This is a genomic window from Microcoleus sp. MOSTC5 (genome assembly GCF_036701825.1).
Lineage (GTDB): Bacteria > Cyanobacteriota > Cyanobacteriia > Cyanobacteriales > Microcoleaceae > Microcoleus > Microcoleus asticus.
In genome coordinates, this window is sequence record NZ_JAUBRK010000004.1 from 133,923 (window position 1) to 191,593 (window position 57,671).

At 46.0% G+C, this 57,671-nt stretch carries 50 protein-coding genes, 1 other RNA gene and 1 pseudogene (1 of these 52 only partly in view); 22 read left to right on the top strand and 30 right to left on the bottom strand.

Annotated elements, in window-relative coordinates; all coding sequences use genetic code 11:
* Positions 1 to 247: 247 nt before the first annotated feature.
* The 4 genes from tnpA to dndB form a co-directional block, all read right to left on the bottom strand.
* A complete protein-coding gene (tnpA, locus tag QUA54_RS03100) occupies positions 248 to 700 on the bottom strand; it encodes an IS200/IS605 family transposase (protein ID WP_333413177.1) in 453 nt (150 codons plus the stop codon).
* 396 nt (positions 701 to 1,096) lie between these two features.
* Positions 1,097 to 2,815 (bottom strand): DNA phosphorothioation system sulfurtransferase DndC, encoded by a 1,719-nt coding sequence (gene dndC, locus QUA54_RS03105; protein ID WP_333413179.1) that lies wholly within the window; start codon positions 2,813 to 2,815, stop codon positions 1,097 to 1,099.
* A gap of 22 nt (positions 2,816 to 2,837) precedes the next feature.
* On the bottom strand, positions 2,838 to 3,806 hold the full coding sequence (locus QUA54_RS03110; RefSeq protein ID WP_333413181.1) for an HNH endonuclease: 969 nt from the start codon (positions 3,804 to 3,806) through the stop codon (positions 2,838 to 2,840).
* Between the two features lie 171 nt (positions 3,807 to 3,977).
* The gene (dndB, locus tag QUA54_RS03115) at positions 3,978 to 5,084 is read right to left on the bottom strand and encodes a DNA sulfur modification protein DndB (protein WP_333413183.1); all 1,107 of its coding nucleotides are present in this window, start codon (positions 5,082 to 5,084) and stop codon (positions 3,978 to 3,980) included.
* Positions 5,085 to 5,320: 236 nt separating this feature from the next.
* Between dndB and QUA54_RS03120 the strand changes: the two genes are divergently transcribed.
* Positions 5,321 to 6,913: a DGQHR domain-containing protein gene (locus tag QUA54_RS03120; protein WP_333413185.1), complete on the top strand. Its 1,593-nt coding sequence runs from the start codon at positions 5,321 to 5,323 to the stop codon at positions 6,911 to 6,913.
* A gap of 98 nt (positions 6,914 to 7,011) precedes the next feature.
* On the opposite strand, the gene QUA54_RS03125 is transcribed toward QUA54_RS03120, so the two are convergent.
* The 14 genes from QUA54_RS03125 to QUA54_RS03190 all read right to left on the bottom strand — a co-directional run bounded on the left by QUA54_RS03125 (position 7,012) and on the right by QUA54_RS03190 (position 16,264).
* Positions 7,012 to 7,371, bottom strand: a complete 360-nt coding sequence (locus tag QUA54_RS03125; protein WP_333413187.1) for a type II toxin-antitoxin system RelE/ParE family toxin — start codon at positions 7,369 to 7,371, stop codon at positions 7,012 to 7,014.
* The gene (locus QUA54_RS03130) at positions 7,364 to 7,600 is read right to left on the bottom strand and encodes a hypothetical protein (RefSeq protein WP_333413189.1); all 237 of its coding nucleotides are present in this window, start codon (positions 7,598 to 7,600) and stop codon (positions 7,364 to 7,366) included. Before QUA54_RS03130 ends, QUA54_RS03125 begins: the two co-directional genes overlap by 8 nt.
* 38 nt (positions 7,601 to 7,638) lie before the next feature.
* Positions 7,639 to 8,556: an endonuclease/exonuclease/phosphatase family protein gene (locus QUA54_RS03135; RefSeq protein WP_333413191.1), complete on the bottom strand. Its 918-nt coding sequence runs from the start codon at positions 8,554 to 8,556 to the stop codon at positions 7,639 to 7,641.
* A gap of 151 nt (positions 8,557 to 8,707) precedes the next feature.
* Positions 8,708 to 9,178, bottom strand: a complete 471-nt coding sequence (locus QUA54_RS03140; RefSeq protein ID WP_333198792.1) for a DNA phosphorothioation-associated protein 4 — start codon at positions 9,176 to 9,178, stop codon at positions 8,708 to 8,710.
* Positions 9,179 to 9,245: 67 nt separating this feature from the next.
* Positions 9,246 to 9,566, bottom strand: a complete 321-nt coding sequence (locus QUA54_RS03145; RefSeq protein WP_333413193.1) for a nucleoside triphosphate pyrophosphohydrolase — start codon at positions 9,564 to 9,566, stop codon at positions 9,246 to 9,248.
* Positions 9,567 to 9,578: 12 nt separating this feature from the next.
* Entirely contained in the window at positions 9,579 to 10,232 is a 654-nt protein-coding gene (locus QUA54_RS03150) for a Uma2 family endonuclease (RefSeq protein ID WP_333413194.1), read from the bottom strand.
* Positions 10,222 to 12,288 (bottom strand): AAA family ATPase, encoded by a 2,067-nt coding sequence (locus tag QUA54_RS03155; protein ID WP_333413197.1) that lies wholly within the window; start codon positions 12,286 to 12,288, stop codon positions 10,222 to 10,224. Before QUA54_RS03155 ends, QUA54_RS03150 begins: the two co-directional genes overlap by 11 nt.
* Positions 12,285 to 12,560 (bottom strand): hypothetical protein, encoded by a 276-nt coding sequence (locus QUA54_RS03160; RefSeq protein ID WP_333413199.1) that lies wholly within the window; start codon positions 12,558 to 12,560, stop codon positions 12,285 to 12,287. The genes QUA54_RS03155 and QUA54_RS03160 overlap by 4 nt, the downstream gene beginning before the upstream one ends.
* Positions 12,561 to 12,763: 203 nt before the next feature.
* A complete protein-coding gene (locus QUA54_RS03165) occupies positions 12,764 to 14,131 on the bottom strand; it encodes a DNA phosphorothioation system restriction enzyme (RefSeq protein WP_333413254.1) in 1,368 nt (455 codons plus the stop codon).
* 90 nt (positions 14,132 to 14,221) lie between these two features.
* Positions 14,222 to 14,797: a Uma2 family endonuclease gene (locus QUA54_RS03170; RefSeq protein ID WP_333413201.1), complete on the bottom strand. Its 576-nt coding sequence runs from the start codon at positions 14,795 to 14,797 to the stop codon at positions 14,222 to 14,224.
* Positions 14,798 to 14,831: 34 nt separating this feature from the next.
* Positions 14,832 to 15,275: a hypothetical protein gene (locus tag QUA54_RS03175; RefSeq protein ID WP_333413203.1), complete on the bottom strand. Its 444-nt coding sequence runs from the start codon at positions 15,273 to 15,275 to the stop codon at positions 14,832 to 14,834.
* A 198-nt stretch (positions 15,276 to 15,473) separates the two neighbouring features.
* The gene (locus tag QUA54_RS03180; RefSeq protein ID WP_333413205.1) at positions 15,474 to 15,854 is read right to left on the bottom strand and encodes a phasin-related domain-containing protein; all 381 of its coding nucleotides are present in this window, start codon (positions 15,852 to 15,854) and stop codon (positions 15,474 to 15,476) included.
* A 23-nt stretch (positions 15,855 to 15,877) separates the two neighbouring features.
* Positions 15,878 to 15,974, bottom strand: an RNA gene (gene ffs, locus QUA54_RS03185) — signal recognition particle sRNA small type.
* Positions 15,975 to 15,997: 23 nt separating this feature from the next.
* Positions 15,998 to 16,264 (bottom strand): YciI family protein, encoded by a 267-nt coding sequence (locus QUA54_RS03190; RefSeq protein WP_015179070.1) that lies wholly within the window; start codon positions 16,262 to 16,264, stop codon positions 15,998 to 16,000.
* Positions 16,265 to 16,384: 120 nt separating this feature from the next.
* Here QUA54_RS03190 and QUA54_RS03195 point away from each other — a divergent pair, with 120 nt between their 5' ends.
* The gene (locus QUA54_RS03195; protein WP_333413206.1) at positions 16,385 to 16,966 is read left to right on the top strand and encodes a 2'-5' RNA ligase family protein; all 582 of its coding nucleotides are present in this window, start codon (positions 16,385 to 16,387) and stop codon (positions 16,964 to 16,966) included.
* A 132-nt stretch (positions 16,967 to 17,098) separates the two neighbouring features.
* Here QUA54_RS03195 and QUA54_RS03200 read toward each other — a convergent pair whose 3' ends face one another.
* On the bottom strand, positions 17,099 to 17,785 hold the full coding sequence (locus tag QUA54_RS03200; RefSeq protein ID WP_333413208.1) for a ComF family protein: 687 nt from the start codon (positions 17,783 to 17,785) through the stop codon (positions 17,099 to 17,101).
* A gap of 72 nt (positions 17,786 to 17,857) precedes the next feature.
* On the opposite strand from QUA54_RS03200, the gene QUA54_RS03205 reads away from it, so the two are divergent.
* Entirely contained in the window at positions 17,858 to 20,344 is a 2,487-nt protein-coding gene (locus tag QUA54_RS03205) for a putative PEP-binding protein (protein WP_333413210.1), read from the top strand.
* A 179-nt stretch (positions 20,345 to 20,523) separates the two neighbouring features.
* On the opposite strand, the gene QUA54_RS03210 is transcribed toward QUA54_RS03205, so the two are convergent.
* Positions 20,524 to 20,655 (bottom strand): hypothetical protein, encoded by a 132-nt coding sequence (locus QUA54_RS03210; RefSeq protein WP_333413212.1) that lies wholly within the window; start codon positions 20,653 to 20,655, stop codon positions 20,524 to 20,526.
* 61 nt (positions 20,656 to 20,716) lie between these two features.
* On the opposite strand from QUA54_RS03210, the gene QUA54_RS03215 reads away from it, so the two are divergent.
* Both QUA54_RS03215 and QUA54_RS03220 read left to right on the top strand, forming a co-directional pair.
* On the top strand, positions 20,717 to 21,163 hold the full coding sequence (locus QUA54_RS03215) for a hypothetical protein (RefSeq protein ID WP_333190592.1): 447 nt from the start codon (positions 20,717 to 20,719) through the stop codon (positions 21,161 to 21,163).
* A gap of 116 nt (positions 21,164 to 21,279) precedes the next feature.
* Positions 21,280 to 21,435 (top strand): hypothetical protein, encoded by a 156-nt coding sequence (locus QUA54_RS03220; RefSeq protein ID WP_333413214.1) that lies wholly within the window; start codon positions 21,280 to 21,282, stop codon positions 21,433 to 21,435.
* Here QUA54_RS03220 and QUA54_RS03225 read toward each other — a convergent pair.
* The gene (locus tag QUA54_RS03225) at positions 21,432 to 21,719 is read right to left on the bottom strand and encodes an RNA recognition motif domain-containing protein (protein ID WP_172191775.1); all 288 of its coding nucleotides are present in this window, start codon (positions 21,717 to 21,719) and stop codon (positions 21,432 to 21,434) included. The genes QUA54_RS03220 and QUA54_RS03225 overlap by 4 nt on opposite strands.
* Before the next feature lie 634 nt (positions 21,720 to 22,353).
* Positions 22,354 to 23,919, bottom strand: coding sequence for a methyl-accepting chemotaxis protein (locus QUA54_RS03230; RefSeq protein WP_333413216.1), 1,566 nt, complete (start codon positions 23,917 to 23,919; stop codon positions 22,354 to 22,356).
* Positions 23,920 to 24,570: 651 nt separating this feature from the next.
* Here QUA54_RS03230 and QUA54_RS34370 point away from each other — a divergent pair.
* Together QUA54_RS34370 and QUA54_RS34375 are read left to right on the top strand one after the other, a co-directional pair.
* Positions 24,571 to 24,744 (top strand): hypothetical protein, encoded by a 174-nt coding sequence (locus QUA54_RS34370; RefSeq protein ID WP_445301523.1) that lies wholly within the window; start codon positions 24,571 to 24,573, stop codon positions 24,742 to 24,744.
* A gap of 356 nt (positions 24,745 to 25,100) precedes the next feature.
* Positions 25,101 to 25,285, top strand: a pseudogene (locus QUA54_RS34375) (zinc ribbon domain-containing protein); the annotation flags it as partial.
* 142 nt (positions 25,286 to 25,427) lie between these two features.
* Here the strand turns inward: QUA54_RS34375 and QUA54_RS03240 are convergent.
* The gene (locus QUA54_RS03240; protein ID WP_333200058.1) at positions 25,428 to 25,646 is read right to left on the bottom strand and encodes a hypothetical protein; all 219 of its coding nucleotides are present in this window, start codon (positions 25,644 to 25,646) and stop codon (positions 25,428 to 25,430) included.
* 161 nt (positions 25,647 to 25,807) lie between these two features.
* On the opposite strand from QUA54_RS03240, the gene egtC reads away from it, so the two are divergent.
* From egtC to egtD, 3 genes are all read left to right on the top strand, one after another.
* On the top strand, positions 25,808 to 26,596 hold the full coding sequence (gene egtC, locus QUA54_RS03245; protein WP_172191771.1) for an ergothioneine biosynthesis protein EgtC: 789 nt from the start codon (positions 25,808 to 25,810) through the stop codon (positions 26,594 to 26,596).
* Positions 26,568 to 27,863: an ergothioneine biosynthesis protein EgtB gene (locus QUA54_RS03250; RefSeq protein ID WP_333413218.1), complete on the top strand. Its 1,296-nt coding sequence runs from the start codon at positions 26,568 to 26,570 to the stop codon at positions 27,861 to 27,863. The genes egtC and QUA54_RS03250 overlap by 29 nt, the downstream gene beginning before the upstream one ends.
* Before the next feature lie 380 nt (positions 27,864 to 28,243).
* Complete coding sequence (gene egtD, locus QUA54_RS03255; RefSeq protein ID WP_333413220.1) at positions 28,244 to 29,290, top strand: L-histidine N(alpha)-methyltransferase; 1,047 nt, start codon at positions 28,244 to 28,246, stop codon at positions 29,288 to 29,290.
* A 213-nt stretch (positions 29,291 to 29,503) separates the two neighbouring features.
* On the opposite strand, the gene QUA54_RS03260 is transcribed toward egtD, so the two are convergent.
* The 3 genes from QUA54_RS03260 to QUA54_RS03270 form a co-directional block, all read right to left on the bottom strand.
* Complete coding sequence (locus QUA54_RS03260; RefSeq protein WP_333190600.1) at positions 29,504 to 30,115, bottom strand: hypothetical protein; 612 nt, start codon at positions 30,113 to 30,115, stop codon at positions 29,504 to 29,506.
* Between the two features lie 414 nt (positions 30,116 to 30,529).
* Positions 30,530 to 30,844 (bottom strand): RNA-binding protein, encoded by a 315-nt coding sequence (locus tag QUA54_RS03265; RefSeq protein ID WP_333413222.1) that lies wholly within the window; start codon positions 30,842 to 30,844, stop codon positions 30,530 to 30,532.
* Positions 30,845 to 31,598: 754 nt separating this feature from the next.
* The gene (locus tag QUA54_RS03270; protein ID WP_333413223.1) at positions 31,599 to 33,281 is read right to left on the bottom strand and encodes a tetratricopeptide repeat protein; all 1,683 of its coding nucleotides are present in this window, start codon (positions 33,279 to 33,281) and stop codon (positions 31,599 to 31,601) included.
* A 511-nt stretch (positions 33,282 to 33,792) separates the two neighbouring features.
* On the opposite strand from QUA54_RS03270, the gene QUA54_RS03275 reads away from it, so the two are divergent.
* From QUA54_RS03275 to QUA54_RS03300, 6 genes are all read left to right on the top strand, one after another.
* Positions 33,793 to 35,520 (top strand): pseudouridine synthase, encoded by a 1,728-nt coding sequence (locus tag QUA54_RS03275; RefSeq protein ID WP_333413225.1) that lies wholly within the window; start codon positions 33,793 to 33,795, stop codon positions 35,518 to 35,520.
* Positions 35,521 to 35,604: 84 nt separating this feature from the next.
* Entirely contained in the window at positions 35,605 to 36,168 is a 564-nt protein-coding gene (locus QUA54_RS03280) for a Uma2 family endonuclease (RefSeq protein ID WP_333413227.1), read from the top strand.
* A gap of 429 nt (positions 36,169 to 36,597) precedes the next feature.
* On the top strand, positions 36,598 to 37,716 hold the full coding sequence (locus QUA54_RS03285; RefSeq protein ID WP_333413229.1) for an alkene reductase: 1,119 nt from the start codon (positions 36,598 to 36,600) through the stop codon (positions 37,714 to 37,716).
* 255 nt (positions 37,717 to 37,971) lie between these two features.
* A complete protein-coding gene (locus QUA54_RS03290) occupies positions 37,972 to 38,979 on the top strand; it encodes a protochlorophyllide reductase (protein ID WP_333413231.1) in 1,008 nt (335 codons plus the stop codon).
* A 636-nt stretch (positions 38,980 to 39,615) separates the two neighbouring features.
* Positions 39,616 to 41,781 (top strand): ShlB/FhaC/HecB family hemolysin secretion/activation protein, encoded by a 2,166-nt coding sequence (locus QUA54_RS03295; protein WP_333413233.1) that lies wholly within the window; start codon positions 39,616 to 39,618, stop codon positions 41,779 to 41,781.
* Between the two features lie 78 nt (positions 41,782 to 41,859).
* Positions 41,860 to 42,033: a hypothetical protein gene (locus QUA54_RS03300; protein WP_333413256.1), complete on the top strand. Its 174-nt coding sequence runs from the start codon at positions 41,860 to 41,862 to the stop codon at positions 42,031 to 42,033.
* On the opposite strand, the gene QUA54_RS03305 is transcribed toward QUA54_RS03300, so the two are convergent.
* From QUA54_RS03305 to QUA54_RS03320, 4 genes are read right to left on the bottom strand one after another with little or no spacing between them, the layout of a single operon-like run.
* Positions 42,007 to 42,435 carry a type II toxin-antitoxin system VapC family toxin gene (locus tag QUA54_RS03305; protein ID WP_333413235.1) on the bottom strand — a complete coding sequence of 143 codons (429 nt, stop codon included), beginning with the start codon at positions 42,433 to 42,435 and terminating at the stop codon, positions 42,007 to 42,009. The two genes, QUA54_RS03300 and QUA54_RS03305, sit on opposite strands and share 27 nt — an antisense overlap.
* The gene (locus tag QUA54_RS03310) at positions 42,432 to 42,647 is read right to left on the bottom strand and encodes a hypothetical protein (protein ID WP_333413237.1); all 216 of its coding nucleotides are present in this window, start codon (positions 42,645 to 42,647) and stop codon (positions 42,432 to 42,434) included. The genes QUA54_RS03305 and QUA54_RS03310 overlap by 4 nt, the downstream gene beginning before the upstream one ends.
* A gap of 14 nt (positions 42,648 to 42,661) precedes the next feature.
* Positions 42,662 to 43,012, bottom strand: coding sequence for a DUF5615 family PIN-like protein (locus QUA54_RS03315; RefSeq protein ID WP_333413239.1), 351 nt, complete (start codon positions 43,010 to 43,012; stop codon positions 42,662 to 42,664).
* A complete protein-coding gene (locus tag QUA54_RS03320; protein ID WP_333406174.1) occupies positions 43,009 to 43,239 on the bottom strand; it encodes a DUF433 domain-containing protein in 231 nt (76 codons plus the stop codon). The genes QUA54_RS03315 and QUA54_RS03320 overlap by 4 nt, the downstream gene beginning before the upstream one ends.
* A 164-nt stretch (positions 43,240 to 43,403) precedes the next feature.
* Between QUA54_RS03320 and QUA54_RS03325 the strand changes: the two genes are divergently transcribed.
* From QUA54_RS03325 to QUA54_RS03350, 6 genes are all read left to right on the top strand, one after another.
* Complete coding sequence (locus QUA54_RS03325) at positions 43,404 to 43,664, top strand: hypothetical protein (RefSeq protein ID WP_333200093.1); 261 nt, start codon at positions 43,404 to 43,406, stop codon at positions 43,662 to 43,664.
* A 247-nt stretch (positions 43,665 to 43,911) separates the two neighbouring features.
* A complete protein-coding gene (locus QUA54_RS03330) occupies positions 43,912 to 46,809 on the top strand; it encodes a two-partner secretion domain-containing protein (protein ID WP_333413241.1) in 2,898 nt (965 codons plus the stop codon).
* Positions 46,810 to 46,874: 65 nt separating this feature from the next.
* Complete coding sequence (locus QUA54_RS03335; RefSeq protein ID WP_333413243.1) at positions 46,875 to 49,772, top strand: two-partner secretion domain-containing protein; 2,898 nt, start codon at positions 46,875 to 46,877, stop codon at positions 49,770 to 49,772.
* Between the two features lie 61 nt (positions 49,773 to 49,833).
* Positions 49,834 to 52,725, top strand: coding sequence for a two-partner secretion domain-containing protein (locus tag QUA54_RS03340; protein ID WP_333413245.1), 2,892 nt, complete (start codon positions 49,834 to 49,836; stop codon positions 52,723 to 52,725).
* Between the two features lie 61 nt (positions 52,726 to 52,786).
* Positions 52,787 to 55,672 carry an S-layer family protein gene (locus tag QUA54_RS03345; protein ID WP_333413246.1) on the top strand — a complete coding sequence of 962 codons (2,886 nt, stop codon included), beginning with the start codon at positions 52,787 to 52,789 and terminating at the stop codon, positions 55,670 to 55,672.
* 65 nt (positions 55,673 to 55,737) lie between these two features.
* A protein-coding gene (locus QUA54_RS03350) for a two-partner secretion domain-containing protein (RefSeq protein WP_333413248.1) crosses the window boundary here: on the top strand, positions 55,738 to 57,671 show its 5' portion. Its footprint extends 958 nt past the window's final position; the window shows 1,934 of its 2,892 coding nt (coding positions 1-1,934); the start codon lies at positions 55,738 to 55,740; its stop codon lies off the right edge, out of view.

Consider the following 57,671-nt stretch of genomic DNA (forward strand, 5'->3'; position numbering starts at 1 on the left):
TTTTAGTCGGTTTTAACCGACTTTCGCTATGAGACGGGGATTTGAATCACTCCTCGGATCTTCGGGTAAGCCCGATCGCCCCAAAGTCCGATAAAGAGGACTGAAGTTGCCGATCGTTGAATTTCGCCCTTCAGTCGGTTTTAACCGACTTTTGCTATGAGACGGGGATTTCAATCCCCGGCGGGCCTTGATGTAAACGCAATAGCTGCAGAGCCCGCGAGTCGGAGAGTCGGCCAATGTTTTTCAATTAATTCTCTGCCGAATTCGGGTGCCACCTGGTGGGTGGATTGTCTTGATCCGTGATTTGTTCTAAATGGGAATTGGTGGTTTTTTGCAAGTGATGTTCCTTTTGATTTATCACATAAGCGACTGCTGAGTCTAGTTGTTTTTGTCCTAAAGAAAATACTCCGTATCCTTCTTGCCACGAAAATTTATTGGGATTTTGCAAAGTTTGATTGAGATAACGGCTGCTGCTACCTTTAATATTTTTAACGAATTCAGCGATCGATTGTGTCGGAGGAATGGAAACTATTAAGTGGATGTGATTTTCTGTGCCGCCTATCGCATGAAGGATGCAATTGAGGCTGTCTGCTTTGCCGATGATATAAGAGTAAAGTTCGCTTTCTTTTGCGGGAGATATGAGAGGCTGTCGCTCTTTTGTTGCCCAAACTAAATGATAGTACAGCCGCCACATTGCCATAAAGATTTTTCCTCCTAATTCTTTAGGTTAATTTATCATTTTGTGACCAAATCCGAGAGTGCGATCGGGGTCGATCGGCCATTCCCACGATCCGACAGTCCGACAGGGATTGAAATCCCTGTCTCATAGCTGAAGTCCTCTCAAAGAGGACTGAAATCGGCGATCGTTTGATTTGGTTCTTCAGTCGGTTTTAACCGACTTTCGCTATGAGACGGGGATTTGAATCCCCGGCGGATCTTCGGGTAAGGGCGATCGCCCTGAAGTCCCCGATCCTTTGATTTAGCGCTTCAGTCGGTTTTAACCGACTTTTGCTATGAGACGGGGATTTGAATCCCCGGCGGATCTTCGGGTTAGCCCGATTCCCCAAAGCCCGATCGCCCGATCGACATTATTGACCTAATCGTTGCTATTTTCCCCTCCTAAATTGGGCGGTGAAAATTTGATGTCGGCCCAAGACAACTGTCTGCTTTGATTGCTGTTGCTTTCGAGTTCTTCTTTAAGTTTGGCAATATCAACGGTATCGTTTTTGGCGGAACTGTTGGTTTGGGCGATCGCATCTTTGAATTGCTGAATGTTTTCGGCCGGATTTGCTTTAATATCTTCCACCGCTTTTTTTAAATTGCGTTGATAGTGGGCGTTGCCAATTGCTTCTTCCTTCGATCGCGAACTGGTTTCAAAGCATTTGTCCAAATCGGCGTAAATGCCTGTACGGCGGGGCTTCGTGTAGTATTGGCGTTCTGTATCAAGGAGTTTTGCCATCAATTCGAGGTGCATTTTGTCCTCGCTACAAATCTCTTCGATCGCAGTCCATTCATCGCTACCTAGGAGTTTTCTTTCGGCGGCGGGACGGGAATCTTCAAAAGGTTCGCCCGTGACTTCTTCGTAAATCCGGGGCAAAGAATCGTCGAATTCGTGCTTTTCTTCCAGCCAAATGCGGCGGATTTCGCTAAGTTCTTCTGGGGTAATTAAGGTGATATCGCGCATTTCTAGGGGTGCGGTTTTGCGGACGTGGGTTTGTGCTTCCAGGACTCGTCTCAGCCAGTGTTCTCGCCAGAATTTGGTGTAGGGCCCTGGGATGGGTTCGACGGAGGTTGTGTCGTCGCCCATGTTGCGTTCAAACAGTTCTACTCTACCGTAGATGCGTCGGAAGTCTCTTTTTGGGCGATCGTTTTTAATGTCTAATTCGTTGCGAATATCGAGAAGAGGCTGCATCCATTCTTTTTCTTCATCGTTTTGAATCATTGCCTCCATTGATTTATCTTGGCTTACCATTGTGCAAACCCAGCAGCCAAAGCGAGAACTGCCGCAGCTAGGGGTAGAAGTATCGACAACTAAAGGACATTCATTGTCTGCTGTTGCACCTCGATACATGGTAAATAAATCTTTGTTGCTATTTTCCCAAGGATTAGACCACTGATTTAGATAAATCCAGACTTCATCAGTTCGCCAATCTTCTATCGGACTATAAATTAGGGAATTAGGCAGACTAGGACTCTGATAAAGCAGAGATTTAATGGAACTAGATTTATCATTTAGACGGTCACTCATGCGACCTATTTCATGTTTCTCCATTGAAACAGCGCGTTTAATACTTTCAGCTTTGCGAGTACCCAATATAAGAATTACTTCTCCATTGATTCTCACCATATCACGAACAAACCGATTAGAAGGAAGGATTTTCAGGCGTTCAGTACACCAGCGAAATCCATGTCTCGGTGCTGGGTAGCCTTTTCCCATCAAGTTTACCCAGAAAGTATCTTTGACATCTGGATAAAGCATATAAGGTTCTATTGGTAGCTGTTGCTCTATAGCAGCAGACTTCATCTGTTTTAATGACTGACGTACCCAAGTAGAAACTATCGGGTTTTCTACAAGTGTATCGGTTGTGATTACATAGATTTTTTTCGTTCTTTTTTCAGGTGGCAATTCTGCTATCGCATACCAGATAAGCTGCACTACCGTAGTGCTGTCTTTTCCGCCGGAATATCCTAACACCCAAGGTATATCATCTAAACAATATAACTCTTTAATTTCTTTACTTAATTTTTCTATTTCTGCCACTAACTCACTAACACTACGGGGTGGAAAAAGTGGTATTTGCATTGTTTCTGTCATGTCTTTAACCTCAGTTACTTAATTAAGCTCTAAATACATTTAGCCGATGCCATTCTAGCGATTCAAGTCTTGGTAAATCTTGGTCTGAAGCCGGCAGGAGAATAGTTTCACTATGAAAATCTTTCATACATCTGGCATTGGGGGATTCCTCTTCTAAGTCATCAGCGACGATAATTCTGTAATTATCATCTATAGCAAACCAACCTTGGTCAAAAGCCCAATGATGATTTTTGCATAATGATATCCCATTATTAATTTGATTATCATAAAATTTTGAAAACGGCTTAATATGTGAGCCATCTACAATATTTTGAGTTATATTCCTCATGACTTTCAATCGACAAAATGCACACTTGTAATCATATGTATGTACTACTGCTTTCCTGAAGAAAGCATTTCTCACAGCAGATTTGGTTAAATAAAATCTCGGTTCTCCGTCAGGAATTTCTGCTGTCGCAGACATGGCTCTTTCTGTCTGACTAACATTTTCAAACTCTTGATTGACTTGTAAAATCTCTCCAATATCGTCTCTATTTGATGAAAACCATTTAGCAATCAGTGTATCTATTAATTCCGATCTAGAATTTTGGTCTTGGAGTAAATCGAATAATTCATTATCCCAACTACCGTATTCTACAGCTTCTCTTAGCTTGTTAGTTGTTTTAGGCTTTGAACCGTTAAATCCCGATTTCAATGTTTTATGCCAGAATCCATCGCCTTCCAAATGCCAAAATGGATAGTACAAACCACGATTGTGAGAATCAGAACCTAAAATTTCCCAATACTTGTTAAATGTTTTCACCAACTCGTCCGAAACATAAATTCGATTATCCCTAATTATTCCTTGAGCAATTAGATCGATGATTGACAATAGTAATATTGGCTTATGATTAGCTTGACCACGTTGGCGTGTATTACTGACATTAAGAGCGGCAAAACGTTGTCGATAATACGCTAAATTCTTATTTTCGGACTCTTCTCCTGTAGTCATTTTCTCCTCCCGCTATGATCAAATAAAATCCGGCCTGAAATTTTACACTATTGTCAACAGAGGGTTAAGTGCCACAAGGCACAACCATAAGGCAGAAACTAGACAATTTAAGCAGTGTCAGCAGACTAAAAAATTATTTTCTAGCCTAAACTGGTGATAATTATATCACTGTCAGCGTGCATCTGCGGTTTCCAAACCCAACCTCACCTTCAAATAATCAGTCATCCAACTAACACTCGCCCTCGACTTAGAAATCCCCCCTTTCAACAAAATCCCTCCCTCCCAATCAGGATTAGAAATCGACCAATCAACCTGCTGCAAAAGGCTCAAACGTTCCTCCCAACTCTCAGGAAAAACCGATCGCAAAGCGGCCCCAACTTCCCCCAAACTCTCAAGCACAACACTGTGACAGTGTACGCAATCCCGGCGCACTTCCCCCGCCGCAACTTGCTTGTGCAGAACTAATTGCCAATCTGGAATAAAACTGCTAACCGCATTCCAATAACTAACCGCCAGTTGTATTTTTTGAGCAAGTTCTTCCTCTTTATGTTCTTTTTTGGTGCGAGAACCAGAGAGTTTTGCCTGTTCGCTGCCGTGAATATTAGACAGCAAAGCCATGATAGCACGATCGATCGCACTCAGCGCAAACAATTTGTGCGATCGCCCGTTCAAACTCCCCCTCTCCATCTCAGTCAAACACCGGAAAACCTCAACCTGCTTAACAACCGCCTTCACCACAAAAGCGCGATCGTCCCGGTGGTTGTAAAGTAGACTTAGCGACGACTCCAAAGGAACTTGAAAACCGTTCAAATCAGCAAACATCTGCTGCGATTTTTCCAACCCAATATCGAGAAACAAAATCAGCGCCACCGTCTCATATCCCAACTGCGGATTTTCCCTCAAAGCCATCTCAAAAGCCGCGCGCCGATGCTGTCCGTCATTAATAGTAAACTTAGCATCCATTGGCACTCGCAAGCGACCGATTTTCCGTTCTTCGGCCTCATTTCCCACTGCTTCAAAAGTAATATCCGCATCAATCGAAGCAGCAATAGCCCCACAAGTATAATTTGTAGGATTCTTAACAAAATACTCAGCTATTTCGGGAATCCTAGCTTTGTTAAGCGCGCGTTTCGCCCGCATAGACGGCGGCAAATCTTCAGATTCAAAGGGAAACAATTTCGGCAAAAAACGCACCGGACACATCGACACGTAATATTCGCGACCCGCTTGAATGCCCCGAATTACCGGCAAAATGTATTCAAAAGAAGGAGTAGACATATTTTAGAATGGGGAATGGGGCATTGGGAATGGGGCATTGGGAATGGGGCATTGGGCATTGGGCATTGGAATTAGGCATTAATAACTATTGAATTTTTGCAAATTTTATGGTAATGGGGTGGACTATTAGAGCATAAATTAAGTATTTCACAATGTTTTTTTAAAAACAAGTGTTGACATAAACTTTAATATATGATATTTTTTGGAAAAATACCCAAATTATATAAAAACCGCCGATGAATAGTGATCCAGCGGATGACCTCGCTAGCAAAATTTTAGAAAAAGAAAATAGCGACAGACAGGAAATCGCACTTTTATTAGATAATTATTTAGGAAAGGACGATCGCATTTTCGTACAAAAAACCCAGATGGGAAACAGCGAAGCATACATCGGTTCAGTCACCCTAGAATGGTTAGACTCTCGCGTCCGTTTCGCCTCACAAATGCCGCTTTTCCGCCAAAAATTCGACCTCCAAACGAACAACATCGTCCGCGACGACGAAACCATTGACGAAATTATCCAGCGTCCCTTAGATTGGTCGCGCCAAGCCACCCTCACTCAATATTTAGCCGCCAGAAAATCGCACAAATTCCCCGCAGTTTTAGTAGTCGTCAGTCCCCCGTGGGTAGACAATCCTCTAGCCGAGGAATGGGATAAAAATGGCGCAGCAACCAAATCGGCTGCTGAATTTACATCCTTTGATAAAAACGAGAACTTAGGGCTTTTGAATGTCTCTCAAAAAGTCTCAATTTTTGCCTTAGACGGCCAGCATCGGCTGATGGGAGTTCAAGGTTTAATGAGTTTAATTAAAACCGGAATCCTGCAAAGATACAACAAAAATAAAAAACCTGTCGGCGCTGCAATTACTCTGGAAGATTTAGCAGAAGAGTATCAAATAGACCCCGAAACAGTGTATAAATTAGCTCACGAAAAAATCGGGATTGAGTTTATCCCGGCGGCGGTAGCGGGGGAAACGCGACAGCAAGCACAACGGCGCGTGCGATCGATCTTTGTGCACGTTAACCTAATGGCCGTAACGCTGAGTCAGGGCCAGCTAGCATTATTGAACGAGGACAACGGATTTGCGATCGCAGCCCGAAAAATTGCCGTTACCCATCCCTTATTAAAAGAACAAGATGACAGAAATCCCCGCGTCAATTGGGACAGCGCCACAGTCGCAGCTAAATCAACTGTCTTAACCACATTGCAAGCGCTGCAAGATATGTCCGAACGGTATTTAGAATACAAATTCCCTCATTGGAAGCCGGAACGAAAAGGTTTAATCCCCATGCGTCCCGAAGATGAAGAACTAAAAGAGGGAATTGAAGAGTTTAAAAAATTGTTCGATCATTTAGCCACTTTGCCCAGCTATCAAAGAATTGAAAGCGGCGAAGAAACGGCCGAATTGCGCCGATTTAGTTTTGAAAAGCCAGGGGGCGAGGGAAATATTTTGTTCCGTCCAGTCGGTCAAGTTGCTTTAGCTAATGCTTTGGGAATTCTAGTATTTAGAAAGAAACTTTCCCTGAAATCTATTTTCGACAAACTCCGCAGGTACGATGTCGATGAAGGATTTAGCCACATGGACAATCCTGAGTCTGCCTGGTACGGGATTTTGTACGATCCGAACAAAAAGCGAGTGCTAGTTTCTGGAAAGGATTTAGCCACGAAGTTAATTGTATATTTGGTGGGGGGAATTCAGGACGATATGGAGCGAGCTCATTTGCGGCAAGCGGTGGCGGAAGCGAGGACTTTTGAGGATAAAGCTATTAGTTTTAATGGCAGGTTTGTGCAGCCGCAAGAGGTAGGATTGCCGCCAGTGCTTAGCTAAGTTTTTATGCTGATAGCTGCTGCAATCAGGGATTGAAATTTAGGAGTATTTTAAAGCGCGATCCCTAAATTTTGATCCTAGTTAACGTTATTTCTTGATTATGATTGTTGCTGATTGCGGAAGCTATCGATAATCTCATTGATTTCTTCAACGGCGACCGTTTCTTGGTCAGATTTGGCATAGATGATGAGCAAGATGAAACAAGTGGTTGATGTGACTTGATAAATAATGCGATAGCCTCCACTTTTTCCTTTACTGAGGTCGCTGTTTTTGGCTCTTACTTTGAATACGGTGTAGCCCGTACCAGAAATGCGATCGCCTGGATATTCGCCTGCTTGCAACTGCTGTAGGAGAGGTTGCAAGTCGGTTTGAATTTGGCGATAGCGTTTGGCGAGGGTTTGGAGTTGGCGCTTGAATTGATCTGCAAACAGAACCTGGATGCTGGGTGCTTCAGACATCAATACCATCCCAAAGTTCTGCGATCGGGTGAACTTTGCCGTCTTCTACTTCCTGAAGCGCAATTCGGAGGCTGTTGAGGATATCTTCTTTAGATACCTCGTCTTCGTCTTCTTGAAATAGTTGACCCAGGGATTGCAAAATCAGGGTTTCGATCGGCAAGTTGAGTTGGCTAGCTTTCTGAAGAAGCTGCTGTTTTAAGCGATCGGGGATGGTGAGGGTAATTTGCATGGGGTTTGCCTCTGGCTTTTAATAGTATAGACCAATTCTCACAATCTGGCTTCCTTTAACAAAATAAGTTCGGCTCCTAAAGGCAAATGATCGGACTCAGTTGCCTCCAACACCGAACTCGATTTAGCACCCCAATGCTTTGAATACCAAATATAATCAATCCGGAAAACCGGATAATTTAATCTCCAGTTCGACCTTTTTACCAAGAATTTAAGTTCCCAACCGTGAGGCCAGGTAAAACCCAACCCCCATCCCGATTTTCGGAAAGCATCTTGCATGACTTTCTGCACCCTGTCATAGTCTTGAGTTTCGTCTGTCATATTAAAATCCCCCGCGACAATTACTGGCAGAGTTTCTCGCTCAACTCGCTGCACTAAATCTTTAATTTCAGGCGATCGTTTGTCATATTTGTAAACTGGAATTTTGATAAAACCAAATTTTTTAGACATCTTCAACCACGGCCCGGTAGCTTGCATATTATAAATCACTACTTCTTGTCCGTTAAATTTAATAATTGCCCGCTGCTGCGTTTCTGGATGGCCTGCTAAATGCAGTATTTCGCTGGATACAATTGGATATTTACTGAGAATTCCTGCAGGGGGTGTGCCAATTTGATAGGGGTAGTCTGCTTTTAACCAGGTGAAAGCTCTTTCGGTATGTTTCCTAACGATTTCTTGTAAAAAGATAATATCGGGTTTTTGCTGCTGAATCAGTTTAAATAAAGTAGGTGACTGAGTTTTATGCCAACTGAGGTTATGGGATAAAATTTTGATGCTGGGCTGCGAGTCTGTGATGTTGATGGGTGCGGGAGAAAAGTATTTGACGTGGAGCCAACTTATTAGAAGAAGGCAGGCGATCGCAGAAATAATAGTGAACCATCTTTTTTTGATAATTAACAATCCGATGATGGGAAGCAGGAAAGTAGGGAAGAAAATTAAGGGGATAAACGTGCTCATTAAGGCAATAATTCCTATTCTATCCCAAAAGATTAGTTTGATAAGGAAATAGCAGATAATAAATGCTGAGTAACTGTAAGCAAGAAATTTTGCAGATGCCTTTAAGCATCTCTTGATTATATCTTTTGGGATGTGCTTCATGGGGAACCTATTAAAATAAAAACTTGCTTAAATCGAATTCTTCATTTGACCGATGTTGGTTGTCTCTTTCTGAAATCAAAACCAACAACAGGCGATCGGTATAATCCGCCGCACCCCGCAACTCTTCTCGTAAAATTTCCAGTCCGCCATTAGCATATTCTTCAAAAATTTGCAAGCGTTCTGCTTCCAATTGTTGGTCGAGATGGGAGAGAATTTGAGGATTTTTGGTTTCGGCGATCGCAATTAACTTAATAGCCATATCGTAACCCCTCGATACAAAGATATCAACATCTATCGCACCCGGTTCTCGTTTAGAAATTTCCCCCAAAGGCGATCGTTTTTTCCGCTGCTTTCCCAAGGATGCGGCGAAAGCGATGACATCGGCGTAAGTCTGGAAAGGGCCAGTGTTGTTATCCGATAAAGTTAAGGATTTGACTAACTCCGCTTTATCTTTAGCAATTCTAATTTTGTTAGCAGCCATTGCCATAATATCTAGTTTCTAACTATTATAAATCTCGCAAATATCCAACAGTCCGCACAGGCGCAATTCACAATGTCCGCAACAACATAATTTTTTGTGCAAAACCTCCTCTTGCTTCCCGCCGCTTCATTTGTTCCGCCAAAAGTCGATCGCCCGAAATGCCAAAACTCGCCATCACCGCATCTATTACCTCATACAAATCCGCCAATTCCGCCACCAAATCTTCCTCATCAGCCTCCGCCGCTTCCTCCGCTTCTTCAATCAATTTCTGCAGCAAAGCTTGACGGTATTCTGCCTCCGACAAAATTACAAACTCGCATTCATTCCCGCTTTTACGAATAATTTCAGGAATGCGATCGCGCACCAACTTATGATACTCTTTTTCCACGTCAAACTCCCTTCAACCTTGACTAAAAGTTTGAATCAACCAGCGATTTATTTCCCCATCATCTTCTGTTTGACTCCGGTTCAAAGCTTCCTCAATTAATGCTATTTCTAAGCCAGGTAAAACCAGTGAATTTTGAATTGTCCCACTCCTTCCAGCAGTAATAGCAAAGGCAAATACTGCATTCGTATTTGCATTAGCTGCCCAATATTCTTGGACTTCAGAATGTTCGTAAATTAAACGCTTTACTCCCAAATCATCGGCACTAGAAGATGCTCCTATTTCCACCACTAAAGCTGGAGGTGCAAACCCATTCAAATTAATGGGCGTATTTGTGCGAGGAGGTAATTCAAAATCTGCACCTATATAATAAGACAAATCAGGTTGAAATTCCCGAATACCTGTTTTGCGAAAACTGGCATTAATTAATTCAACTATTCGGATATTTCTAAAAGCTGTATAAAAATTGACAACTCTCGAAACTACTGAATTATGACGACTGTGTAATGGCCCTACTGGCGACATTTCTACCCTCATGTGTTCTTGATAGTAATAAAACTTGCCCTTTTCCCATGCTGAATCCTCAGCAAAATTCAGAAACTCTTCCCACGTCGCCTTCACCCAAATATCCGTTTCCAAAGCCTGCGTAATTGCCGAATTAGAAGTCATACTCCACCTCTACAATTTCCGTATATTCAAATTCATTTGGACTGCGCTTAACTAAAGGATAGCGCGTCCCGCCAAGTTCGATCGCATCTTCTTCACAATCAGCTTTCGGAGAATTGTACACCAGCACGTATTCCCTGCCAATGGAACTTTCCATCTCTTGAGCAACTTCTCCGCGCCACTGAGTTTTAGTTACCAAAACTACCAATTGATTCGCCAACTTCGGCAGCTTATTCGCGATTTGCTTGCGATAAATCTCGTCCAAACTCCCAAAGGGAGAATCCATTACAATTGGAAACGTACTGCTATCCGGGCCCATCAAAGTATTTTTTTGACTCCACTCCCGCACACCGTCAATAATTCCGCCGATAAACGACAAACTGAGAATTTGATTTTCTCCTGTAGAAGCGGCAACCAAAGATTCTTTTCCCGACGTATTTTCTACTAGCGTTAGTTCGTATTTATCGCTCAATTTTGGGATATAAGGAGTAAACGAAATTTGACTAAAAATATTTTGCACCCGCTTTTCTAACTGAGAACAAAACTGTTTTTCTAAGCGCGATCGCACTTCAGTTAGGCGATCGATCGCATCCTGAGTTGCAGCAATCCGGCGCTGGGCTAATACTTGCCTTTGCTCGTTTAGCTGCTGCTTGTCGATTTGCTTGTTCAAAGCCGATACCTGCGCATTCAAACTCTCAATCTGCTGCTGGTTAGAGCCTGTTTCCCGGTGCAAATCGCCAATTTTTGCCTCAATTTCATCCAACCGCTTTTGCAAGCGGCTGACATCGCCGTCAGGAAAATTTCGCAACTTGTTGTGAATATCGTCTAACTGCGTTTCCACCCGAGAAAGTTCGGTTCTGTCGCGGCTGATATTGCCTTGCTGTCGGTCAATTTCCTCCCAAAAATCAGCCACTTGCCTATCAATTTCATTTACCCGATCGCTAATCCGAATAGTTGTTTCTTCCACATCCCCAATACCCGCCTTATCCATCCAACCGCTAACCTGTTGCCGAGACTCAGAACCCTCCACTAATTCCGCACCGCAGATACACCGCTGCTGCGCTAATAACTCTTCCAAAAACGGCCGCTGAATCCCCGAAAGCAACTCGCCTTTTTCCCGCAAACCCCCGACAATCACTTCAAATTCAGCCGCCGCATCCGACAGAAACACCGCGTAACCGCGCACAGAAATTGCTCGCTTTAGAGCATCTGTAGCCTGTACAATTTGTTGCTTAAATAAATTTTTCTGCATTTGCAATTCGTCTCGTAACTTTTGTAAATCCGCAGCACCGCTAAGTTCCAACAAGTTACCACTAACTGCTTTTTTTAACTCCCCTTGGTTCGCCAATTCCCGCTCTATTTCTACTTGTCTGCTCGAAAGTTGATCGGCTTCTTGCTCAATTTTTTGCTTGTCTTTTAAAAGTTTCTTCGTTTCAGCATTCCCAATTATATTTAAATCTGTCTCAAGAGATTTTTTTGCTTCTCCTAAATGCCGGATCGATCGATTCAAGACTTCCACTCCCAGCAACTCCTTAGTAGCTTCCGCAATTTCTGCCTTCTTGTCATAGCGGACAATTTGCTCGATTCGCTCCCCGTCAAAAAAGAAATATTTATGTAAACTTTCCGGCAAAATCCGCCCGATAATATCATCGGGATGCTGATCCGGCTTCAGCCAGAGACCGTTATCTTTTGCTACATTCAGAAACAATTCATCCTTGCCATGTTCTACAGTGTTTTCACTTTTATAAGCACGACGAATTCGTCTTGCTTGGTAGCGCGTGCTGTCGTGTTCAAACACAATTTCCGCCCAACAACCTACGGCTTTTCCCATTTCCGCCTCAGCCAGAGCGCGCTTGTTTACTAATTGTTCTTCCGCCGCAAAAGCCGCGCTAAATTTTCCGTAAAGTACCCACGTAAAGGCATTCATTAATGCAGTTTTTCCAGCGCCATTATTCCCGTGAATTACTGTAATATTTTGCCCGCCCCAAGCTAGCTTAATTTCGGGGCTTTTGCCGTAAAATTGACGAAAGTTGCACAGAGTAATTGAGATTAACTTCATACAATTGCTTCCTTAATGATTTTTAAAATGTCATCGTTAATGTGGCGGGGAGCTCTCATGTACAACTTATCTTTTTCAATTTCCAATACCCGCTCAAGAATTTGTCTGACTTCGGACGACGCGCTAGTAATTGGTTGTTGTACGTCGCTGAATTCCTGGTGAGTTTGATAAGCAGAACGCTTTTCTGCTAAAATGCTTGTCGGTACGGCTGCGATCGCACTATCTTCATATCTAAATGCCATAATCAGATTTTCATTCAGATTTTCCGTCATATTGTTTTTGCAAATATTAAAATATACAGGGCCTAGGCTCATGGGCGAGAAACCCGGTTTCTACGAGTTTTGCGAACAGTCACGAGAAATCTACAAAGAAACCTGGTTTCTGAAGTCTGGGTGCGATCGCGAACTAAACTAGCAACTAAAACTGCTATCAAATAATTCTATATTCTCAAACATAAACCGAACCTTAATAAATGTCAAATATCTAATAGCCCGTACCGTCTCTGAATTTGCAACAATTTCACCCTAGCTTCTCCAGCATTGTCGGCTAAATCGGCAAATTCCAAGAACCGCTTCAACTCTTTTCGCAGCAAATTGCGCTCGACTTCTAAAGTTTCTCTGCCCAAATCTGGAGGCAAAACTATCATGTCAAATAAAGTTGCCCTTTCCTTCCCCGGATGCGGCCGCAAAATCCGTCCTCGGCGCTGAATAAACTGGCGTGGATTGCTGCTGCTTGCTAAAATTACAGCATTCCGAATTGCGGGAATATCAACGCCTTCATCCAAACAGCGAATCGCGACTAAACCTTGCAATTCTCCACTCTCAAATTGTCGGCGCAATCGTTCTCTTTCTGCTAAAGGAGTTGCCGCCGTATAAGTGTTAACTCGGTAGCCTAATTCTGAACCCAATAACTTCGCGGTTTCTGTTAGTTGGCGGTTGTTATTTCGGCGCGCGCTTCCTTCGATCGCACCGTCGCCGCAGTAAAATAAAGTGTGGGCTGTATCGAGACGGTGAATCATTAATTCTCGCAAAGCTACTAATTTATTAGCCGCAGCTCCAATCAACCGGGATCGCTGCATTAATAAAGTTGTTAAAGCATCGTTTTCTTCTGCTTTTTCATCGCCCCAAAGCGCCCAGCCAATTTTTTGAGTTAAGCGAGAATACTTGCGGGTTTCGGCTTCTGTCAATTCTACTAAAATTGGATAGTATAAATAATGTACTAATGCTTTTTGGCGGATGGCGTCGGCTAAGGTGAGTTCCGGCTGCAAAACAGGGCCGAAATAATCTAAAATAGCTTCGGTTCCCTGTTCGTCGAAATGCCTTTCTGGGGTGGCGGAAAGAGCGAGTCGCAGTCCAATATTGCGCGGCAAACTTTCTCCTAAACGGGGCGCGCCTAAATTGTGAACTTCGTCTCCAATAATCAGGGTTTTTTCTGGGAAATAGCGCAGTTGCGATTGCAAGCTATCGGACATTAATGTGGCGTTAGTGGTGATGATTGTGAGAAATAGCCTATCGCCCGTTAGCGAAGCCCTCGAAGAGGATCGCACTTCATACAAACCCGCAGCCAGCTTGTTTTGCCAACTGCGGGCGCTATCAAAAGCCAAAATAGGTTTTAAACCAAATTTCTCCGATTCGCGCGCCCATTGATTCACCAGGTGGCAGTAAGGGCAAATTACGAGCAGAACTTGCAGGTTAATTTTATGGTATAATTCAGTGGCGATCGCCAGCGCAGTAATCGTCTTGCCGCTACCCGTCGCCATCTTCAGCGTACCGCGTCCCTGATTCGCAAACCAATTAGCAACCGCCACTCGCTGATACTGTCGTAATTGCAGCGATGGCGGCATTTTCGGAAATCCAAATTGCGAATTATTAGCCGTTGAGCGATTCACCTTTAAATGCCGTTAGATGCAATATTCCCTATACTCAACTGTAACTCACGGGCGATCGAAACTTAACAGCCCAAACAAATCATCCGCCGACATTTGCAAATCCGAAAGCACATCGAGCACAGGTAAAATATCCTGATTCTCTTTCGCCTCTGGTTGCTGCTGCGGTTTAAAAACAAGAACTAATTTTTCTGCCGGGTCAATCAACCAACCCAGTTTAGCATTGTGATTTAAGCAAAACAAAATATTATTAATGACCCGAGTTGGATTTTGATCCGGCGATAAAATCTCAATTGTCCAATCCGGTACAATTTCAAACCTATTTGCAATTTCTCCGTCAGCATCTAGAGGAATACGATCCCACTCGAACACTGCTATGTCTGGAACAAGAGAACGTCCCCCAAAAGTGCAGCGCAATTCTGGAAACGCATAAGCTAACTTCTGCGGTTTGCCAACTCGATTAATAACAGATGGAAACTCGAATTGTAACGTACTGTGTTTTCCTTGGGGCATAGCTTTTTGATAAATTTGACCGTCAACATACTCGCTAGCCGGCTTAGTCTCTGGCAATAGCAGAAACTCTTCCAGAGAAATCTTTGACGGAGACTGAATTGACGTTGCCATAAGCCATTAACCCCTTAACAACTCAACTCCCGTCTTAAAAATTCATATCGCTGTCAGTTTCCCAATCAGCACAACTCTCCGATTCCACACCAGTAGGGTGCATCGCACAAACCAACAAATTTCCCCCGTAAACTTGACCGTGATAGTTGCGACAACCGCGACAAGCCGGCTGCTGCGTCGGCGAAGGGTCTACATAAGTCACCATCGACAAATCTATCTCATCAAACTCAGGGTCGAAGTCGCGGCAAATTTCAATTATCGGTTCGATAAATTCATTAAATAAACCGTCAAATTCATTGAAATAACCGTCAATGTCATTAATCAGATTATTTTGTACTTGTTCAGTAAAATCTTCCGACATCTTTGCCAAAACGTCCAGCATTTCGACAAACTCTTCGCCCATTTCGCTGAAAAAATGCTCTACTTCAGAAACAGCATTTTCCATTACTCCAAAAAAATCTTTAGACCAATCTTCCATGAATTTGACAGCTTGCTATTACAAAATATTTTACAGACAGGTGCAGCCAGCCTCATGCGAAGCGATCGCACCTACTTTCAATTCTATTACCTATTGCCTGATATCCGTCCACATCTGACAGGGGAGATATTCAAAAAGGGAACTCAAGAGTATTATCGTGAGTTCCCTTCCTGCTTTGCTGAGCGAGTTTTTTCCTGCTTAATCCCGCTTCAGCCGCCGCAATTCCTCTTGTAAATTCTGCACCTGTTCGCGGAGCTTGTCTACGCCGCCTGTCTCTTTAACATCTTTTACCGAGACATCTTCTTCCTCAGAAACAATTTCAATCCGCCGAGGTTCAGCCGGTTTTTTGTCGCCAGCCGATTCTACGGGGGGCTGCTGCTGAGCCTGTTGCACCATATCGTCAACAAAGCGACGGGCTTCTTCCGTGGACATCTCACCCCGCTTCACCAATTCGTCTGCCAGCTTTTGGGCTTCAGTGCGTAATTCAGTTAACTTGCTGCCAGCTTTTTCACCAGCGTAGGAAGCTAGCCCGACACCAAGGTACACTGCTTTTTGTAAAATATCTCCAAAACCAGGCATAGGAGCTACACCTCATAAAACTGGGTGAACCGGAGACCACGCCTATTACAAGCATCCCGTGTTGCTGCTACCTTCCGGTCCTGACAAGATTTGGGCGTTGGAATCGCGTGGATCCAGTTCATTTATCAGTATAACACAGTTATTTATTCTTCAACCACGCACCAGTGATAAATTTCATAAATAACGCAACCGTTCTTCACCAGCGGGTCTTCAGCGACGATCGCCTTCGCCTCATCCATCGAACCCGCCTCAAACAGCAACATACCGCCGCCCCGCCTCGCCCAGTAGCCAGTTTTCGCTCGGTGTCCTTTAGAAATCAACTCTCGGACATAAGCTCTGTGAGCTGGCACGTATTGGTCAAAGACAGGCTTTTCGACAATTCCTTGCTCAATTTTGACAAACCAAGGCATTTTTATTTGGGATTTTAGATTTTATATTTTAGATTGGGAATGGGCGATCGCCAATGGGATCTAGGGCAAATGCTCTATATTCCATTTTGCACTATCCTTTCTTAACTGCGATGTTATCCGATGAACCAGTCAAAACAGCGATTTTTTATTGCCATAGTGCCGCCTCCCGATATTGAACAGCAGATTACTGAGATTCAACGGTATTTTGCGGAACATTACAACAGCCGCGGTGCTTTGAATTCGCCGCCGCATATCACGCTGCAACCTCCTTTTCACTCGTTAGCGGAGGATGTTCCAACATTAGAGGAAAGTTTGAATCAGTTTTGTGTAAACCGGCGGCCCATTCCCGTTACTCTATCCGGTTTTGCTGCTTTCGCGCCCCGCGTCATTTACGCTGATGTTGTCAAATCACCCGAATTGCTGGAGATTCACAAAGATTTGATGAGTTATATCGAGGCAACTTTGGGAATAGTCGATCGAGTTTCTCAGACTCGCGCATTTGTACCGCACATGACAGTGGCTTTTCGCGATTTAACTAAGGAGAATTTTCAAACGGCTTGGTTAGAATTTGCAGAGCGATCGCTCCACTTTGAGTTTACCGCTTCGGCGTTAACTTTACTGCTTCACGACGGCCGCCGGTGGAACATCAGCAACCAATTTCCCCTTGCAGCCGAGCCTCCAACAATCCTAAATCCATCCTAAACACTCTCCCTTCTCTTTCTGCTCTTTCTTCGCGTCTTCGCGGTTCGTTTTCCCAAAAAAATATTATTAGCAAATCCTGATAAATATCATTGACTCACTACAAACCAGTTTAAAATTAAAGGCATTCGCAGCTTACCGATTAATCTTATTAGGAGTTGCAAGTGCCACAGTTCCGTAAACCGAAATTCCCGACTCTTCTAATATTTTAATTGCCGACTTAACCGTAGTACCGCTAGTGTAAATATCATCAACTAACAGCACGCCAGCGCGCGGGCGCCGGCGACGAAAATCTTTCCCCAAACTTAAAGCATTTTTCATTTCCGCTTGCCGCTGCTGTGGCGTCAGAGCGAATAAAGCCTGAGTATTTTTCACCCGCTCCAAACCGTGCCGCTGCAAAGGCAAACCAGTCAGCTCGCAAAAACTTTCAGCCAAAAGTTCCGCCTGGTTAAAACCGCGATCCTTGAGCTTTTCTTGATGCAGGGGAATCGGTACAACTGTTAAATTTTCTATAGCTAATTCGGGAAAACTCAGCCAAGCTTCTGCCAGCCAGCCGCCTAGAGGTTTGGCTAATTGCGGATTGCCGTCATATTTCAAAGCTGCGATCGCCCGTTTGAGAGCCCCGCCATACTCACCCCACACAAAAACACGCTGTTCTGAATGCCAAAATCGACCCGGATCGCTTAACTGACATCGCTGAAGTTGCTTGTGACAGTACGGACAAAACTCTCCGGCGGCCGGTCGCTGACAAAGAGGACAGTTAGACTTAAGAAAAAGATTGAGAAAAGATTTGACTAATCCCGTCCATTTTCGCTTGTTCATCCTAAAATTGTCGTAAGTGATTAATGGGAAAAACTTTCAACTTCAATCAGTTTCCACCGACAGGCTCGCAGCGTGAAAAACCTCTACTGGTTAGACAAAATTCAACCTTCAGACCGAGATGCAGTGGGAGAAAAAGCATTTTACTTGAGCTGTTTGCTCCAGAAAAATCATCCTGTTGTACCGGGTTTTGTCGTGCCGGCTACCACATTCTGGCAGTTTTTAGAGTCGATCGACTGGCTAGAACCGCTGTTTGCTGACTGGCCACACTCTTCCCTGCACTTGAATGTAGATGAACCCAGACAACTGCAATCGATCGCCCGCAGCATCCGCCACCAAATCCTCGCCGGCAAACTGCCAGATTCACTGCTCTCCACCCTAGAGTCTGCTGTTTCTCAACTCAACTCACAGTCAAACTTAAACTCCACAGCCTTAATTTTTCGCCCTTCCCTGACTTCCTGGAACCCGAAAACAGTCGGCATTCTGGAATCTCAGGCAGTACGGGCAGAACCCGAAGCCATTGGGGCCGGACTCAAACGAGCTTGGGCAGAAATGTTCAGAGCCCGAAGTCTATTTTACTGGCAGCGGTGCGGCCTGCGGGTACAGCAAATCACTCCCGCAGTTTTGGTGCAGCCGCTTCAAGAAGCGATTGCCGCGGGCGAGGTGAAAACAAAGGCGGGCGCACCGTGGGAAATCCAAGCCACCAGCGGTTTGGGATTGTCCCTCGCTAGGGGAGAAACCATCCCCGATTACTATCAAGTGCAGCCAGAAACAACCGCGGTTAAATTCCAGCGGATCGGTTACAAAACATTAGCCTACAATCTCAAAGTCGGCGATGGTGAACCGAAAAAAAAACTGCTGCTGGGCAAGTTTGCTGCTTTCCCAATTCCCGATTCTCCATTTATAATTCCTGATTTTGCTGACTGTTGCGTGCAAGTTTCAGCGCTGGGAGAGGAAGCACAAACAGAATACGTTTTAGAGGAATCGCAACTTCAAGAAATCATTGAATTGAGTAAAAAAGCGATCGCAGAATTTGACTCGGATTTAATTTTGGAGTGGACGCTAAACCAGACAGCAAACAGCAGCGAACCGCAGTTTTATTTCACTCAAGTTCGTCTTGTGAAAGGGGAAAAAGTCGCGCCGGTAGAGGAAAATTCGATCGCCCGAGAGCAGCCAAACTCGATCGCCCCAGCCCGAACTCCTGCCATACTCAGAGGTGTGGCAGCAGCATCAGGAAAAGCCGAAGCAATTGCCCAAGTTATGACTAATTCCCACCCAGAAAACGCGGAATTCTTAGCCGGAGGCATTTTGGTAGCCCGGGCAATCGATCCGAATTGGCTGCCTTGGCTGAAAGTTGCTGCTGGGGTGGTTGCGGAACAAGGAGGCATGACAGGCCACGGCGCCATTTTAGCGAGAGAATTGGGGATTCCCGCCGTTGTGGGAGTGGTCGGGGCCACTCGGGCGATCGCCTCGGGCGATTCCGTGTTGGTAGACGGCGATAGCGGAGAAGTTTTTGCCCTCGCCCAACACGATGCGATCGATATAGCAGACAGCCGCCGACTTCTGGACAGAGCAACAAATGCAGATACATACAGTACAGCAGCCAAAATGTCAATAGCCAACCACCAATCTTCAACCTCAGATCGATCGTCCAATTCCGGGCATAAATCTCGACAATCTGAGTCTGCCGAATATGTTTGGGGCCCACCAACGGCGACTCAACTGCTAGTTAATGTCAGCCAAACAAGTTCGATCGACCGCCTCAAAAATCTGCCAATAGACGGCATCGGATTGCTGCGATCGGAATTAATGGCATTGGAAGCTTTGGACTGTCAAAACCCGAAACTTTGGTTGCAAAACGGGCGCAAATCGGAATTTGTCGATCGCATGGCGGATTGCCTCAGTTTATTTGCTGCTGCCGTTTCGCCGCGGCCAATATTTTATCGATCTCTCGATTTGCGCGAGTCAGGCGCCCACGGCAGTTTCAGTTATACCTTTGAACCGGAATTATTTGATTGGGAACTGTGCGTACTTCAAAAACTCTGCGAGTCTGGTCATACGAATGTTAATTTAATTTTGCCTTTCGTGCGCTCGGTTGAGGAGTTTATCTACTGCCGCCAGCGCTTAGAAACTATTTGGAAAAACCGCTCATCCGAATTTCAAATGTGGATTATGGCGGAAGTTCCTTCAGTGTTATTTCTATTGCCAGATTACGTAAAAGCAGGAGTTCAAGGAATTTCCATCGGCACCAACGATTTAACCCAATTGCTGTTAGGAATTCACCGCAACTCCGAACAGGTAGCAGGTGCTTTCAACGGGCGCGATCTAGCAGTGATGAGGGCGATCGAACAATTAATCAAACAGGCCCGGGCCGCCGGTATTCCTTGCTCGATCTGCGGCGACACTCCAGCTTTGTATCCCGATACAGTTGAATCCTTCGTGCGGTGGGGGATTTCGTCTATTTCGGTCAATGCCGAGGCTGTACAACAAACTTGCAGGGCGATCGTCCGCGCCGAACAGCGCCTGCTGCTAGAAGCCGCTCGATCGATAATTAACAATTAACCAGTCCCGGATGCACTATACCTCAGAAATCCGGTTTCTACTCTAAATCATACCTTTGGCAAGCAGCCACCCGCTCAGAAATCGGGTTTCTAGACAACCCGTGCCTCCAGGACTATTAACAACTACAGAAACCCGGTTTTAAATTAGATATAGCAACCGCCCAGACGGTGAGGACATTTTTAATTGGTGAAACCTTTGCTTTTATTGCTTCTTCCTTCTTCCTTCTTCCTTCTTCCATCGGACTGACATCCGTTACATCCGTTACAGAATCCGTTGCCGAACTTCTTCCTTCTTTTTCCTTCCGCTATCACAAGATCGGATTTTAAAGCTAGGATAGAAATATAACCAACACTTGACCTGGAGGTACAAACAGTGAAATCAAAAATTATTGCAACAGTAGCAATACTTGCCGCCCTGGGCTTTCTTCATCCCCATCCAGCATTATCTCAACCTGCAACTGACGGTGGCACAAAACCCGGATTCTGGCAACCTCAAGCGCAGGTTGACAATACTCGCAACATTACCCTCAGACTGTTAAATGAAACGGGATTAAACCTAGAATACGGTCAATCAGGTGCCAGCTTGTCATCCTTGCCAGTCGGAGCCAGCAAAAACATCATTGTTCGCATCAGCAATCGCACCGGCGACATTGCTAATATTCCGATTAATGCCACAGGAGGAACCACAACTTTAAAATACGACTATAACGTTGACTCGCAGCAAAACATTGTGACGATTCGCATCACCAGATCGGATAGCCGCACTAGGCAAGACCGATCAGTTTATATTGATGAAAAAGGCCGAGTTTACTCTTTCTAAAACAGACGCCGATCGACCCGGTTTCTCCTAATAAATCTTGGTTTTAGCAGCGAGGTATCCGGGAAGAAATCAGGTGTCTAGACTCCCGTGGGTAAATTCTGTCTTTCTCAAAAAGAATGAATCAAGTGCAGCCCATAAAGAATCGAGGTTTTTGGGCAGCGGATTTGACATGGCATCCCCAAAATCAACTGCTGGTAGCAATTCGGCGCTACTTGCGCACTGGCGCATCAGGTGGGTTCCGAGAGGATGTCAACCGCTGCATTGCGGACTAATATCCGTCGTTTCTCTTGATACCTGCGCCTCGATTTCCCTCTTCTTTGGGTTTAGCTTTATTCACTCGCAAGGGGCGCCCCATCCACTCTGCACCGTCTAATGCGGCAATTGCAGCGTCTTCTTGGGCATCCTCCATCATCTCAACAAATGCAAAACCGCGCATCCGACCGGTTTCCCTGTCGGTAGGCAAAACAACTCGCTTGACAGTACCGTACTCTGCAAATACTGCTTTCAGGTCTTCTTCGGTGGCGCGGTAAGACAGATTTCCAATATAGATAGTCATGTCGATCGAACTGAACTTGTTGTGCTATACATAATAACCGGTTAATTTAACTCTTAAGTGCTATCTAGCATACGACTGGGCGATCGAATCTGATTAAAAGGGTTTGCCACATTCACAAACCCTTTGTACTGGCTGCAATAGTTAGCTCGATGAAAAACCAGCTCTCACTCACCGTTCGAGTGAGTGATGAGATGAATTTTGAGGCGGTGAGGAATCCGAGATCGGAACAATATTTGATTTTAATCAGATCAGTGATTTGTGGGCGACGAATTGCCAAGTATCTTCGGAAACAAAGCGACTAACCAGGTATAATATATGAGGTTAGTCCCCGCCACGATCGTTGCTCTAGCGGTTCTCAACTTTCGTGAGGTACTTGCCAGTTAATTACCAATTCCCCACTTCTTCAATTCTTTAATCTAAAATCTAAATTTGTACCTAACTCACTTGAGAATTGCTATACACATTTATACAGCACTTTGAGGAAACATACTTGGCATCTCCCTACCCTTCTATAGACGGCAGATGTCACCTTCAATCCTTTGGGAAAATATGGAATTGGAAATTAGAAATGGGGAATTGGAAAAATTTTATCCCCATCTCCTTAATCCCCAGTTGAGGATATTACTTTTTTCAATTAAACTACAGACTTGAGATTTAAAGCCGCTTTGTTAAGTGTTTGAGTGCCAACTCGACTTTGGGTGATACCGCTGGCTGTTTCCGCTGCTCCTTTATTCAGAACATTCATCGCATCTACCACTTGCTCAATAGCGATCGCCTGCTGTTTGGTATTCAAATAAATTTGCTGACTGCTGACAACAACACTGTTAATTGCATTAGCAACATTGTTAAAAGTCTCCGCCGTACCTTCAGTCAACTTCAGGCTCTTATCTAAAGTTTTATTACCCTCATCTGTTACACTCACTGTCTTATTAATGGCATTCTGAATATCGTTTACCAAATCATTAATCTGAGCCGCCGATTTCTTGCTTTGATCTGCGAGTCTGCGAATTTCCCTCGCCACCACCCCAAACCCCTTTCCTTGTTCTCCGGCGCGTACTGCTTCCACTGTAGCGTTAATTGCCAGCATATTAGTTTGATTAGCCAAATCGCTCACTAAATTAGTAATATTAGCAATCTGATTGGTTTGCTGGCTCAAATGTAAAACTTGCTCGGCTATCCCTCCGACTTTTTCTGTCAAAGTCAACATTCCCTGCTGCGTTTTCTGCACTACTTTACTGCCTTCTGCTGCCATGTTTAAGACATGACTGGCATTCTCAAGGGCTGACTCGGCTTGCATAGCTGATTGCCTTGATGATGCGCCCAATTCATCCATTGTGCTAGTTGTTTGATTAACAGAAGCAGCTTGTTGTACAGCAATACGTTCTTGTTGCTCTATGGTAGCCGCGATCTCGGTGGAAGAACTGACAATCATATTAATAATACCTTTCAGGGCCTTATCTAAAGGTTTGGCGATCGCTATACTTAAAGCTATTCCTAAAATAATCGCCGTTAGCGGTCCAACTGTCATCCCCAAGAATACAGCTACTTGAGTCTTACTGATATCATTTTCTGCACTTTTATAAGCGTAATCTGCTTGTTTCTTGTTAGACTCAACAAGTGCTAAAATTGATTTTTCCGAGGCGATAAATTTAACGCGAGTTACCTTAGCTTGCTGAATAAGTTTCTCCAAAATTTTACTAGCTGTGTTTGCTGTGGCGATTTCTGGCGAATTACTTTTACCCTGCTTAATTAGTTTTAGCTGCAAAGCCACAGGATTAAAAATTCCCACTTTTTCAAATTCTTGATTAATTCGCAGGAGTTCTCGATCTTCCTGCTTCCAATCCTCCCAATACTTAAGCATTTGTTGATATAGTGCATCTTCCTCTGAGGTACGTGGAGTGGTTTCGTATGCTTTAAACCCATCTTGAATCTGCTGCCAAGCCTTGTCCATTCTGTTTAAGGCATCTTGCCTTTCTGCTTGACTGAGTGCCGGATTAATTAGCGTTCTCTCGGATGACTCAATTTGGGTGTGTCCCTCGTTAATTTTCAATAAATATTCAATACTCGGTAAGTTATTTTTCCCAATACTATCTATGTGTTGACTGAGATTAGATGTTGAGTTCCATCCTACCCAGGCAACTAAAAATACTAAAAGTCCCATAATCATAAATGCACCGATCAGTCTGGTTTGTAAATTCATTTTTCTCAACATAATATTTTTGCTTCTTTCTACTACAGCGATCCTCGCTGGAGTCACGAACACATATTGTATAGTATAGTCTTTCTCCTGTAGATGAATTGCCCGTCAAAAAGGATACGCACTCCAATTAATTTTCAATCCAGGTATAAAAAGGGCGGGGTGCAGTCTCCTTTTTGACAATTTCTGTAGACACCCAACTCGCCAATGAGCTATAGTTAAGTCAAGGAGTTGAGTGTAAAAATGTTGGTATTGGAAGCAAAACTGGAAGGAACGAAAGAGCAGTACAAAAAGCTGAATGAAGCTATTGGCACTGGTCGTTGTCTTCGGAACAGTTGCCTCAGATACTGGATGGGCAACAAGGACATTGGTAAATACGAGTGAAGTGCATATTGCGCTGTAATGGCAAGCCAGCTTGAGTTTGCTAAAAACCTCAATTCTATGGTACGTCAAGCTAGCACTGAAAAAGCATGGTCTGCCATTTTTCACTTTTATGAAAACCGCAAGAAGAACAAACCAGGGAAAAAGGGGTATCCTCGGTTCAAAAAATAACAAGTACATGGTTCTGTTGAGTCCGAAACCAGTGGATTAAAGCTTTCCGAAGAGCGGCGATATATCACTTTTTCTGCCAGTTTTAAAGGGGGAACCTTTAAAATGTGGGGAACCAGCGATTGGCATTTCTATCAATTGAAGCAGATTAAGCGTGTCCGCGTTGTGCGTAGTGCAGACGCATACTACGCTCAATTTTCTCTTGACCAAGAACGCTTGGAGAAACGTGAACCAACTGCCCATAATGTCGGTATTGATGTGGGATTGAATCACTTCTAAACCGATTCCGACGGGTAAATAGTAGCCAATCTGCGTCATCTTCGTAAATCTGAAAAGTCTTTTAGGCGACTTCAACGTCGTATGTCTAAGACCAAAAAATGTTCCCAAAATAGAGCTAAGTTTAGAAACAAACTGGCTCGAAAATACCTAAAGGTAAGTCGCCGTTTCGTTAAAAATTTGCTGTTAAAACAGCAAGGTGCGTAGTCATTTCCAACGACATAGTGGCTGATGAGGACTTGAAGGTGTGAAATATGGTGAAAAATCGACATCTTTCTCAATCCATTGCTGACGCATTGTGGACTCAGTTCCGTAGTTTGGTTGAGTATTTTGGGAAAGTGTTCGGCTTTGTAACAGTTCCTGTACCACCCCACTACACTTCACAAAAATGCTCCAATTTTGGGAGGTCGTCAAAAAGTCTTTAAGCAGCAGAACACATACTTGCTACCATTGTGGACACACTCAAGACAGAGATTGGAACGCTGCACGAAACTTTTTAGAAAAAGCATTAAGTCCGGTGGGTCACATCGGAATTAACGCTTAGGCGTGAGACTTACCAATACTTGGGAGGAAACTTTTTTCAGCAAGTCAACTCGTAGAAAGAGGAAGCCCAAAGAGCGCTCTTTGGAATCCCCCGCTATATTCGATATCCCGAATTAGCGGTGGGAGGTTGTCAATGCTTTTCCTTAGTCGATCGAGATTGACTGAGGCCCCGTGCTTTTACCGTTGGTGGCTTCGGCTGGGGGAGTAGTGTAGGAAGTTGAACCGGCTTGCTCGTCGATCCAACTTTTAACGGGCTCTTCGTAAAGGTTGAGTCGAAGCAGGCCAGAAAAAAATCCGCCAGTGAAGGCGATCGGCTGTTCGATCAATTCTTTCGCCATTGGGATGAGTTCGTCGAGGAACATTCAAGAGTCTCCTTGTGCTGCTGGGGTTCTACCTTAACTTTACCGTTTGTACTGCGATGCTGGCAGCGGGCTACAAAAAACCTTCCAGCGCTGAAGATGCGAGCTCGGGCAATTTTTCGGCTAATGGCTTACAATGCTAATCAAATTGCTACAAAAATTTTATGTGCCGTTTGCTTGGCTACCTCGGGGAGCCGATTTTACTCGATACTATTCTGTACAAGCCGGAACATTCCCTAATTGTGCAGAGTTACCAGCCCCGCGAAATGACTTCTGGCGTACTCAATGCTGACGGTTTTGGTCTTGGTTGGTATCACCCGCACCTAGATAGTGACCCGTTTACCTATAAAAATGTACAGCCAATTTGGAGCGACATTAACCTTCCGAGTATCAGTCGGTACGTTGAATCAGGATGCGCGATCGGATACGTTCGCAGTGCAACTTCAGGACAAGCTCTAGATTTGAGCAACTGTCAGCCGTTTCAGAACGATCGCCTGCTGTTCGTACACAACGGCTTCGTGAAGAATTTTCGGCAAACTCTTTACAGACCAATTCGCGATCGGCTCAGCGATACGCTTTATCAATCAATTAACGGCACTACAGATTCAGAGCATATCTTCGGCTTGTTTGTCAATGAATTGACAGCCGCAAATCTGACTCTAGAAGCTGCTTTGCAAAACACGCTGAAAACTTTGGCAGAGCTAGCAAACTTTCACCAAGTAGAATTTTCAGCTAATATAATTATCAGCGACGGACACCAGCTCGTTGCCTCTCGCTTTGCTTCCCAAAAAGCCCCTCCTTCCCTCTATTGGGTGCGAGACGATTTAAATTTCCCGGATTCCGTCATCATTGCTTCTGAACCTTTATTTGCTGGCAATTGGCACGAGTGTCCAGTCCAGAGCATTATCAGTACCGGAGTAGATCGTGATATCCAAATCTATCCAATCTTGTAGAGAGGCAATTTATCACGATTTGCAGCAGTGTCGCCGCGGCACTTTCAAGCTATTTGCAGACATTGACTACGATATTTTTTGCCGCCAAGCTCATCCTGATTTCAGTCCGGTTGGCTGGCACTTAGGTCACATTGCTTATACTGAGGATTTGTGGCTGTTGCAGCGGTGTGCTGGGTTGAAGCCGGTCTTTCCTGAGTATCACCAACTGTTTGCTGCTGATATTTTGCCGAAAAAACAACGGGTTTTTCTGCCGACATTACCTGAAGTTGAATTATATCTGGATGCGGTGAGAAAAAAGGTGTTAGATTATTTGGAAGTAGCGCCGATCGACGAACAAGAACGTCTCTGGCGGTTTATTATTCAGCACGAAAGCCAGCACTGCGAAACTGTTGCTTTCGTGTTGCAAATGCAAAGGAAGAGGGAAGAAGGAAGAGGGAAGAAGGAAGAAGGAAGAGGGAAGAAGGAAGAAGGAAGATTAATTTCCAATTACCGATTACCAATTACCGATTACCAATTACCAATTACCGATTCTCCGGTGATTGAAATTCCGGGCGGGGAATTTTACATGGGAAGCGATGCTGCTGAGGCTTTGGATAACGAGCGATCGCGCCACCTGTGTTATTTAGAAGCATACTCGATCGATCGCTATCCCGTCACTTGCCGTCAATACCGAGATTTCATGGAATCCGGCGGCTATCAAAACCCTGATTGGTGGTCAGGGGAAGGCTGGAAATGGCTGCAAGTCGAAGCCGTCTCTCGACCGCTTTACTGGTCAGAAAATCCAGCTTTCAACAACCATCCTGTCTGTGGCGTGAGTTGGTACGAAGCCGAAGCTTACTGCAATTTCACCGGCAAGCGTTTGCCATCGGAAGCCGAATGGGAAAAAGCGGCGAGTTGGGATGCCGCAAATCAAAAATATCGCATCTATCCTTGGGGAGAAGAACAGCCAAACGGCAGCCTGTGCAATCACGGAAATAATATTGCCAATACCTCGCCAGTTGATGCCTTTCCCAAAGGAGCAAGTGCGATCGGCTGCTGCGATATGTTGGGCAATGTTTGGGAGTGGACTGCTTCAACCTTTGACGCCTATCCGGGATTTGAAAGTTATCCTTACAGGGGATATTCTCAAGTTTATTTTGATGGAGAACACCGGGTTTTAAAAGGCGGGAGTTGGGCGACTTTTCCGCAGGCACTGCGATCGAGCTTTCGGAATTGGTATTATCCGGGCGTGCGGCAAATTATTGCGGGTTTTCGCTGCGCTAAGTAGTTGGCTATGTAATTATAACTGCTATCAAGTTTATTCAGATTTAGGACTTAATTACTCGGAGTTTTCAGAAAACTAAAGTCCTCAAAACAGGCCTGATAACGCTTATTTTACTGACATCATATCAATAGCCCAAAAGGGAATTTGGAACGAAATTGGGTTGCGAAATGCCCAAGCTTTTCCGATTTAAGAAGCTCAAGGGAAACAAGTTTGGTTAATTATTCAATAATTATTGTGGATAAATTCTAAGTTTTTATTGTGGATGCGATCGCCATCGGGTGAGACAATACATAACGTAGATCGGCATGAAAAATCTGACTTGAGCGCGATATTTGGCAACGCGACTGCGTGCTATACCCAGATGTGCATCTAAAAATTACTTTATGAAATCCCCAAGACTGTCCGACACGGCAAACTCAGCCTCAACCAAAGAAAACCGACTTCACTTAGAGCGATTGGTGAGCGCTGCGGCACCGACACCCGCAGAAATCAATGCTGGCAGCGATGCAGTTAGCGGGTTGACTCAAACCCCCAAATCCCTCCCTCCAAAGTATTTCTACGACGATCGCGGATCAAACCTGTTTGAGTTGATTTGCCAGTTGCCGGAATACTACCTGACACGCACTGAGACGGCAATTTTGCAGGGGTGCGCGGGGGCGATCGCAAATTTAACGGGCCCCTGCGAAATCGTGGAACTCGGCAGCGGCAGTTCCACCAAAACTCGGATTCTCCTCGATGCTTACAGTCAACTGGAATATCCCCTGCACTATTTGCCGATCGATATCAGTCCTAGTATCCTAGAAAGCAGCGCTTGTCAACTGTTGGCAGATTATCCGTCGCTCCAAATTCACGGACTTGTCAGCACTTACGAATTAGCCTTAGCTAAAATGGCACCGTCGCCGTTGCCAACCCGAATGATTTGCTTTCTAGGCAGTACCCTCGGCAATCTCAACGCTCAAGAATGCGATGTATTCTTCTCGCAAATTGTCGGTGCATTGCAGCCGGGAGAGTATTTTTTGCTGGGAATTGACTTAGACAAATCTAAGGACATTTTAGAGCCGGCCTACGATGACAGCCAAGGAGTGACGGCGGCATTTAACTTGAATATGCTGCGGCATTTAAATCGGAGGTATGAGGGAAATTTTGATTTAGCAAACTTCGAGCATTGGGCTTTTTACAATCAAGAGGAATGTCAAATTGAAATGCACTTAAAAAGTAAAAAAGCGCAAAAAGTGCAGTTGCGCGCTCTGAATTTAACGGTTGAATTTGCAGCGGGAGAAACTATCCGCAGCGAAATATCGCGCAAGTTTAATCTCAATACAGTAAAACAAGAACTTTCCCAGCGCGGTTTAATGCCGGTGCAAGTTTGGACAGATCCAAATCAGTGGTTTGGCTTGATGCTTTGTCAGATGTCAGATGGTAATAAATGAGTTCTTCAGATATTACCCACAGTCAGGACACGGCAATGCCGTGTCCCTACAAATCGGGCGATGGTTAAATCGGAGTGGGCGATGGCGGGCGAACCCCGCAAGCTAGGAGGTTTTGGGGTAGGGACAGGGCACTGCCGCGTCCTCTATTTCTGTGTTGTCGATCGTTCTGAATTCAGCCTATCCTCTTAGCAATTACCAATTCCCAATTACCAATTAACAAATCGGCCGCTGCCCGGGTTTTACGGCGTGAATGTACTCGCTGCCCGATGTCGGCCATCCCCGCTTGTAATAAGCTTCCTCCGGCTTCCCCCAGCCCAACTGCAACAAAATTTCCAGAAAATCCAACTTTTCCCAGTTCGAGAGACTGGCCCATTCTGTGCGCTGGGCTAGAGCCTCTACATCAATCGGCTCGATCGATCGAAAATCCTTCCCGCTGTTAATGCTTAAATACAAATCCATCCCCGCAGTTACCTGCTGCCAGAATTCCAACATAGAAATCTTAGCTGCCTTCAGCGTTATCAAATCAACCGGTAGAGCTATTAATTCGTCATCCACTGCCGGATAGCGTAGAGTATTGCCTTTAACCGCCATTTCCCGCCAGACAATCCCAGAAACTTGATGTTCCCGCTGGTATTCGTGCACGGCAGCCTTAAAATTTTGATAGGCAGTGAACTTCTGAACGCCCTCAGATGTGAGAAAGCGGTCAATCACGGGGTTGCCTGTAGCAGGGGTTTGAGTCAAGTTGAGGCGCCGCCCATGCAAGCAGGCTTGGCGCTCTTCTTCGAGGATTTTAATGAGTTCCGCCGTGCTGTAGAGCTTGGACATCTTTATTCAGGCAAAATCAAGATATTGGCTGATATTCGGCTGGTGTTCTCAACTAATCTTCGGTAAAGATAGTTTGGTTGTTGGGGACAATATTCAGTTTTGCCGTTATTCTAACTTTTCTTTGTGCTTAATTCTAGTTTGATAATTTACAGGAGTCGATCGCAGAAATCCCAACAGCCTCTTAAAAAAAGAAGTTAAGAGGATACCGAATCACGAACTAGACTAAAAACTCCACCGCAGACGTACCTCGCGCGATTTGATTTTTTGCCAAAAACAAAGCCCCCTCCTTCGAGGGGGCAAAACTGACTTAGAGGTTTGTGAGTTTTATTTGGCGAGTCGAGAGAACAACCCCAAAAAAAAGCAGCATTCGCAACTGCCGTCAACTACCAAAACTCAAATTTTCAGTCTCAAAGCTTAGTAGCGTCCGCGTGAAGAGCGATCTTTGTCGCCCCAGCCACCGCCGCCGCCCGAGGGGCGTTTGTTGTCTTCGCGAGGTTTGGCTTTGTTGACTTTTAAGTCGCGGCCCATCCACTCAGCACCGTCTAAAGCTGCGATGGCTGCTGCTTCTTCAGCCTCGCTTGCCATTTCCACAAAAGCAAAACCCCGCATCTTGCCTGTTTCCCGGTCCATTGGCACTTGGACGCGGCTTACAGTACCGTATTCGGCAAATACTTCGCTGAGGTCGTCTGATGTTACCTCATATGAAAGATTACCCACGTAAATCGACATAAAATCTCCAGAATCATTAGGGTGCAGAGATTTAGATTCGGAGAGACGCTTGTAAATAAACACCAACAAACTACGCAACCGAATTTAATTCTTGGAAAACTACTATAACATGAAGCCAGCAGAATCAGCAATTGGCTGTCAGAATTTTCAATTAGGGGTGCCGTCGGGCAATCGGCAACAGAAAGTATTCGTGATAATTGACATCTGACACTCTTGGTATCATCAGCTTGGTTTCTTGCTGCAGGATCGAGCACAGAGCAAAGATTTTTTGTCGCTGTTACCCGGTTGATTCGGTATTATTGAGAACAGTGCGCGATCTCAGTTATAACTGACATCGCGCATTTTTCTGGAACAGGCAGGATACCTGCCTGTTCCACCAGATATCAATATTTTTAGTCGCAGATTCATCTTCTGATTAGTTAATGTTTACCGATAATTCATATTATTTCCTATCGAAAAACCTCATTACAAATATCAGGGTTATTTTACCGGACAGGATATTATTACTTCGTCGATCTAATTTCATCGGATATAGCAATACTATTTAATTTGTCAATTAGATTTTTTTATGCACCGCTGAGGGCGCAGAGAAGGCAGAGGAAGAGAAAAGAAGGAAAGTTTTATGAGTGTTCGCTGTCAGATAACAGCACAGCTTATATCTCACAGCGAGTGTCCCGCTAGCGAACAAGATATATCTCGCTTCGCGATCTGACAGCGAACACTACGAAAGAAAGCTATCATTGGGATGCTGCCATTACCACTTTCCTGACATCGCGCCCTTGAGTCTCAATTCTTCTCGATTGACTAGAGCTTCGTAGTAATCTGGTTTAATTTCCAGGGCGACTCCGTAAGAGGTAATGGCATCTTGAGTCCGCTGCAATTTTTGCAAAACGTCGCCGCGCTGCGCCCAAGCTTCCCAGTTGTCGGGCTTGAGTTGAATCACTTGGTCAAAAGCGACGAGTGCTTCGGAATAGCGCTGCATTTTCTCCAGGATTAAACCTCGCTGCACCCAGCCTTGATAGCTGTCGGGCCAGATAGTAATTGCTCGATCGTATGATGCTAGAGCTTGTTCGTACTGCTGCAAATTTGAGAAAGCGTTGCCGCGTTTCAACCAGGCTTCAAAATTGTCTGGCACAATTTTAATTACGCGGTTGTAAGCTGCTACGGCTTCTTCGTAACGCTGCAATTTTTCCAGCGCCGCGCCTTGCTGCAAACCTACTTTTGATGTAATTTCTGCTTCCGAACTCAGAGAGATTACTTTATCAAAACAGGCGATCGCCTCTTCGTATTGCTGCAATTTTTCCAGTGCTTCGCCTCGCAAATTCCAAGCTTCTAGAAAATTACCTTCAATTTGTAGGGCATTGCTGTAAGCGATAATAGCCTCTTTATAGCGTTCCAATCCTGCCAGGGCGATGCCTCTACCCAGCCAAGCTTCGGGGAAATTGGGATTAATTTGAATGGCTTTGTCAAAAGCAGCGATCGCCCCTTCAAAATCTATCGTTTCTGACAGTGTTTGACCGCGCCCGATCCATGCTTCGGCATAAAAAGGATTAATTTTAATTGCCTGCTCGAAACAAGCAATTGCTGCATCGGGCCACTGGTATTGGAGGGCCATTCCTTTATAGAACCAAGCTTCGCAGTCGTTGGGCTGCATTTGCAGTACGCGATCGTAAGCTGTCACCGCTTCTGCATATTTGTGCAATTTTGCTGAAGCAATACCCCGATTGAACCAAGCCAGACTATTTTGCGGTTTCAGTTGAATGGCGCGATCGTAAGAAGTTACAGCTTCAGCGTAGCGTTCCGCCTTCATCAAAGCCAAACCTCGGTTCAGCCAAGCTTCCCCATTGGTCGAGACGAGTTTCAGCGCGCGCTCGTAAGCCGCCACGGCATCAGGGTAGCGCTCCGCTTGCAGCAAGGCGTTGCCTTGCCGGCACCACATCGCGGGCAAATTCGGATGAATTTGGGTCGCTCTTTTGTAACAGCTTGCTGCTGCATCCCACTGCTGCAATTCCTCTAATACTCTGCCCCGCTGATACCAAGCTTCGTGCTTTTCTGGATTGATTTGAATTGCTTTGTCTAAAGCTACGATCGCTTCTGAGTGATTCTGCAAACTTAACAGTGCACTCCCGCGCAGCATCCAAGCCCAATATTCTTCGGGATTAATTGCAATAGCTCGATCGGCGCAGACTACGGTTTCTGCGTAGGAGTGCAGTTGCTTGTAAGCTTTGCCCAAATTTAGCCACGCCCGGGCCCCGTCCGGGTTAATTTGAACCGCTTTTGCGTAGCAAATGATTGCCGCTTCGTACCTTCCCGATGCGTACAATCTATTGCCCCGATCGTAATCTGGAAATGCTGCAAAAGCTCTAAAAATCGGCGGCAGCAGTGCTGGTTGGGGGTTTGAGGAGTTTTCTGTAGCCGAAGTCGAGAGGTCTGGCATACGCCTTGCACATAAAAAATTTAGTGGGATAACAAGCTGGCGGTCTTATATATTAACTTATGCTTTTCTTAACTCGCTGCTGTTTTGAGACAAATTTAGCATATCAGGCCTCCTGCGACAAATTATGTTTACTTAACTGCAATGTATAAAATTATGCAGCGCTCCCAGTTTGCGTACACCGCTGTAAAATACGCTCAGTCGATTTTCGATTTTCGATTTTCGATTGACCGAAAGCATCCAGGATACAAGCCCCCGGATTCATCCGTCCAGAAATAAAAAACCTGTATCCGATAAAGGAGCCTCCGAATTTATCCGTGGGGTCAATGCTTCAATCGCAAATCTAAAATCTAAAATCTAAAATCGATTGACTCCACAGATGAATCTGGGAGCTTGAACCAGAGTCTAAAATTTTGATCTCTCCACGACCAGTGTCGGAAACTTGTATCCGTTTTTGGGCGGGGTCAACACACAAACAGATATGTCCTAATTCAGGTTTAAAACCAAATTTAAGATGTTAGAGTTGCACGCGCTTTTAGATTTCACGGACTATGATTGGGGGTCGATCGACTCGCACCCAAATTATTGGTACGAAGGTCGTTGTCCTCAAAGCGGCGAGCTGGTGAGACTGCCGCGCACTAGAATGTCCGAGGATCTCGCCCGGGGTTTGATGCAGTACCTTGCTGCTGACGGTGCCTACGATCGCGAAGGGAAGATGTACGGCATATTACTGGTGGAGATGCCTTCGGGGGAACAGCGGATACTCAAAGCATTTTCCGGGCTGCTGAACGGTTGCAGCATTGTTGAAGGCTGGGTGCCACCGATTCCGGGACGAGATCGAGTTGCTTTCGAGGAAGCCCGCACGTTAGCTCAATTGGAGGCGATGAAACAGGAACTGATTGCGCTGAATCAACTCCCGCAGCGACAAGAGTATGAAGCCTTATTTCGGGAGTTTGAATTGCAATTGCAAGTTTTGAGCGATCGGCAGCGCAATTGCAAGCAGCAGCGAGACGAAAAACGCCAGTTACTGTGTCAAACCCTCGCCGCAGAAACACTAGAAATTGCCCTCGAACAACTGAATCAAGAAAGCCGCTTGGAGGGAATTGAACGCAGGCAATTGAAACGGCAGCGGGATGAAACTTTGCAGCCGCTAAAACAATTAATTGAAGCTGCGGATCGGCGGATGCGGGCGCTGAAACAGCGGCGAAAAGAACTTTCCCGCGAACTTCAGACGCAAATGCACGCGGCTTACACTCTGGTGAATTTTTTGGGTAAATCGCGATCGCTCTCCTCATTGATGCCAACTAATTCTATTCCCACTGGCACCGGCGACTGCTGCGCGCCAAAATTGCTCCACTGCGCGGCAGCAAACAATCTGAAACCGCTGGCAATGGCTGAGTTTTGGTGGGGGCCGCCATCGGGGGATAAGATACAGGGAGAATTTTATGGCGCTTGTGGCGATCGGTGTCAGCCGTTGATGGGTTTTTTGCTGTCAGGATTGGCTCAAAATCGGACTGTTTCTAATATAAATGAGGGTTTGACGGGCTGGCTAGAAACCCACCCCACAAGCAATAATTTTTATTGTGGAACGGGCAGCTTGCCCGTTACGCAAATGCTACCGATTATTTATGAAGACAAATGGTTAATTGCGGTCAATAAACCTTCTGGTTTGCTGTCAGTTCCAGGTCGTTATTTAGAAAATCAAGATAGTGTTTTTAGTCGTTTGCTTAACTTGTTGCCGGATAGTTTGGATTTGACTGCGGTGCATCGTTTAGATTGGGAAACATCGGGTATTTTGCTATTGTCGCGGAACAAAGAAACTAGCAGTCAACTCAGGCAGCAATTTGAAACGAAGCAGGTTCACAAAGTTTATGAAGCGGTGCTTTCAGGTACTGTAAAAATTGATGCGGGGACGATCGATCTCCCACTTTGGGGCGATCCAGAAAATCGCCCTTACCAGCAAGTCAATTGGGAGTGCGGAAAGCCCAGCGTTACTCGCTTTCAGGTAATGGCGAAAGAGGGAAATTGCGATCGCGTCGAGTTTTTGCCGCTGACGGGACGCACGCATCAATTGAGGGTTCATGCAGCGGATGTTAGAGGGTTGGGGATACCGATTTTGGGCGATCGACTTTACGGATGTCGGGCTGCTGCGAACCGGCTACACTTGCACGCCCGGGAACTTTCCTTTGAGCATCCGCAGTTGAGAGAAACGCTATACCTAAAGGCAGAAACACCATTTTGAACTCAGGGCGATCGGGGAACGATCGATATCTGTATAATAATCAGTATAGGAATCTCAACTCGCTTCTCTTCAGGAAACCTTAAAATGGTACAGACTCCCACTAAAACCCTTACCCTAGGAGAGTTTCTGAATCTGCCGGATACGGAACCCGCCAGCGAATACATTAATGGAAGGATCGTCCAAAAACCAATGCCACAAGGAGAACATAGTGCACTTCAGACTGAATTGTCTCCCGCAATTAACTCGGTTGTGAGGTCAAAAAAGATTGCACGAGCTTTCTCAGAACTCCGCTGCACTTTTGGTGAACGATCTATTATACCCGATATTTCCGTATTCTTATGGAGCAGGATTCCTCGCAAGGAAAATGGTGAAGTGGCTAATGTTTTCTCAATTGCCCCAGATTGGACGATCGAAATTCTTTCGCCTGACCAAAGCCAAACTAAGGTAACAAAAAATATTCTGCATTGCTTGAAGCACGGAACGCAGATGGGTTGGCTGATTGACCCATCCGAGCAATGTGTATTTGTTTACTTAGTCGATCGACCAACAGCGTTTTATGACGAACCGGATGTACTGTTACCAGTGCCAGAATTTGCCAGAGAATTCAATCTTACAGTAGAAGGTTTATTTAGTTGGCTGCTAGATTAATGACAAATAAAGTTGACTTTTATGATGCGATTTTTCTGCATAAAAAGTGCAGAACGAGATTTATTTTGACTATTCATCATCCTGAGATTTTTTAAGTTTAGTTAACAAGCCTAATAACTTTTTATCACGAGCGGCTGCGAACCGGCTACACTTGCACGCGCGGGAACTTTCCTTCGATCGCCCGCAGTTGCGAGAAAAGCTGCACTTACAGGCGGCGAGGACACCATTTTGAACTCAGGGCGATCGGGCAACGATCGATAATCGATCGTGAATATGTGATGCCGTTAGCATTCCGGGTGATGGATTCAAGTTATATTAAGCTTGTCCCCCGACAATCCGTGCGGAGGATATCACCTTAATTGTGTTAACAGGTAACAGTTAACCGTTAAGTGATTTACCTCATTTTTCAGTTGATAAAACCTCAAGATTATGACTGCTAAAACCACTTCTCCCCTGCTGCTCAGTTCCTTCAAACTCGGAGATTTACCATTAAAAAACCGGGTAGTCATGGCACCCCTGACGCGCTCCAGAGCCGGTGAAGCGCGGATGCCCAACGCCTTGATGGCAGAGTATTACACTCAGCGAGCCTCGGCTGGTTTAATCATTACAGAAGCCACAGTGATTTCTACTCAAGCTATTGGTTGGCTCAATACGCCCGGTATTTATTCAGACGAGCAAGCCGAAGCTTGGAAACAAGTTGTGAATTCGGTTCATGCCCGCGAAACGCCGATTTTCATGCAGCTTTGGCACTGCGGACGGGCTTCCCACAGCAGTTTTCATGAAAACAATCAATTGCCAGTTGCAGCGTCTGCCATCAAAATAAACGGAGAAGGTATTCATACCCCTCTAGGCAAACAACCCTACGAAACTCCCCGCGCTCTAGAAACCGATGAAATCCCGCTGGTTGTAGAAGATTATCGCAAGGCGGCGGAACGGGCAAAAATGGCAGGTTTTGACGGTGTAGAAATTCACGCGGCAAACGGCTATCTCATTGACACGTTCCTGCAAACCAGAACCAATCACCGCACTGATTCCTATGGTGGCGCAGTCGAAAATCGCTACCGTTTTCTCAAGGAAATTGTGGAGGCGATTATCACAGTATTTCCGGCAAACAGAGTGGGAGTTAGACTTTCTCCCAATGGTGTTTACAATGATATGGGTTCTCCCACTTATCGGGAAGATTTTCTGTATTTCGCAGGGCAGTTAAATGCCTGTGATTTAGCTTACCTTCACTTGGTGGACGGTGTGGATAGGGGCTTTCACGAATTGGGAACGCCGATGGTGATAGGTGAGTTTCGCGATGTGTTTGCAGGGCCGCTGGTCGGCAACTCCGGATATACTCAAGAACTGGCTGAAACAGCCGTGAGCAGCAAAGTTGCGGATTTAATTGCTTTTGGTCGAGATTTGATCGGCAATCCCGATTTGGTAGAGCGTTTTACTAATGGTTGGCCGCTCAATCCCCCTGCCAAAGTGAGCACCTGGTATTCTTTTGGGCCTGAAGGTTATATCGATTTCCCTAGGTATCAGGAATCTGCCGCTATTTCTTAGTTGAGTTGGTTGGGGCGGGTTTATCAATACCGAGTATGTGAATCATAGATAATGATGAACTCGCCCCAACAGGATTTATAGTTAATTCACAAAAGTAGGAGTGGGAGTTGCAGCGATATTTAATTTTCATCGCCGGTTGAGATCGAGAACATTTCCCCATATCCTAATAACCATAGGGTACTTCAAAACATCCAAGCTGCTAGCTCAGCGTTTGAGTGCCTGAAAATAATCAATAGCGGAAGCGCTTTTAACAAGATGGCACAAAATCATAAATCAACGGTTATCATCACCGGCGCTTCCTCCGGCGTCGGTTTGTACGGCGCGAAAGCTCTCGCAGACAAGGGATGGCACGTAGTCATGGCCTGTCGGGACGTGCGGAAAGCCGGAGACGCCGCCCAAGAGTTGGGCATACCTGAAGGCAGTTTCTCCATCATGCAGATTGACTTGGGCGATTTGGACAGCGTGCGCCGGTTTGCTCGGGCTTTTAAGGCAAGCGGCAGGCCTCTGGACGCTTTGGTGTGCAACGCCGCCATTTATATGCCTTTGATTAAGGAACCGCTGCGGAGCCCGGAGGGTTACGAGTTGACGATGACTACCAATCACCTGGGTCATTTCCTGCTGTGCAACCTGATGATGGAAAATATGAAGCCTTCCTACTATAACGATGCGAGAATCGTGATTTTGGGAACTGTTACTCACAATCCAGACGAGTTGGGCGGGAAGATTCCGCCGCGCCCGGATTTGGGCAAGTTTGAAGGTTTTGAAGCGGGTTTCAAAGACCCGATTTCGATGGTTGACGGCAAGAAGTTTGAACCGGTCAAGGCTTACAAAGATAGCAAAGTTTGCAACGTGCTGACGATGCGGGAATTGCACCGCCGCTTTCACGAATCGACGGGGATTACTTTCACTTCGCTTTATCCGGGATGCGTGGCGGATACGCCGCTGTTCCGCAATCACTATCCTTTGTTTCAGAAGCTGTTCCCGCTGTTTCAGAAGAATATCACGGGGGGTTACGTGTCGCAGGAGTTGGCGGGGGAAAGGTTGGCGATGGTGGTTGCCGATCCAGAATACAAGCAATCTGGGGCTTATTGGAGTTGGGGGAACCGCCAGAAAAAAGATGGTAAGTCTTTTGTGCAGAAGGTTTCTCCCCAGGCCCGCGATGATGAAAAAGGCGAGCGGATGTGGGAGTTGAGTGCTAAGTTGGTGGGATTGGCTGACGGGGCTCAAATGGGTGCTGCGGCTGGTGCGGGCCGCTCTGCATAATTCATAGTTAGAAACCCCTGATATAAGACTAGGCTGTTGAAACCGCGTCTGGGCACAGGAGGTGGGTAGACGCGGACTCAAGAATAAAGGGGGTATTAAATTCGGATTTGGTATGATGCACCAAAATCAAAGAAACCGGGTTTTTTAGTGGCTCTGCGGGTTGTAACTCAAATCTTGCACTATTCTTAAGAACAGGCAAGATGCCTGTTCCACAAGAAAATTTCTCTCTTGTGGAACAGGCATCTTGCCTGTTCATAAAAAGATTATTGAGAATGGTGCAATATCTCAGTTGTAGCGCGTTTTTTCGGACACAACCCGGTTTCTGGTTTACCCTGGCGTGCAGGGCTATTCTGGTTGCTGCATTAGCATGAAAGCGTAGGTTTTGCAACAAAAAAAATTTGGTTTTTTTTACCGTTTACGATCGGCTTACACGATTTTTTTTCGGATAAGAAACCGATTGGTGCGTAAGAGTTGGGAAAGGAACAAGGGTCGATAGACATTTTGCTTTTTAGCGCCTGCGAAACTGTTGGCGGCGACGGCTGTTTCCTTTTTTGCTGTTAAGATTGATTTTTACTTGAGGGTGCTCACTTCCTGAAAATATTTTTCCCCACTTAAGCGAGATAATAATTAGATCCTATGGCTTGTCGCTCACAAAAACTATTTTTACTCGCTGGAATTTTTGGGTTAGTTTGGCTGGGAAAACCAGCGAAAACATCCGCTAGCACAGTTGAAATTTTGACTTCAAATGTTGAGGATTTGGCAGCAGTCAGCAGCGGAGGCGATCGAGCTTTAGCCCCCAACGATACCACTTTTGACAAACGCGAAGACTTGCCGATAAAAGACGAGGAAACGCAGTTACCCACAGAGTCAGAACACTCGGTGGCGGCGGAAACTCCCGACTTACCGCCGTCTGCGGCAAATTCAGTCGATGTGACATCTTACACCATTCTCAAGAACGGGCAAGATGCCTGTGAAGCGAAGAGTGAGTTTTCTTGTGGGGTGGGCATCCTGCCCGCCCGTAAAAGGCTTATTGACCATGGTGCAACTTCTCAGGCCGATCGCACATTCAGCACAAAAACTCAAGAAACCGAGATTTTAAACCGAGATCAAAAGCTAGAAAAAAATATTGGCATAAAAAAAACCAATTTGGGTATCGATCGCGACTCGCAACTAAGCCAACTGCCGAACCCAATTCTGCCCCGAGACCCCGAATTACCAGCTCCTGAGCCGCCGCAACCGCCTGCGCCGTCTCCCCTCCAACCAACGCCGCCAACACCAGTTCCCGGCGATGCTAGGCCGGAGATTCCGGGTACAATTCAGGTCGATCGCTTTGAATTTGAGGGCAACACGGCTTTTAGCGATCGCGAACTCGCAGAAGTTATTAAAGAGTTTGCGGGGCGCGAAATCACGTTTGCGGAACTGATCGCAGCCGAAGCAGCCGTCACTCAAAAATATGTAGCCGCAGGATATATCAATTCCGGCGCTGTAATTCCCGCCAACCAAACCTTTCCGAGATCGGGAGGTGTGGTGACAATTCGGATTGTAGAAGGCGGATTAGATGAAATTGTGATTACTGGAAACAGGCGCTTAAATTCAAATTACGTGCGATCGCGCCTTGAGCGCGCTACCAGACGGCCCCTAAACCGATCTCGGTTGCTGGAAGCATTGCAACTGCTGCAACTCGACCCCTTAATTGCCAATATTTCCGCCGAATTGCAAGCCGGAAGCCGCCCGGAAAACAGCCGCTTAGAAGTGCGGGTAAAAGAAGCAGACAGCTTTAACGGTGAAGTGTTCGCAGACAACAACCGATCGCCCAGCGTCGGCAGTTTTCGGCGCGGTGTTCGCATCAATCAAGCAAATTTGCTCGGTTTGGGCGACGGATTAGAGGTATCTTATGCTAACACCGACGGCAGCAACGAATTCAACGGCAGCTACACAGTCCCCGTCAACGCGCGCAACGGCACGATTGGGTTCGCTGCAGGTGTTGCTAGCACCAACATCATTGAGGAACCCTTCGATGCTGCTGAAATTGAGGGGAAATCGCGGACTTACGAGTTAACTTACCGCCAGCCGATTGTCGAAAAGCCCGATCGCACTTTGGCTTTGGGACTGAGTTTTTCGCGGCAAGAAAGCGATACATTCCTGTCTGGGGAACGATTTGCGCTTTCGGCGGGAGCAAATGAGCGCGGCGAAACGCGGGTTTCGGCTGTGCGATTTTTTCAAGAATACGTGCAGCGGAGTTCCAGCCAAGTGTTCGCGGCGCGATCGCAGTTTTCCCTCGGTACCGATTTTTTGGGCGCTACTGCGAACGATAGCGGGCCCGACAGCCGCTTTCTGGCGTGGCGCGGACAAGCCCAGTACGTGCGGCTGCTAGCACCAGAAACCTTGCTGATAGTGCGTTCCGACATTCAATTAGCCGATCGCCCCCTGCTTTCCCTCGAACAAATCGGGATCGGCGGCGTTCAAAGCGTGCGCGGATACCGCCAAGATTTGCTGTTAACTGATAGCGGTGCGATCGCCTCTGCTGAAGTGCGAATTCCGGTTTGGCGTGTCCCAGAAGTCCAAGGGTTGTTGCAAGTCGCTCCGTTTATCGATTTTGGGTTAGGGTGGAACCATTCGGAGGAAAAGGCGAATCCTGACTCGGATAAACTGCTGGGTGCGGGTTTGGGGCTGGTTTGGCAGATGGGCGATCGGTTGAATGTGCGTTTAGACTACGGTATTCCTTTGATAAATGCTCGATCGGGCGATCGAACTTTGCAGGAAAAAGGCATCTACTTTAGAATCAATTATTTTCCGTTTTAAATTGTAGGTTGGGTTGAGCGCGATCGAACCCTACGCTTCGCTTCGCCCAACACTTTCATCTTTAGCGCTGACGGTCAAATTTTATTAAGTGGCGGCCTCGATCGCACCATCAAACTGTGGGATCTCGCAACCGGATGTTGTATGAGGACGTTGATGGGCGATCGGCTGTATGAAGGCATGAATATTCGAGAGGCAACGGGATTGACGACTATTTCTACTGACACTTTAAACTGTCCAATCTTCGATCGATAACCCTGTTACTTTACCAAAATCTCTATGATTGCGGGTTAACAAAATCAACCCACGGAACATTGCAATTGCCGCGATCCGAGCATCCATCTTTGCCAGTTGAATCCGTTGTGACTGTAATCGATCGAATGTTGTAGCCGCACCTGCATCGAATGAGACAAGGGGCAACACTTTGAAGTCACTAAGGAGTCGCGCCATCATTGTATACCCTTTCACTACGTCATCCGGGTTACGAGCACGATTAATATAAGCGTGACAGCCAAGCATCTGTTCGTGAAACGTTACAGTCGATACGGCAAAATCTGATAGTGGGTACTGAGCCATGCGCGTCGAAAGGTTGCTAAAATCTCTCCCTGCTTGACGTTGAAGAATACTCAGATGATCTGTATCCAGTAAATATTTCATAGCTCATCTTGAGCTTCGAGGAGAGACTCATCCCCTTGGCGAATCGCTCGTCCATAGGCAAGTAGCTCATCAAAGGCAGGTTCATCTTTGAAAGACCCTATAATTTGTTGCAACCAATTCGTCGGTTGAGAAGCCACAACTTGCTTCTGCAACTGGGCGATCGCTGCTTCCACTGCTGCAAGCCGTTCCTCTAAAGAAGTGTTAATTGCCATTTGAGTTTCCCTAATTAATCATTTCTATCTAAAGGATAGCGAGTCATGTCCAAACAATCGGCTCCGCCCACAATTATATCGCCTGTAACCTCAACATTGCCTGAGCTATTCACAACTTGCAATGTCGAACAGTTTCCAAGGCGAAGCCAAATAACTTTCGGTGGATTCCCAAATACTAAGCTCAGGTCGTGCATATCGGCGTCTTTCGAGACAATCATCAAATCATTGTCTTTTGCATAATCCCAAACTACTGGGTCGATCGTTGCTTTCATCCCCACATCTCGAACGTGAAGCGAATTTGGGAAAATATCGCTCAAACTGTTCGGTAACTTGGGCGACAAGTTTTCATCAAAAAGTAATTTCATGCGGATAAGGTTGCGGTCATAAACCGACGCTCACGGTCAGCAGCATAAGCAATACAGGCTTTTAAATCTTCTCGCGTCAGATCGGGAAAATCGTCGATAATTTCTGCTTCGGTCATCTCGGAAGCCAGGTACTCAAGCACTTCATAAACCGTAATTCGCAAGCCGCGTACACAAGGCTTACCACCGCGTTTATTTGGCTCGATCGTGATGTGGTTTCGGTAGTTCATAGTTGGAATTATCGTCATTGTGTTCTCGACCTTTGCCAAATCTTAGCCTATAGCTGCCGAGCTGGCAAGGTTGTCAATCTTGTTTTTAATACGATTAGCATCGGAATTAATATTACCCACACCTTTGCAGACGGCAGTGCCGTATCCCTACAATTAATAGCGGTATGGAAACAGCACGGCGCCGTGTCTTCTATATTATTTCGGTGCAATCGGAATTGATATCAGTTATCTTTAGCGCTGACGGCCAATTTTTATTAAGTGGGGGTCTCGATCGCACGATTAAGCTGTGGGATGTCGCAACCAAACGTTATATTAAGACGTTGATGGGCGATCGGCTGTATGAAGGCATGAATATTCAAGACGCAACGGGATTGACGAACGCTCAAAAAGCGACATTGTTGAGAGCGTTAGGCGCGTTGGTGTAGCCTGCGGGTGGTTTTCGCGATCGCCTTAACTCAGCGCTTAACTGACGGATTTTGAGTGATGCAATTTGGACAATCCTATGAGTGGATTCAAACTGCGATCTCAAATCCCGTAGCATCGGAATTATGTAGTGCGAGCATCCCCCCTCGCTACTTGGATCGCGAGCGGGGACGCTCGCACTGATACGATCCAAATATATAATTCTGATGGAAGCGGAAACGATATTATTTATATAACAGGATTTAAGCTATGTCTCGCCTGTCTTCCGGCCTACTTTTTGCTTTCCTGTTGCTATTTCCCTCGAAAACCTTCGCCCAAATTATCCCCGATAATACCCTGGGGCCGGAAAGTTCGCGGACAGTTCCCGATACTATCAACAATTTACCCTCTGATAGAATCACTGGCGGGGCAACTCGCGGCGTTAACCTCTTTCACAGCTTGCGCGAATTTAACATCCGTCAAGGGCGGGGAGCTTATTTTGAAAATCCCAGCGGAATTGCCAACATCTTCACGCGCGTTACGGGCGGCAACCCTTCTAATATTTTAGGAACTCTGGGAGTTTTAGGCAACGGTAACTTATTTTTAATTAACCCAAAAGGGATTGTCTTCGGCCCGAATGCTCGGTTAGATTTGCGCGGTTCGTTTATTGGTTCAACCGCTGACAGTATTGTGTTTAATAACGGCTTTGAATTCAGCAGCACCAACCCGCAAACATCTGCACTGTTAACAGTTAATATTCCCGTTGGTTTAAGATTTCGGGAAAATTCGGGTGCAATTGTCAACCGTTCCACGGCTTTAGGAAAGGTAAACCTCCCAGCCTCTGCTGTGCCCATTCCGATTAGCGATCGAGTTGGTTTAGCAGTAGAACCAGGTCAAACTTTAGCACTCATTGGCGGCGACATCCAACTCCAAGGCGGCAATTTAACCGCCAGCAGCGGACAAATTTTACTCGGTAGCGCAGCCAGTCCCGGTTTAGTTAATTTCGCACTGACAGCGGGGGAAAAGGGAAATTTAACTTTAAATTATGACAATATTCAGAACTTCGGCAATATTCAAATAGCCGATGGAACACTCATCAACACCAGCGGCACCGGTGGCGGTAGAGTAGAGTTAAAAGGTGGAAATGTCGCCCTCAGCGGTGCGCGGATTTATGCGCTGACACTGGGAAATATTGATGGTAGAGGTATCGATATCAGCGCTCAAAAGTTGCGAGTGGAAAACGGATCGCAATTTTCTACCCTGACTCTAGGAGATGGTGCAGGAGGTCATATCAACTTCCGCGCTGCTGATTCAGTAGAAATGAGCGGGCTGGGAGTTGAGGGCTATCAACAGGTTGCAATTAAATATTTGGTATCGGGAACTACAGACCCGTTTGACCCGCTATTTGTGCTGTTTAATGCTAGTGCTGGCGCTGGTTCGGGGGGGAATATTACGATCGACACCGGCCGCCTGCTCTTCAACAATGGGATAGTAGGTAGCGGCATCACTTTTGGCGGTGGAAGGGGCGGAAATTTAATCATTCGCGCCAATACTTTTGAGATGGTGGGTTCTGGAATTAACAACGGCACAGCTAAAGAAAGTACCGGTGCGGGAGGAAGCATTAGTGTTGATGTCGCGAGATTAATTATGCGCAATGGTTCTATTCTCGGTACGACGAGCTACAGCAGCGGCGCCTCGGGGAATATCAACATTAATGCTGCTGAATCAGTAGAATTGTCTAACAGCGGCCCGACAACAGTTGTCTCAACCGGAATTAGCACGCTGAGTATCGGATCTAACGGCAGGGCGGGGAATATTAACGTCGATACCAAGCGGTTGACTCTCTCTGGGGGTTCTGCGTTTACATTAGGAACGGGTGTTTTAGTTGGCAGGTTTTTGTTTTCTCAGGAGGGCGGACCTGCTGGAAATTTAACTGTTAGGGCTACTGAATCAGTAGAAATTTCAGGTATTTCTCAACTTTTGACCAGCGGAATTCAGAATGCTAGTGCGCTGACTTCTGGAACTTTGAGCTCTAGTCGGGGCGGGGATATTCGCATTGATACGCCCAGCCTAACCGTGCGGGATGGGGGGATAGTTTCTACGAGTTCTTTGGGTGTAGGAGATGTGGGGAATATTACTGTTAATGCCGATCGCATTGAGGTCAGCGGCAGCGGAAATAACGGTCTGTTTGTCAGTACAATTGATGCTTCGGTGGGCAAGACATTTGGTACTAATCCCAATGCTACGGCAAATGCGGGTTCGTTGAATCTGAATGCCGATCGATTAATTGTCAGAGATGGAGCTACAGTCACGGTGCAGGCAACGGGAACCGGGCGCGCTGGTAATATCAATATTGTCGCAAATTCGATCGACCTTGACAATAAAAGCAGTATTGACGGCACGACTATATCCGGTACAGGAGCAAATATTAACCTGCAAGCGCGATCGATCCAATTGCGCCGCAACAGCCGAATTACCACGGATGCAGGCAGTTCTGACGGCGGCAATATTAACATCAACAGCAACATTCTTGTCACCCTCCCGCAAGAAAACAGCGACATTACAGCCAACGCCCGCACAGCAGGCGGCGGCCGCGTGAATATCAATGTCCCCAATGTCTTCGGCTTTACAGCAGCCAGTCGCGAACAAGTCAGAAGCAGGTTGGAGCTCAGTGACACAGAATTTGCAGCGTTGCAAGTAAGTCCTACATCCCTGCTTCCCAGCAGCGACATCGCGGCGATTTCCCAAAGTGGCGGCCCGGCTTTGCAAGGGGCGGTAACATTTAGTTCTTTTGGAGTGAATCCTGCTCAAGGTTTAGTGGAACTGCCGCAAAATTTGGTGAATCCGGCTGCGTTAATTGCTGCAAATCCCTGCATCCAAGGGGCCGAAAACGAGTTTACTGTGACAGGTCGGGGGGGATTGCCACCTAGTCCTCACGATGCCCTCAGCAGCAATTTTAGCCAGTTTACTTGGGTGGAACCACCGGTAGGTGGAAGTCAGCAAATAGAAGACCACAGAGCATCCATAGAAGTTCAGCCAACAGAAATTATGCCCGCTCAAGGTTGGGTAATGGACGATCGAGGACAAGTAAAGCTGGTAGCCTATAATTCTGGTGGTGGTGCATCTATTCGCAGTCCGAAATCGACGGGTGTTTGCGTACCTCGATAGATACTCTTCAGGTTTTAGCTAACCCGTCGCTATTTTCCTCATACTAAATTAACCAAACTTAAAAGATGCCCCGCCAATCTTCCACCCTATTTTTTGCATTCTTACTGCTGTTTCCTTTGCCTGCGATCGCCCAAATCATCCCTGACAGCAGCTTGGGTGCAGAAAGTTCGCGGACAGTGACCGATACTATCAACAACTTACCCTCTGATAGAATCACAGGCGGTGCAACTCGCGGCGTTAACCTCTTTCACAGCTTGCGCGAATTTAACATCCGTCAAGGGCGAGGAGCTTATTTTGAAAATCCCAGCGGAATTGCCAACATCTTCACCCGCGTTACGGGCGGCAACCCTTCTAATATTTTAGGAACTCTGGGAGTTTTAGGCAACGGTAACTTATTTTTAATTAACCCAAAAGGGATTGTTTTTGGCCCCAATGCGCGGTTAGATTTGCGCGGCTCGTTTATCGGTTCAACTGGTAGCGGCGTTCTCTTTGATAATGGCTTTGAATTTAGTGCAGCTAATTCTAATACAGTGCCATTGTTAGCGATTAATATTCCTGTGGGTTTAAGATTTCGAGACAATCCCGGTACAATTGTCAACTCTTCCCAAGCAATTGGCCCCACACCAACCTTACCGCCATTGCCCGTAGAAATTCCTGTTTCTAACAAACTTGGTTTAGCAGTAGACCCCGGTCAAACTTTAGCATTAATTGGCGGTGACATTCAACTACAAGGAGGAAACTTAACAGCTTATACCGGACAAATATTGCTGGGAAGTGTGAAAAGTCCAGGTTTAGTGCAATTTGAACCAACAGCTTTAGGTTTGAATTTAAACTACAGTAATATTCAGAGCTTCGGCAATATTGAAATGAACGGCGCATTGATAAATACCAGCGGATTAGGAGGTGGGAAAGTCGATATTCGAGGGGGAAATATTAATCTTAATGGTTCAGGAATTTATGGACTGACACTCGGAAATATAAATGGTAGAGGCATTGACATCAATTCCCAAAACTTACGAGTAGAGGGGGGGTCGCAAATTTTCGCCTCCACACTAGCAGAAGGAAGAGGAAGCGATATCAACATCCGCGCTACTGACTCAGTAGAAATGAGTGGGATTGGCTTTGAGAGCTATCAACAATTTTTAGTTAATTATCGGAGATTGAGAACAGTCGATCCTTTTGATCCGCAAATTGTTCTGACCACTGGCACTTCTGGCACAGGAGCCTCAGGAGACATCACGATTGATACCGAACGCCTGCTGATAGGCAATGGGGCTGTGGCAGGTAGTAGCAGCACGTTAGGTGCGGGAAATGGGGGAAATATTAACATCCATGCCAACTTTCTCGATCAGGCTGGTTCTACGGTCAGCAGTGGGTCATTAATGGGTAGTACCGGTACGGGGGGAAACATCACCGTTGCCAGCCAGAAATTAATTGTCCGTGATGGTGCTATTCTCACCACTACCACCAGCAGTCAGGGAGCATCAGGAAATATCACTATTAAAGCTGCTGAATCAGTAGAAGTGTTAAGGACTCCCCCTGGGAGTGTGGTGCAAACTTTGATCAGCGCCGCCTCTATAGATCCCAATGGGAAAGGTAAAGCCGGAGATATTACGATCGACACCAAGCGGTTAATTGCTGCCCAAGGAGCCGGAATTGCTGTATCGAGCGGTGGGACTATTGGCAATAGTCTCTTCTCTAATGGGGGACCCGGAGGCAATTTGACAATTAGGGCCTCTGAGTCGGTAGAGTTAGTAGGTATCTCTGGAGTTTTGGCAAATGGAGAATACAGTCTTAGTTTCTTAGCAAGTGAAACCAGTGGTTCTAGTCAGGGAGGCAATATTTACATTGCCACGCCTGTGCTGACTTTGCGGGATGGGGGAGTAATTTTACAGTCTTCTTTGGGTAAGGGAAATGCAGGCAGCCTCACGATTGATGCCGATCGCGTAGAAGTCTTGGGCAGTGCTCTTAACGGTCGATTTATTAGTCAAATTGACGGTTCGGGGGGCAATTTCTTGGGAATTCCCATTCCCAACGCTACGGGAAATGCGGGTTCAATTAATCTCAAGGTCGATCGATTGACGGTTCGGGATGGGGCCGCGATCAGCGTCCGGGCTCTGGGAACGGCGCAAGCTGGTACTCTCACCGTTGTAGCCGACTCAATTGCCCTTGATAACAAAGGCAGCATTAATGGCACAACTGATGCAGGCGGCGGGGCAAATATTAACCTCCAAGCGCGAGACATTCAGTTGCGGCGCGGTAGCAGAATTACCACCGATACAGGTAATTCAGATGGTGGAAATATCAGAATTAATAGCGAACTTTTGGTAGCCTTACCGCGAGAGAATAGTGATATTACAGCTAATGCTCGCACAGCTATGGGCGGACAAGTTACAGTCAATGTACCAAATATCTTTGGATTTACCAGCATTAACCGCGAACAAGCCAGGAATAGTTTACGACTGAGTGATGCTGAATTTGCAGCGTTGCAAGTAAGTCCGACTTCTCTAATTCCTACCAGCGATATTGCGGCTATTTCCCAAAGTAGCGGCCCAGCTTTGCAAGGAGCAGTAACGTTTAGCACTACTGGGGTAAATCCCGCTCAAGGGTTAGTAGAATTAGAGCAAAATGTAGTCGATCCCAGCACCTTAATTGCTGCTAATCCCTGCATCCAAGGGCAAGAAAACGAGTTTACTGTGACTGGGAAAGGAGGAGTGCCACCGAGTCCTAATGAGGCCCTCAGCAGCGCAGCAGCGCCGTTTCCTTGGGTGGAACCAGCCTTAGGTGGAAGTCAGCAAGTAGAAGGCGAAAAAGCATCCATAGCAGTTGGGCCAACAGAAATTATTCCCGCTCAAGGTTGGGTAATGGACGATCGAGGAGAAGTAAGGCTGGTAGCGTATAATTCACGTGGTGGTGCATCTCTTCGCAGTCCGAAATCGACGGGTGTTTGCGTACCTCGATAGGTACTCTTTAGGTTTGATCTGCGCGCTCGTTTTTTCATACCAAAATAACAGGATTCCAAGTATGCCCCGCCAATATTCCACCCTATTTGTTGCATTCTTACTGCTGTTTCCTTTCCCCGCGATCGCCCAAATCATCCCTGACAGCAGCTTGGGTGCAGAAAGTTCGCGGACGGTGACCGATACTATCAACAACTTACCCTCTGATAGAATCACTGGCGGTGCAACTCGCGGCGTTAATCTCTTTCACAGCTTGCGCGAATTTAACATCCGTCAAGGGCGGGGAGCTTATTTTGAAAATCCCAGCGGAATTGCCAACATCTTCACCCGCGTTACGGGCGGCAACCCTTCTAATATTTTAGGAACTCTGGGAGTTTTAGGCAACGGTAACTTATTTTTAATTAACCCAAAAGGGATTGTCTTCGGCCCCAATGCGCGGTTAGATTTGCGCGGCTCGTTTATCGGTTCAACTGGTAGCGGCGTTCTCTTTGATAATGGCTTTGAATTTAGTGCGACCGATGCTAATACAGTGCCATTGTTAGCGATTAATATTCCTGTGGGTTTAAGATTTAGAGAAAATTCTGGCACAATTATCAACACTTCCCAAGCAATCGGCCCCACACCAACCTTACCGCCATTGCCCGTAGAAATTCCTGTTTCTAATAAACTCGGTTTAGCAGTAGATCCCGGTCAAACTTTAGCATTAATTGGCGGTGACATTCAACTACAAAGAGGAAATTTAACAGCTTATACCGGACAAATATTGCTGGGAAGTGTGAAAAGTCCAGGTTTAGTTCAATTTGAACCAACAGCTTTAGGTCGGAATTTAAACTACAGTAATATTCAGAATTTTGGCAATATTGAAATGAACGGTGCGTCCATCAATACCAGCGGATTAGGAGGTGGAAAAATTGACATCAGAGGTGGAAACGTCACCGTCAGTAGTTCGGGAATTTATAGCCTAACATTGGGAAATATTGATGGTAGAGGGATTGACATCAACGCTCACAATTTACGAGTAGATAAAGGAACGCAAATTCTTACTTCAACCTTGGGAGATGGAAACGGGAGTAATATGAATATCCGCGCTACTGACTCATTAGAAATGATTGGGTTGGGAATAGGAGGCTATCAGCGATTTTATACCCAATATATATTATCTGGAACCATCAACCCCTTTGACCCCCAAATTGTAATTAATAGTGGTACTTTGGGCAGTGGAAATTCTGGAGAGGTTAACATCGATACCGGACGGCTGCTGTTGCGTGATGGGGTAGTAGGCGGTACCGCCACCCTGGGTGCTGGAAATGGGGGAAATCTGACTGTCCGCGCTAACACCTTCGAGATCGTTAGTTCAGCAATCAATAATGGAACAACTAAGAAAAGTACCGGATCTGGCGGCAATATCAATATTGAGGCCCAACGGTTAATTATACGCGATGCAGGTGGTTTAGTTAGCATCAGCCGCAGCGATGGAGCATCAGGAAATATCACGATTAAAACAACTGAATCTGTAGAATTGTCGGGGGGTATTTCTGGAAGTGCCGCGCAAACTCGTATCGGTACAAACTCTTTTGATGGCAATGGTAAATCCGGGGATATTACCATCGACACTAAGCGGCTAAGTGTTTCTGATGGAGCCTCAATTAGTTTATCAACGGGTGCGGTTGTTGGGCAAGTCGTGTTTTCTAGAAATGGAGGTCTAGGAGGAAATTTAACTGTGAGAGCTTCCGAGTCTATCGAAGTGAGCGGGGTATCTGGAGTTTTGAGAAATGTAGGATTCGGAGCGAGTGCTCTGGCTACTCAAACTTCAAGTTCTGGTCGGGGTGGAGATATCCACCTCTCTACACCGATGCTCGCTCTGCGGAATGGTGGAATTATTTCTGCGGCTTCTTTGGGTGCAGTAGATGCCGGAAATATTACTATTGATGCCGATCGCATAGAACTTAAAGGTGCGGGGAGTAACGGTCGTTTCGCAAGTAGAATTGAGGCTTCGGCTGGCAGCTTTTCTCTTATTGTCAATCCCAACGCTACGGGGAACGCGGGTTCATTAAATTTGAATGTAAATCGATTGAGTATCCGGGATGGAGCAACGGTTAGTGTTCAGTCTTTAGGAAGGGGAAGGGCTGGAAATATTAATGTTGTAGCTAACTCAATTGCTTTGGATAACAAAGCGAGTATTGATGGTACAACTGAATTTGGCGGTGGGGGAAATATTAATATCAGGTCGCAAGATATCCAGTTACGGCGCGGCAGCAGAATTACAACGGATGCAGGGATTTCTGACGGGGGAAATATCAGAATTAATAGCGATATTTTGGCTACTTTACCCAATGAAAATAACGATATTACAGCTAATGCGCGTACTGCTATGGGCGGTCAAGTTACAGTAAATGTCCCGAATGTTTTTGGTTTTACAACGGTGACACGGGAACAAGCCAGAAGTAGTTTAGGGCTAAATGACGCTGAATTTGCAGCTTTACAAGTCAATCCAACTTCTTTACTTCCCACTAGCGATATTGCGGCTATTTCCCAAAGTAGCGGCCCAGCTTTGCAAGGAGCAGTAACGTTTAGCACTACTGGGGTAAATCCCGCTCAAGGGTTAGTAGAATTAGAGCAAAATGTAGTCGATTCCAGCACATTAATTGCTGCTAATCCCTGCATAGAAGGGGCAGAAAACGAGTTTACTGTGACTGGGAAAGGAGGAGTGCCACCGAGTCCTAATGATGCTCTCAGCAGCGCAGCAGCGCCGTTTCCTTGGGTGGAACCAGCCTTAGGTGGAAGTCAGCAAGTAGAAGGCGAAAAAGCATCCATAGCAGTTGGGCCAACAGAAATTATGCCCGCTCAAGGTTGGGTAATGGACGATCGAGGAGAAGTAACGCTGTTAGCGTATAATTCTGGTGGTGGTGCATCTCTTCGCAGTCCGAAATCGACGGGTGTTTGCGTACCTCGATAGGTACTCTTCAGGTTTGATCTGCGCGCTCGTTTTTTCATACCAAATTAACAGGATTCCAAGTATGCCCCGCCAATCTTCAGCCCTAATTTTTGCTTTCTTACTACTGTTTCCTTTCCCTGCGATCGCTCAAATTATCCCTGACAGTAGCTTGGGTGCAGAAAGTTCCCGCACAGTACCCGCAACTATTAACAATTTACCCTCAGATATAATAGAAGGCGGTGCAACTCGCGGTGTCAATTTATTTCACAGTTTACGAGAATTTAACGTCGGTGAAGGCCGAGGATCATATTTTGCCAATCCTAACGGGATTGCGAATATTTTTACCCGCGTTACGGGTGGCAATCCTTCCAATATTTTAGGCGTGTTGGGAGTTCAAGGCAGTGCTAACTTATTTTTACTTAATCCCAAAGGAATTGTATTTGGTCCCAATGCGAGGTTAGATTTACGCGGCTCATTTATCGGTTCTACAGCTAGCGGCGTTCTCTTTGATAAGGGCTTTGAATTTAGCGCTGCCAATTCTAATGCAGTGCCATTATTAGCGATTAATATTCCTGTGGGTTTGAGATTCCGAGACAATCCCGGTACAATTATTAACCAATCAATTGCTGCTAACCCATCACCGCCTGACCTTCCCCTACCATTACCAATTTTTAATAAAATTGGTTTAGCAGTAGACCCTGGTCAAACCTTAGCGCTAGTAGGTGGAGATATCCAATTCAACGGGGGAATCGCTACCGCCAGTACCGGACAAATCCTTCTGGGCAGTATCAAAAGTCCAGGTTTAGTGCAATTTGAACCAACCGCATTAGGTCTGAATTTAAACTATGGTAATATTCAGAACTTCGGCAATATTGAAATGAACGGTGCGTCGCTCAATACCAGCGGATTAGGAGGAGGGAAAGTTGACATCAGGGGTTCAAATGTCACTCTTAACGGTTCAGGAATTTATGGACTGACACTAGGAAATATGGAGGGCAGAGGCATTGACATCAATGCCCAAAACTTACGATTAGAGGGGGGGGCGCAAATTTTCACCACGACCCTGGGAGAGGGGAAAGGGAGCGATATCAACATCCGCGCTACTGACTCAGTAGAAATGATCGGGTTGGGAATTGAGGGCTATCAGCAGCTTACAGAAAATTTTCAGACATCTGGAACAGGCAACCCCTTTATTTCGCAAATCGTTCTGTTCACTAGCGCTATTGGCAGTGGAGCAGCCGGAGATATTAACATTGAAGCCGGACGGCTGTTGATGAGCAATGGGGTAGTGGCCGGTGCCCCCACCTTTGGTGCTGGGAATGGCGGAAATTTGACTGTCCGCGCCAACACCATCGATCTCGTCAGTTCAACACTCTATAACGGAACAACGAACCAAAGCACTGGTCAAGGCGGAAACATCACTGTTGAAGCCCAACGGTTAATACTGCGCGATGGCGGTGCGTTTGCCAGCTTCAGCCTTAGTGATGGAGCATCGGGGAATATCGCGATTAAAGCGAGTGAATCTGTGGAATTATCGGGTAGTCTTCCTGGAGGTCTAGGGCAAACTCGGCTCGGCACGAATACTTTTGATGCGAATGGAAAAGGTGGGGATATTAGCATCGACACTAAGCGGCTGAGTGTTTCTAATGGAGCCACAATTAGTTTAACGACGGGTGCGATTTTTGGCCAACTCGTGTTTTCTACAAGTGGGGGGACGGGAGGAAATTTAACTGTGAGAGCCTCCGAGTCTATAGAAGTGAGCGGCGAGTCAAGATTTTTGGGGAATGCGGGCTATGTAGCAAGTTCTTTTGTTACTCAAACTGCGAGTTCTGGTAGAGGTGGAGATATCCGCCTCTCAACACCTAAACTAACTGTGCAGAATGGCGGCGTTATTTCTGCGGCTTCTTTGGGTATAGCAGATGCAGGAGATATTACAATTAATGCCGATCGCTTACAAGTGCAAGGTATTGGGAGTAACAGTCGGTTGAGAAGTGGAATTGAGGCCTCGGCTGGTAGGGCGTTTAATGCTGTCAATTCCACTGCTAGCGGAAATGCAGGCTCGTTGAATTTGAATGCTAATCAATTGATTATTCGGGATAGTGCAGTGGTTAATGTTCAATCTTCAGGAACAGGTAGGGCTGGCAATATTAACGTTGTAGCCGATTCAATTGCCCTGGATAATAAAAGCGTAATTGATGGCACGACAGTCTCTGGTACAGGGGCAAATATTAACCTTCAAGCGCAAGACATTCAGTTGCGGCGCGGCAGTAGAATCACCACGGATGCAGGTATTTCTGAGGGCGGTAATATCAAAATCAATAGCGAACTTTTGGTAGCTTTACCGCGAGAGAACAGTGATATTACAGCTAATGCTCGCACAGCTAGGGGCGGACAAGTTACGGTCAATGTACCAAATATCTTTGGATTGACCAGCATTAACCGCGAACAAGCCAGGAGTAGTTTAGCACTGAGTGATACTGAATTTGCAGCGTTGCAAGTAAGTCCGACTTCTCTAATTCCTACCAGCGATATTGCGGCGATTTCTCAAAGTAGCGGCCCGGCTTTGCAAGGAGCAGTAACCTTTAGCACTACTGGGGTAAATCCCGCTCAAGGGTTAGTAGAATTAGAGCAAAATGTAGTCGATCCCAGTACCTTAATTGCTGCTAACCCCTGCATAGAAGGGGGAGGAAACGAGTTTACTGTGACTGGGAAAGGAGGAGTGCCACCGAGTCCTAATGATGCCCTCAGCAGCGCAGCAGCGCCGTTTCCTTGGGTGGAATCAGCCTTAGGTCGAAGTCAGCAAGTAGAAGGCGAAAGAGCATCCATAGAAATTCCGCCAACAGAAATTATTCCCGCTCAAGGTTGGGTAATGGACGATCGAGGACAAGTAAGGCTGGTAGCGTATAATTCAGGTGGTGCTGCTTCTACTCGCAGTCCGAAATCGACGGGTGTTTGCGTACCTCGATAGGCACTCTTTAGGTTTTAGCTAACCCTTCGCTATTTTCCTAATATTAAATTAACCAGACTTCAAAGATGCTCCGCCAATATTCCGCCCTATTTTGTGCATTATTAGTGCTGTGTCCTTTCCCCGCCGTCGCCCAAATCATCCCAGATAGCAGCTTGGGTGCAGAAAGTTCGCGGACTGTTCCCGACAGGATTAATAATTTACCATCGGACAGAATAGAAGGCGGTGCAACTCGCGGAGTAAATTTATTTCACAGTTTACGAGAATTTAACGTAGGTGAAGGCCGAGGAGCATATTTTGCGAATCCTAACGGGATTGCGAATATTTTCACCCGCGTTACGGGTGGCAATCCTTCTAATATTTTAGGTGTGCTGGGAGTACAAGGGAATGCTAACTTGTTCTTACTTAATCCCAAAGGAATTGTCTTCGGTTCCAATGCGAGGTTAGATTTGCGCGGTTCATTTTTAGCAAGTTCTGCTGATAGCGTAGTTTTCGAGAATGGCTATCAATTTAGCAGCAGAAATTCCCAATCAATCCCGCTGTTAAATGTCAATATACCGCTCGGTTTAAACTTTCGAGAAAATCCGGGAAAAATCCTTAACTCTTCAGCAGCACCAGCCTTGATTTTACCAAAATTACCCCCAGCAATCCCGCAGATTTTCAATAACACGGGCTTAGGAGTTGGGCCCGGACAAACTCTCGCCCTAGTGGGCGGAAAGCTTGAATTAAATCAGGGAACACTCACTGCATCTACCGGACAAATTTTGCTCGGTAGCGTCGCTAGTCCGGGGATGGTCGGATTGGGGACAACGCCATTTGGATTAAGTTTAAACTATGACAAGATTTCCAACTTTGGTAATATTGAAATAACCAACGGCTCACTAATCAACACCAGTGGACTAGGTGGTGGCAAAATCGATATTCGAGGTGGAAATGTTAACCTCAACGGTGGGCGAATTTATGCACTAACTTTGGGAAATATCGACGGTAGGGGTATCGATATTAACGCTCAACAGTTTCGGGCCCAAGGTGGAGCGCAAATCTCCACACTGACAGCAGGAAGTGGTGCCGGAGGCGCGATCGACATCCGCGCTACCGACTCAGTAGAACTGATCGGGATTGGATTTGAGAGCTTTCAAAACTTTGTCAAAAATTATACAGCCTCTGGAGGAATCAACCCCTTTGACCCACAAATTCTGCTGGAAACAAGCACTGCTGGCACGGGAAATGCGGGAAACATCTTAATCGATACTGGACAACTGCTGATCGACAATGGAACCGTATCGGGTAGCGCTACGTTAGGTGCTGGCAACGCCGGAAATATGACCATCCGTGCCAGGATTTTCGATCTGGTAGGTTCAGGGATCAACAGCGGCACACTCGCGGGGAGTACGGGTAGGGGAGGAAATATCACCTTTGAGGGAGAACGTTTTATCGTACGCGATGGCAGTGCGCTCATCAGCACCACTCGCAGTGAAGCACCATCGGGGAATATCAACATTAAAGCGAATGAATCAGTAGAAGTGCTGCGGACTCCGGCTCGAAGTCCCGTAGCAACCTTGATTGGTACAACCGCAATCAGCATTAACGGGAAAGCCGGAGACATTAATATCGACACGAAGCGGTTGAGGATCTCTGAAGGGGGCGGAATTAGTTTATCTAGCGGCTCGGTTGTGGGCAACCAACCCTTGAATACAACTGGGGGGCCAGGAGGTAATTTAACAATTAAAGCTACTGAGTCAGTCACACTAGAGGGTATTTCTGGAGTTTTGGCGAATGGGAGTCGGAATCCTAGTTTCATCTCCGCTGATACCAACTCTGCTGCTCGGGGAGGGAGTATGAACATTTCTACACCTTTAGTAATTCTCCGCGATGGAGGACTTATTTCTACTGCATCTTTAGGCAAAGGAGAAGCAGGAAGCCTCACGATCGATGCGGGGCGCGTAGAAATTATTGGTAATGGGGGTCAAGGTGAATTTAACAGTCAAATTCAGACTTCCGT

Bases quoted from the DNA above. Each gene is read 5' to 3' on its own strand.
- tnpA (WP_333413177.1), bottom strand. From the start codon at position 700: ATGGCAATGTGGCGGCTGTACTATCATTTAGTTTGGGCAACAAAAGAG.
- dndC (WP_333413179.1), bottom strand. From the start codon at position 2,815: ATGACAGAAACAATGCAAATACCACTTTTTCCACCCCGTAGTGTTAGT.
- QUA54_RS03110 (WP_333413181.1), bottom strand. From the start codon at position 3,806: ATGACTACAGGAGAAGAGTCCGAAAATAAGAATTTAGCGTATTATCGA.
- dndB (WP_333413183.1), bottom strand. From the start codon at position 5,084: ATGTCTACTCCTTCTTTTGAATACATTTTGCCGGTAATTCGGGGCATT.
- QUA54_RS03120 (WP_333413185.1), top strand. From the start codon at position 5,321: ATGAATAGTGATCCAGCGGATGACCTCGCTAGCAAAATTTTAGAAAAA.
- QUA54_RS03125 (WP_333413187.1), bottom strand. From the start codon at position 7,371: ATGTCTGAAGCACCCAGCATCCAGGTTCTGTTTGCAGATCAATTCAAG.
- QUA54_RS03130 (WP_333413189.1), bottom strand. From the start codon at position 7,600: ATGCAAATTACCCTCACCATCCCCGATCGCTTAAAACAGCAGCTTCTT.
- QUA54_RS03135 (WP_333413191.1), bottom strand. From the start codon at position 8,556: ATGAGCACGTTTATCCCCTTAATTTTCTTCCCTACTTTCCTGCTTCCC.
- QUA54_RS03140 (WP_333198792.1), bottom strand. From the start codon at position 9,178: ATGGCTGCTAACAAAATTAGAATTGCTAAAGATAAAGCGGAGTTAGTC.
- QUA54_RS03150 (WP_333413194.1), bottom strand. From the start codon at position 10,232: ATGACTTCTAATTCGGCAATTACGCAGGCTTTGGAAACGGATATTTGG.
- QUA54_RS03155 (WP_333413197.1), bottom strand. From the start codon at position 12,288: ATGAAGTTAATCTCAATTACTCTGTGCAACTTTCGTCAATTTTACGGC.
- QUA54_RS03160 (WP_333413199.1), bottom strand. From the start codon at position 12,560: ATGACGGAAAATCTGAATGAAAATCTGATTATGGCATTTAGATATGAA.
- QUA54_RS03165 (WP_333413254.1), bottom strand. From the start codon at position 14,131: ATGCCGCCATCGCTGCAATTACGACAGTATCAGCGAGTGGCGGTTGCT.
- QUA54_RS03170 (WP_333413201.1), bottom strand. From the start codon at position 14,797: ATGGCAACGTCAATTCAGTCTCCGTCAAAGATTTCTCTGGAAGAGTTT.
- QUA54_RS03175 (WP_333413203.1), bottom strand. From the start codon at position 15,275: ATGGAAGATTGGTCTAAAGATTTTTTTGGAGTAATGGAAAATGCTGTT.
- QUA54_RS03180 (WP_333413205.1), bottom strand. From the start codon at position 15,854: ATGCCTGGTTTTGGAGATATTTTACAAAAAGCAGTGTACCTTGGTGTC.
- QUA54_RS03190 (WP_015179070.1), bottom strand. From the start codon at position 16,264: ATGCCTTGGTTTGTCAAAATTGAGCAAGGAATTGTCGAAAAGCCTGTC.
- QUA54_RS03195 (WP_333413206.1), top strand. From the start codon at position 16,385: ATGAACCAGTCAAAACAGCGATTTTTTATTGCCATAGTGCCGCCTCCC.
- QUA54_RS03200 (WP_333413208.1), bottom strand. From the start codon at position 17,785: ATGAACAAGCGAAAATGGACGGGATTAGTCAAATCTTTTCTCAATCTT.
- QUA54_RS03220 (WP_333413214.1), top strand. From the start codon at position 21,280: ATGAATCAAGTGCAGCCCATAAAGAATCGAGGTTTTTGGGCAGCGGAT.
- QUA54_RS03225 (WP_172191775.1), bottom strand. From the start codon at position 21,719: ATGACTATCTATATTGGAAATCTGTCTTACCGCGCCACCGAAGAAGAC.
- QUA54_RS03230 (WP_333413216.1), bottom strand. From the start codon at position 23,919: ATGAATTTACAAACCAGACTGATCGGTGCATTTATGATTATGGGACTT.
- QUA54_RS34370 (WP_445301523.1), top strand. From the start codon at position 24,571: ATGTGGGGAACCAGCGATTGGCATTTCTATCAATTGAAGCAGATTAAG.
- QUA54_RS03240 (WP_333200058.1), bottom strand. From the start codon at position 25,646: ATGTTCCTCGACGAACTCATCCCAATGGCGAAAGAATTGATCGAACAG.
- egtC (WP_172191771.1), top strand. From the start codon at position 25,808: ATGTGCCGTTTGCTTGGCTACCTCGGGGAGCCGATTTTACTCGATACT.
- egtD (WP_333413220.1), top strand. From the start codon at position 28,244: ATGAAATCCCCAAGACTGTCCGACACGGCAAACTCAGCCTCAACCAAA.
- QUA54_RS03260 (WP_333190600.1), bottom strand. From the start codon at position 30,115: ATGTCCAAGCTCTACAGCACGGCGGAACTCATTAAAATCCTCGAAGAA.
- QUA54_RS03265 (WP_333413222.1), bottom strand. From the start codon at position 30,844: ATGTCGATTTACGTGGGTAATCTTTCATATGAGGTAACATCAGACGAC.
- QUA54_RS03270 (WP_333413223.1), bottom strand. From the start codon at position 33,281: ATGCCAGACCTCTCGACTTCGGCTACAGAAAACTCCTCAAACCCCCAA.
- QUA54_RS03275 (WP_333413225.1), top strand. From the start codon at position 33,793: ATGTTAGAGTTGCACGCGCTTTTAGATTTCACGGACTATGATTGGGGG.
- QUA54_RS03280 (WP_333413227.1), top strand. From the start codon at position 35,605: ATGGTACAGACTCCCACTAAAACCCTTACCCTAGGAGAGTTTCTGAAT.
- QUA54_RS03285 (WP_333413229.1), top strand. From the start codon at position 36,598: ATGACTGCTAAAACCACTTCTCCCCTGCTGCTCAGTTCCTTCAAACTC.
- QUA54_RS03290 (WP_333413231.1), top strand. From the start codon at position 37,972: ATGGCACAAAATCATAAATCAACGGTTATCATCACCGGCGCTTCCTCC.
- QUA54_RS03295 (WP_333413233.1), top strand. From the start codon at position 39,616: ATGGCTTGTCGCTCACAAAAACTATTTTTACTCGCTGGAATTTTTGGG.
- QUA54_RS03305 (WP_333413235.1), bottom strand. From the start codon at position 42,435: ATGAAATATTTACTGGATACAGATCATCTGAGTATTCTTCAACGTCAA.
- QUA54_RS03310 (WP_333413237.1), bottom strand. From the start codon at position 42,647: ATGGCAATTAACACTTCTTTAGAGGAACGGCTTGCAGCAGTGGAAGCA.
- QUA54_RS03315 (WP_333413239.1), bottom strand. From the start codon at position 43,012: ATGAAATTACTTTTTGATGAAAACTTGTCGCCCAAGTTACCGAACAGT.
- QUA54_RS03320 (WP_333406174.1), bottom strand. From the start codon at position 43,239: ATGAACTACCGAAACCACATCACGATCGAGCCAAATAAACGCGGTGGT.
- QUA54_RS03325 (WP_333200093.1), top strand. From the start codon at position 43,404: ATGGAAACAGCACGGCGCCGTGTCTTCTATATTATTTCGGTGCAATCG.
- QUA54_RS03330 (WP_333413241.1), top strand. From the start codon at position 43,912: ATGTCTCGCCTGTCTTCCGGCCTACTTTTTGCTTTCCTGTTGCTATTT.
- QUA54_RS03335 (WP_333413243.1), top strand. From the start codon at position 46,875: ATGCCCCGCCAATCTTCCACCCTATTTTTTGCATTCTTACTGCTGTTT.
- QUA54_RS03340 (WP_333413245.1), top strand. From the start codon at position 49,834: ATGCCCCGCCAATATTCCACCCTATTTGTTGCATTCTTACTGCTGTTT.
- QUA54_RS03345 (WP_333413246.1), top strand. From the start codon at position 52,787: ATGCCCCGCCAATCTTCAGCCCTAATTTTTGCTTTCTTACTACTGTTT.